Raw genomic sequence first — 54,612 nt, forward strand, 5'->3', positions numbered from 1 at the left:
GCTGCCGGAAGCGCGCAGTCTGTTCACTGCGCGCGCGGCGCGCCTGCGGCAGTTGGCAAATAATCAAATCAAGGGCATACCGGTCGGCGAAACGCTGGCCGGCTATCTCAACCTGATGGCGGCGCTGGTGGATGCGCAGGCGGCGGCGATCCGCTCGCTGCCCGCCGACACATTCGCCATGCCGGATACCGCCACCATTCAGCTGGCCATCGATCACCACATGCCGCCGCTGCCCGTCAGCGGCCAGCGCCCGGCCACCTGGCGCCGTGTGTTCGACGCCATCCTCGATCAACTGGACACGCTGGCCGGGAGCCAGCCGCAATTGGCCGCGGTGCTGGTGGAATTGCGCGCACTCGATACGGCGCAGCTGGAAGGCTGCGCGGACGCAATCCTGGCCGAGCTGACGGAAGGCGTGCATCCGCTGCACGCGCCGTTCGTGGCAGCGGCCTTGCAAGTGATGTGGACCATGCGCGCCAGCCAGCTGGATGCGCCGCGTGTGCAGCCGCTGGTGACCAATACCTTGTGCCCGGTGTGCGGCGCGCATCCGGTGGCGAGTGTGATCCGGATAGGCGGGCAGTCGCAGGGCTACCGCTATCTGCAATGCAGCTGCTGCGCCAGCGAGTGGCACATGGTGCGGGTAAAGTGCTCGTGCTGCGAAGGCACGGCGAAAGTGGCTTACCAGAGCATCGATCAGGAGGCCGCGGAGCCGGTCAACAAGGCCAACGATCCAAGCAAGGTGGCGCGCGCCGAGACCTGCGACGACTGCCATACTTACCGCAAGATCTTCAACCAGGAGCACGATTTCTACGTCGACCCGCTGGCCGATGATCTGGCCAGCCTGGCGCTCGACTTGTTGGTCGGCGAAGCCGGCTACTCCCGCGCCAGCGGCAATCCACTGTTGTGGTTCAACGCGGAATGAGCACACCAGCGGACAAAGGCGCCGTCGCCACGCAAGCCGCAGGCGGCGCGATTCGCCTCCCGGCCGTCCATCTGATCCTGTCGGACGCGGGCTGTGAATCCCTGATCGCCGAATATGGCCGCGTGCAGACGCTGGAAGCCGCCCGCGCGCTGCTGGCCGAGCTGCGCGCCATGCTGTTGGCCGCCCGCGACGGTGGCGCCGCAGCAGCGCTGGCAGCCGCTCCGGACACCACCATTCCCTCGCTGATCGCCATGCTGGGCGCCCGGCTGCGCGACCAAAACACCTCGCCGCTGCGTCCTGTCTTCAACCTGACCGGCACCGTCCTGCACACCAATCTTGGCCGCGCCCTGCTGCCCGACAGCGCGGTGCAAGCCGTGGTCGACGCGATGCGCTGGCCAATGAATCTCGAATGGGACATCGACACCGGCAAGCGCGGAGACCGCGACAACCTGATCGAAGAGCTGCTGCTGGAACTGACCGGCGCCGAAGCCGCCACCATCGTCAACAACAACGCCGCCGCCGTGCTGCTGATGCTGAACACCGTCGCCCTGAACAAAGAGGTGATCGTCTCGCGCGGCGAACTGGTGGAAATCGGCGGCGCCTTCCGCATCCCGGACGTGATGACGCGCGCCGGCGCCATCCTGCGTGAAGTCGGCGCCACCAACCGCACGCATTTGAAGGATTACGACGAAGCCGCCGGCCCGCAAACCGCGCTGATGATGAAGGTCCACACCAGCAACTACGCCATCACCGGCTTCACCAAAAGCGTAGAGCTGGACGAGCTATCCCCGCTGGCGAAGAAGCACAACATTCCGTTGGCGGTGGACCTGGGCAGCGGCACGCTGGTCGATCTTGAACAATACGGCCTGCCGCATGAAACCACCGTGCGCGAAACCATCGAGGGTGGCGCCGATCTGGTCACCTTCAGCGGCGACAAGCTGCTGGGCGGCCCGCAATGCGGCATCATCGTCGGCCGTAAAGACCTGATCGCGCAGATCAAGAAGAACCCACTCAAGCGCGCGCTGCGCGTCGGCAAACTGACGCTGGCCGCGCTGGAGCCGGTGCTCGCGCTGTACCGCGCGCCGGACCTGCTGCCGGAGCGCCTGACCACCCTCAAGCTGCTGACCCGCCCTGCCGCCGAGATGCGCGCGCAAGCGCAAACCCTCCTGCCGCTGCTGCAAGCGGCGTTGGGCGCCAACTACACGGTCACCGACGAAGCGATGACGAGCCAGATCGGCAGCGGCGCGCTGCCTGTCGACCAGTTGCCAAGCCACGGACTGGTGGTCCGGCCCGCCGCGACAGGCCGCATCAGCAATGCGCTGGGCGTGCTGGAACAACGCCTGCGCGCCCTGCCGCTACCGGTGATCGGCCGCGTGGCGCAAGACGCCCTGTGGCTGGACCTGCGCTGCCTGCAGGCGCACCAACAGCAGCGCTTCATCGAACAATTGGCCCTGCTCACAGCATGATCGTCGGCACAGCGGGACACATCGACCACGGCAAGACCACGCTCACGCGCGCCCTCACCGGCGTTGACACCGATCGCCTGAAGGAAGAGAAGGCGCGCGGCATCTCGATCGAACTTGGCTACGCCTACACGCCGCTGGGGGACGACATCCTCGGCGTGATCGACGTGCCGGGCCACGAGAAATTCATCCGCACCATGGCTGCCGGCGTCACCGGCATCGACGCCGCGCTGCTGGTGATCGCGGCTGACGACGGCATCATGCCGCAAACGCTGGAGCACCTCGCCATCCTGCGTCTGCTGGGGGTGAAACGTGGCGCGGTAGCCATGACCAAGATAGACCGCGTGGACGCGAGCCGGCTGGAGCAGCTGGAACAGGAAATCCACGCCCTGCTCGCGCCGACCGATTTCGCGGGCGCGCAGATCTTCCGCACCAACGCCACGCTGGCGGACGACATCGGCGTTCAGGCGCTGCTGCGCCATCTGGCCGGGATGGCGGCCACGCTGCCGTCCAACGATGAACACCGCCTGTTCCGGCTGGGCGTGGACCGCGTGTTCACGCTGTCCGGGCAAGGCACCATCGTCACCGGTACCGCGCTGGCCGGCAGCGTGCGCGTCGGAGACACGCTGCAACTGGCGCCCGACGGGCAGCCGGTGCGCGTGCGCAGCATCCACGCACAGAACCGCGCCGCCGACGTGGGCCGCGCGGGCCAGCGGCTGGCGCTGAATTTGAGCGGCGCGGCCAAGGAGGATATCGCTCGCGGATCGTGGGTGGTCGCGCCGGCGCTGGCCGAATGCTCGCAACGCGTGGACGTGGAGCTGACGTTGACGCCAGACTGCGGCCTCACGCTCAAACCTTGGTCGCCGGTGCACGTGCACCTGGGCGCGGCGCATCACACGGCCAACGTGGTGATGCTCGACGATGAGATACTGGCGCCGGGCCACACCGGCCGCGTGCAACTGGTGCTGGACGCGCCGGTGCACGCCGTGCCGGGCGACCGCTTCGTGATCCGCAACGCACAGGCGACGGCCACCATCGGCGGCGGCGTGGTGCTCGATCCCTTCGCTCCGGCGCGCAAACGCCGCAGCGCCACCCGCATGGCGTGGCTCGATGCGCTGGCCGATTTCATCGGCCACGGTGGCAACAGGGGCAACGGCCATGGCGACATCAGCACCTTGCTGGCACGCGCGCCACTGGGATTGCGTGCATCGGCGCTGGTACGGTTGACGCAACTGCCGGCCGCGCAAATCAGCGCGCCGCCAGGCACGCTGGAGGTCCCGCTGCAAGGCGGCGACACGCTGCTGATCGCGCACGCCGAAGCGCAAGCGCTGCAGGCACGCATTGTCGCCGCCTTGGCCGAATTCCACGAGCGCGCGCCGGACGAAGCGGGACCGGAGCTGTGGCGCCTGAAGCGCATCGTATCGCCGGATATTGAAGACCGCCTCTGGAGCCGGCTGGTGGAAACGCTGCTGGCCGATGGCGCGATCCGGCAGCGCGGACGCAGCCTGCATCTGCCTGAGCACAGTGTGGAACTCAGCGCCGAGGAACAAGCGCAGGCCGCGCCGCTGCTGGCGTCCCTGCTGGCGGGCGGCTTCGACCCGCCATGGGTGCGTGACCTGATGCGCGAGCACGACATGCCGGAAGCGGAGGTGCGGCGCCTGCTGCTCAAGCTCTCCAAAACGGGAGAGTTGAACCAGGTGGTGAAGGATTTGTTTTATCATCCGCAGCGGCTGGATGAACTGGCGCGCATCGTGGCGACGCTGCCCGAGGTGCAGGCCGCGTCGTTCCGCGACGCCACCGGCCTCGGACGCAAGCGCGCCATACAGATATTGGAGTTCTTCGACCGCGTCGGCTATACTCGGCGGGTCGGCAACATCCACCTGATACGACCGAATGCCGTGTGGTCGTACAGCGGCATTTAGCAACGGAAGGCATACTCATCCGGTGATGGGGCCGGGCTTCAAACCCGGTGGGGGGCGTCAGCCGCTCCCTCGTAAGTTCGACTCCTACTGCCTTCCGCCATTCACCATCGCCGCGACCATATCGACCGCCGCGTCGAAGTGCTCCGGCGTCTCCTCCAACAGTGACCACAGGCGATTGTGTTCCGCGCCCCGCACGATGTGCAACTGGCGCGATTCGGCACGCGTGGCGGCGGCCACCAGCCGTTCCGATATCTCCAGCGGGATCACCGCGTCATGCTCGGCGTGAATCACCAATAGCCGGCCCTCGAAGCGCGACAGGATGTCCCACGCATCGCTGTCGGCCCAACTGCGCTCGCGGCGGATGATGGCGGAGAACGCGGGGCCGAACGGCACCTCGTAGGCCGACGGCGTATACACACCGGGCACGATCAGCACCAGCGCATCGACACGATGCCGCTCGCTCAGGCGGATCGCGTTGTACGCGCCCATGCTCGACCCGATCACCACCAGCGGCTCCGGCAGCGCGCGCCCCGCCACCGCCGCCAGCACGGCCTGCGCCTGGCGCGTGCGGCTGGCCACCGACGATTCGGCTAACGTGCCGCCGGTGTCGCCGTGGCCGACGGCGTCGAAACACACGCTGCCCAGCCCGCGCCGCTGCAAGGCGCCGCGCAGCAGGTGGTGGCCGCGCCGCGTGCTGTTGCCGGCGCCGTGCAGATACAAAATCCGATTGCTGTCGCGTCCAACATAGTGATCGCCTTTCAGCTGCCTGCCCTCAAACGGGGCCTCGAAATCAATGATGGTAGTCATGACCGCAGCCTACCCAAGCGCTTCAGCTTTGTAAATCCAGGTAAGAGATATGTTACAGTGGTAAAATGCACTTTGGAAACTTAAATTACTTTTTAATAATAAACCTCCGAGACGAACGTAAACACCCCCAACACCCGCGATATACGGAGGCACTGTGAAATTATCTGAAATGAAGGTCGGCAAGCGGCTGGCCATAGGCTTTGGCGCCACCCTGCTGCTGTTGCTGGCGGTGGCCATCGCCAGTTGGCTCAGCATCCGCCAGACGGCGGCCGACACCGACGCCCTGCTGGCCAACCACCTCAAGACCGAGCGTCTGGTGAGTGCGTGGAAAGCCATCGTCGAGAGCAATGTCCAGCGCGCGCTGGGCGCCGTCCAGACCAGCGATCCGGCCACGCAAAAGATGTTTGAGGACGGCATCGCCGCCAACTCCAGGATCGCCGAGGCCAATCAGCGCCAGATCATCGAGCTGCTGGACGACGACCGGGCCAAAGCCCTGTTCGATGCCGCGCTGGTCCAGCGCAAGGTCTACCAGGATGCCCGCAAGCGCGCCCTGGCCGCCAAGGCGGACGGCGACCTCGACAAAACCAAGCAGATCGTTGAGCGGGAATTCATCCCGGCCGGCCAGGCGTACGTGCAGCACATGGGCGAGCTGGTGGCGCGCCAGCAGGCGGTCATCGATGAAATCGGCCTGGCCATCCACAACCGCAGCGTCGGCTCGGCGTGGATGATTACCGTGCTGAGCGCGTCCTCGGTCGCGGTGGCGCTGATACTGGGCTGGCTGATCAGCCGTTCGCTGCTCCTGCAGCTTGGTGGCGAGCCGGGCTACGCGGCCGGCATCACCGACCGCATCGCCGGCGGCGACCTGACCGTGCAGGTGAAACTGGCGGCGGGCGACCGTTCCAGCCTGCTGTACAGCATCGCCGCCATGCGCGACCGCCTGGCCGCCATCGTCAGCGAGGTGCGCAGCAGCACCGACGCGGTGGCGACCGCCGCCGATGAAATCGCCAGCGGCAACCTGGACCTGTCCTCGCGCACCGAGCAGCAGGCCGGCTCGCTGGAGGAGACCGCGTCCTCGATGGAGGAACTGACCGCGACCGTCAAGCAGAACACCGAGTTCGCCCGCCAGGCCAACCAACTGGCGGCCGGCGCCTCCGGCGTGGCCGAGCGCGGCGGCGAAGTGGTCGGCGGCGTGGTGACCACCATGGAAGCGATCAGCGCCTCCTCGCGCCAGATCGTCGACATCATCGGCGTCATCGACGGCATCGCCTTCCAGACCAATATCCTCGCGCTGAACGCGGCGGTGGAAGCGGCGCGCGCCGGCGAACAAGGGCGCGGCTTCGCCGTGGTGGCGCAGGAAGTGCGCACGCTGGCGCAACGCTCGGCCAGCGCCGCCAAGGACATCAAGCACCTGATCAACGAATCGGTGGAGAAGATCGCCAACGGCGGCATGCTGGTCGACGAGGCCGGCAAGACGATGGCGGAAGTGGTGGACAGCATCCGCAACGTCAGCGAAATCATGGCGCAGATCACCAGCGCCAGCAGCGAGCAGGAAGCCGGCATCGAGCAGATCAACCGCGCCATCATCGAAATGGACGGCGTGACGCAGCAGAACGCCGCGCTGGTGGAACAGGCCTCGGCGGCGGCCGAAGCCATGCAGGGCCAGGCGTCCAACCTGGCGGAGCTGGTGAGTGTGTTCAAGGTCGATGGCGCATCGCACTCCCCGGCCAGCGTGACGCCGATCGGCAAGCCGCGCGCGCTGGCGCCAGCGGCACACCTGCCCGCCCCTGCCAGACAGCGCACCGGCACCTAGGCCCGGTTGAAACTTGTACAATGGCGGCATCACTCATCAGGGGACCTAGAAATGCACAAGATCGCTCTGCAAGCCGCCGCCATCGGCATTGCGTTCGCCTCCTTCGCCGCCCAGGCGGCACCGGCCCAGACGGCCGAGCAACTGTACCAAGCCAATTGCGCGGCCTGCCACGGCGCCAAGCTGGAGGGCGCGGTCGGCCCGACGCTGGGCCAGCACGCGTGGATCCACGGCGCGCCAACCAAGGCCAATCTGATCAAGGTCATCAGCAAGGGCGTGCCGGAGAAGAATATGCCGGCGTGGTCGCCCGCGCTGAGCGCGCAGCAGATCGCGCTGCTGGCCGATTACATCGCGGCCAATGCCGACAAGAAGCTGGCAGCGGCGCCCGCCGCGGCAGCGCCCGCCGCCAAACCGGTCGCCAGCGATTTGCTGAGCGGCTTCAAGCTGCCCAAGGGCTTCCGCATCAGCGTGTATGCCGAGGGCGCGGAAACGGCGCGCAGCATGGTGGTGTCGGACAGCGGCATCGTCTACGTCGGATCGCGCAAGGCCGGCAAAGTGTACGCGCTGGTGCCGCGCGCCAACAAGCAGTCGGCCGAGGTCGTGACCATCGCCGAAGGGCTGGAAAATCCGATCGGCGTAACGCTGCTGAATGGCGCGCTGTACGTGGGTGAAATCGGCCGCGTGATCCGCTTCGACAATATCGACAAGCGCTACGCGCAAAAGCCCTCGTATGAAGTGGTGAAGGTGAGCCTGCCGAACGACAAATGGCACGGCGAGAAAGTCATCAAGGCCAGCCCGGACGGCAAGCTGTACATCCCGGTCGGCGCCCCCTGCAATATCTGCGATACCGATGACACCAAGAGCGCCAAGATCTACCGCATGAACGCGGACGGCAGCCAGCTCGAGGAAGTGGCGCGCGGCGTGCGCAACACAGTGGGCTTCGCCTTCCATCCCACCACCAGGCAGCTGTGGTTCACCGATAACGGCCGCGACGAGCTCGGCGACAACACGCCGTCGTGCGAGCTCAATGTGCTGACCAAGTTCGGCCAGCACTTCGGCTTCCCGTATTGCCATGGCGGCGTGGTGCCGGATCCCGAGTTCGGCAAGGGCCGCACCTGCGAAGAGTTCGTCGAGCCGGTCGCCAAGCTGGGGCCGCACGTGGCGCCGCTGGGCTTGAGCTTCTACACCGGCAAGCAATTCCCCGAGGCGTACCGCAACAACATCTTCGTGGCCGAGCATGGCTCGTGGAACCGTTCGACCAAGATCGGCTACACGGTCCGCCTCATCACGCTGTACGGCAACAAGATGGTCAGCGACACCTCCTTCATCGACGGCTTCCTGCGCGGCGATGAAGTGGTCGGCCGCCCGGTCGACGTGGTCACTCTGGCCGACGGCTCGCTGCTGGTCTCCGACGACTACGCCGGCCGTATTTTCCGCGTGACTTACGACGGCAAGTAAGCTGCCGGGAAAAACTCCTGATCCAGCGCCTGTTCCAGTGTCCAGGGACAGGCGTCCGGTAAATCAAAGCAGTTCACTTCGCCTATGACCTTGAGCAGCGCGTCCAGCCAGGCATCCTGAAGGAATTTCTCCTCAGTCAACATCGTACACAGCGTTGGCGCAGTGGCCAGCGTGCGGGCAATCCGCCGACGCTGCAATACGATCAAGCGCTGCCACAGCAAGCATTGATTCCCTTCCTGCTGCTGCCATCGCGCCAGGTGCGCCAGCAGTTCGGCACAGTGCCGCAGCAATATCTGGCGCACGTCGCCCTGCCCTCCCTCGTCGTTTACCGGCCAAAATGTCCACTCTTGCGACCAACGGCCAGGATCGTAAATGCCCATCTTCATTTTTCACTCCGGAAGAAAATCCTGATCCATCAACTGTTCGATGGACCAAGGCAGATTGAGCGGCAGATCGGGAATGCCTGTCTCGTCAAAAGCATCCGTTCGTGCGTCAGCAAACGCACTCTCCAGCCAGTCCGGATCATCCAACGCAGGTTTTAAGCTGGGATGCCGCTTCAAGTGGAGTGCAATTGCCGCTCGCTGGTCCTTGATAGTCCGACGCCAACTACGTCCACGTCGCGCGGGTTGATGAGTCCATTTCAACAGATGCGCGATCAGCACCCTGAGCCGGCTTTGCAATGCGTGTCTTTCACTCTTGCCCACATCCGCTATCTCCTCGACGATATTATCGATATCGAGCCGCGACCACTGGCCTGTGCGTAGCAGGTGGGCCTGCTGCTCCGCCCAGGCAACAAAGTCGTGTTCATACAGATTGCTCATGGCATCCTCTGTTAGACCAGATATGAGTTAGACAGAAGCGTACGTCAAAAGTTCAGACAAAAAAATGGGCGAAGCCGTCCGCTGCGGGACAGGTGGGCCGCCTCAATAGAATTCGCCAATTTCCACCAGGCGGCTACGAAAAGCATCCGCCATGTCCGTCACGAAATCACGCGCGGGAAGAGCCTGAATCCCTCCGCAAAACGATGGAAGGTCCTTGCCAAAGTCAATGACCAACGCGGCACGCCAATACCCTTGGATGTGATCCCAGGCGATGTTTTCCTTCGCGCCATCCTGAACATGAACCTTTACGACCGGAGGCGATGCACCCTCGGAAGGAAAGGATCGCTCATACAAAAGGTCGGGGCCGGGTTCATCGTCACTCTCGTTGGCTGCGATCGGTTGCCCAGCGATGGTGGGTGGGCTGATGAGTTCAAACCAGACCCCGTCGGAACTCCACGGAATTCTGAAATCGTCGCCCAGTACCAGCGAGGTGCGCATCGTGTAGCGGTCACGCGGATCAATATCGTTATAGAGTGACGCTCCGGCAATACGCATCACCGGCTCGCCAGCGATTCCCGCGTAGACGACAGCCACACCGGCACCGGCCTTGATGGACGAGAGATCGGCTGCATCGATCGGGTTTAGCGCCCCTCCCGTGAGGTCGAGACATTGCTCCACCTTATCAACCAACAACCAGCGCCGAAGCACGGCGTCGACGCGCGCGGCGGTATCAGCATGTGGCGTCCAGGCCGGATCATCCACGATCAGAAAATGACGATATTCGACTCCCAAAATAATCTCCCTTCACTTCCTACGTGGCCACACGGCCGCGATAAGGCCACAGAACGTGCCGACAAATACTGCACGATACCAGTCCATCTCTTGCGAAGCACTCAGAAATCCTGTGTATAAAAGAGTACCGACGGCTGTCCCAACACCAAACCATAAACTGTACGGTAAGCGTTTCATTGAAGTTTTCATCTATTGGCCTAAAGTGTTTGCTCAGCGGCGCCGGTAGGCATTCGCTGGAATAGATGGTTCGGCCATTTGCTTCACTTCGATGATTTCCTCATTTCAAAGACGTCCTTGACCATGCTATTGAACATTGAGCTGTTGATGCTTCCGTCAACAAAATATTCCGCCACCTCGACCAGCATTCGAAGCGGAATGAGACCGCCAACTCGACGCTCAAGGTCGACCCGTTGGCTCAGCGGCGTGCTACAGCGGGCAACGCTCGCAGCAGCGCATCCTCGGGAGCGGAAGGTTAGACATATATCTACGCAATTAGAGCAATGTACTCGGACGCTCGATGCGCATCTATACCCCTTGCCTGCTCAACATAAAGCTGGTGTGCACTCGGCTTCAGAAAAACATCCGGCCGAGTCGTCGGCCCCGTCAACCGTAGTTCTGCTTTTAGACCAAGAGAGCCATTAGAGGTTGGAATCTCGTTGGCAATTCGAGCATCGAATGGCGGTTCGTTAAGCTGTTCATCCGAGTCCCAGAGGTCGTAGATCCGCTCAAACGAAGACTGTGGGACTTCAACCCATAGCCCTATGCAGTATGGATGCTCACGCAACTCGACCGGGAGCGGCAGCAGCCCGCGAATGAAGAATCGCTTCCCCTCAATGACGCATAGATCGTTGTTCTCTTGAAGAAGACGCGACCGCTCTTCGGTCGAAAGCTTCGCGACATCGTCGGGGCGACGAAAAGTCAGCTCCATTTCTTCCAGCAGATGTTCCTCACCACATTTTGAGCAAATCAAAGAAGCACCTTTCTGTCTAACGTGAAAAATAACTGGCTGCCGAAAAGCGCGGCGTGGAGGCAGCCCAGTTGACTGCAAGGTCTGGCACTATCAGAACCAAACTAGCCATTCCAGTACCTGCCTCCAAAAGCGATCACCCAAATAAAGAGCCATTAAACCGAACCCCACCATCGGTACTACAAAGGCGAAGGCCGTTCCGATAAAAGATGCGATACCGCATACCAGTACGAGCACAACGCCAATTAAAGCGCCAAGAATAGCACCGCAAACAAACCGAGTAACCTGCTCGGGTTCCTCTACCTCGTGATCGTCCTGAATCTTCATGCAGCCCAACGTGCTTCAATTAACCGGCGCGCTTTGGCGCGTCCGGGTTGAATGAATGGTTAGAACGTATGACTGCCGCGCGCCACTTGGAACCAAGCCAGACAGCAGGAATGCAAGCTGCCAGATAGCAGACGCCTTGATAAAGGAACTGGAAGGACCAAGTCAATGGGTTTGGTTCGGAATCCGGTAGCACCAATGGTAACGGAGCGCCTGCGCTCCAAACGAAAAACGCCAATGCCAAGAGCGCCAAGAGAGCGGCAACCCAGCAAGCACGCGAAGGCGCGATACGACCAACCAAAAGTCCAGTCGGGACAAGCGGCGCAAGAAGAATGAAGTACGTACCGAATGTCCGGGATGGACCTTCAGGCATGAAACCGACGCCAAGAACCATCAATCCAAAGAAAGCTCCGAATACTACATAAGCCAGTAGGCCGAACAAGAACGCAAGTGCGTGCATAGGAACTCTAACGTTGGACGTAACTGACGCCGGAGCGCGCAGCGCGATGGGCACCCGAAACGCGCAGCGTTTTGGGCGTCCAGTTGACGGAACTGTTATGCATTACTCGCCCCAAACTTGCACCTGAAAAAAGAAGACCGTAGCTGCTGAAACACCTACAGCAGCAACAGCAGCCAAGACCGCTTGAATATATCGGCACAGCTTGGATTGGGAGATACCTCGCGTAGTCCATGCAAAGTACGAGCTGCTTGCGATCAGCGGAATGCCACCGACAAACCGAAAGAAACTCAGAAATGTCGCTCCCAACGATTACAGCTAGCTCTTCCAGCTCATAGGTTCCCTTCATCAAGTCCGCACACTCCTTCAGGCTTGCACCATTTGCCCCGTAAAGCACGCCAGCGGGGAGCTCATGCAAGGTGTACTTGTAATAGTCGAGAAGTCGCTGAAACTCATCTTTTTCTGTCTTCTTAACCATCATCTATGCTCGAGCCGCCCAACGTTATTGTTCAGCGGCGCCAGTAGGCATCCGCTGGAACTTGCTGTTGGGCTTAGCACGCCTCAGAAACGCCATGTGCGTGTCGGGACAGCCACCAAATTTGCTGCTGCATGCTAGTTCGAGTTTGCCGTTGACTAAATGTCCCTGAAATTCGAGCTTTTCATTGCTGCCACCGGAGGGATTCTTTGCCCAGGCATTAGCTTGTGCCGGGTTCTTAGGGCGTTTCACAAAAAAATTCCGCGATGGGACGATAAACCGAATTTCACCGTTTACGGCCTCAAGGTCTTTTATCTCCGTCGCAGAGTAATACAGCCCATGTTCGCCTTCTCGCTCAAGGCCCATGTAGTCCCCTTTTATCACATCATGCTCGAGCCGAAGGACTATAATATCGCCCTCGCTATCCCCAGGAAAGCGGTGTTCCCATCGTCCAATAAGTCCGGATGTTTGAGCTTCCGCCGCTTGGCCGGTACATACCGCAGAAACGATCAAGATAAAACTAGTCAAAGACTTCATTTAGTTGCCCAAGATAGAGGGACGGATGCCCAACGTAATTGTTCAGCGGCGCCGGCAGGCGTCCGCTGGAACCGATGGTTAGCACACAAAGCGTTCATAGCTTTCCACTAGCTCCTTAGCTTTGGACTGTTGCTCTAACTCGGTATAAAGAATGCCGTGCCGCTCAATAGCATTCGAAACGAACTCCTCGGTTATCTTCTCACCACGAACATGAAGGCTATACATGTCACCCAAGACGCCGCTGGCTTCGTCGGCGCTACCGAGCTCGGAAAAGTAGGACTTCCCTTCAGGGGAATCGTTGCGATAAAACGCAAGAGATCGAATGTGCGCATTTAAGCCAAAGTGCATGTCGATCAATCGTTGCTTCGGCAACGCCGCGATTTCCTCCCTGACCGAAGCCGCAAGGTTCGCGTCGAGATAATCAAATAGATCCGCCAAGTTCTTGAGCATTTCTCGCTAACGTGTGCGATAACCGGCGGCTGGAGCGCGCAGCGCGTAAGCCGTCCGGTTGAGTATGAAGTTAGGCATCTGGAGGGCTCCAGTTTTGAATATTTGGATCTTCACCAGCAACGCGAATACGGCGCTGCAGTCCAATGATTGCTGTAGCTTCAGCAGCACCGCCCTGCTTAAGTAAAACAAGTTCATCATTTGAAATTTGATCCTCGCGCCACGCAGTTTGATGTGAACCAGCGTCGTAGCGAACAAAGAATCGCCCTTGTCGTTCAACGACCTCAAGCCCTTCTTCAGTCAAGTTCCCAAGTACTCGCAGTTCCATATGACCTAACGTGTGCGATAACCGGCGGCTGGAGCGCGCAGCGCGTAAGCCGTCCGGTTGATCAAATGGTTAGGCAGATTCGAGATTTTCATGGTTAGCCCTCTGGCCGAAAGTGCAGCTCGAACCCGGAATCCGCAAGCACCTCTAATGCGACGACATCGTCAGCGTAGTGGTCGTAGACCTCACCGAAATTCTTCAGGCCCGCAAAGTTAATTTTTTCATTTTCAATTTTATGCTGATTGAAGTCCCAAGGGTCTTTGATCCCTAAGAGTTCAGCGAACTCACGACTTAGCGATGAACCTTCAGAGATGCCAAACAGGCGACGAGAAATCATTGAGCCTTCCGCAGTCGCTGCATACAGATCGCTCCGATAATCGAGAAACTCAGCAACCCTCGTCGAAAAAGGACCGATCGCAATGATCTCGGCGCACATTCCCATGGTCAGTAGCCTAACGTGACAAGTAACTGGCTGCCGGAACGCGCAGCGTGGAGGCAGTCCAGTTGACTGCATGGTTGGGCGATGGGCGCTTAAATTGGCGGGAGCTCATTTTCGCCTTCAATTGTACAACCATAAAAGGACGCGCCTTTAAAACGGGCGTTCTCGAGTTTTGCGCCCACGAGCTCAACGGACTCGATAGCGGCTAGTTCGAACGATGCCCCCGTAAGGTCGGCGCCCCGAAAATTTGCGCATTTGACGTTGCATTCAGCGAAATTCACTCCACGGAGGCTAGCACCGACAAAGCTGGAATTGAAGAACCAAGAATGCTTTTCAAAGGATGCTCCGTCTAACATAACGCCGGACAGATCAACGTCGCTCAGATCGGTGCCAGGAAAATTACGTTCTCCAGCAGAATAACGCTGAAGAAGTTCGGCAAGCGTCTCAGGCGGATTAACAGAGATCGATGGTGTATTCATGCGGCCCAACGTTACGATAACCGGCTGCCGGAGTGCGGAGCACGGAGGGAACCCAACCGCGCAGCGGGTGGGCAGTCCGGTTGAACGAACTGTTGGCGGTGACACACCACGAACTCGCGGTATGCCGCTGCCACAGCACCAAATGCAGCAAGGGACAAGACGCTGACCGAAGTTCGCGCACCGCGCGTCACCACGGACAAAACGCCGACCATCACCACTGCCCGCAACTCACCACGGGCCAAAACATTACCGAAGCCGCACCGCCTGATTCGCCACAGGCCCTGGCGCCAAGCCCTGCGTTGCAGCTCGCAGACCAGCGACAACCACACGCCAACGTGGTGTTAAGCGGCTGGCCGCTCGTAAATTAAAAAGAACCTGCCAGTGTCCGGCCAGTCCGCTTGAACTTGCTGTTGGCGCGTGCGGACCACGAACCCAACGCAAACCGACACCACAGCACCAAATACCGCAACGGACCAGGCGATGACCATAGCTCGCGCAACGCGCGTCACCACGGACAAAACGCCGACCGCCACCACTACCCGCAAAACAGCACGGGCCAAAACGTGACCGAAAACGCGATGCTCGGTTCGCCAGCGGCCCAGGCGCCAAGCCCTGCGTTGCAGCTCGCAGACCAACTCCGACCACACGCCAACAAAAAATAGGCCCCCTATTTGTCGCAAATCTCCCCGCCCGAAGCTTGAAGTTTCGCAGAATCCAGCGCAAAGGAACCAATATTATCAATACATTATGCCAATTTAGCACACCCTAATGACTTAGGGCAAATCCACCTGCGGGGTAGCCATGACTACATCCAAACCCAGACTACTCGAACAGGTACGCGAGCGTATTCGCCTGAAGCACTACAGCATCCGCACCGAGCAAAGTTACATCGGCTGGATCCGTCGCTTTATTATCTTCCAAGGCAAGCGTCATCCTGCCAGCATGGGGGCCGCAGAGGTAACGCAATTCCTCACACATCTGGCCGTCGCCGCCGGCGTTGCGCCATCTACCCAGAATCAGGCGAAGGCGGCCCTACTCTTTTTGTACAAGGAGGTGCTGGAAACCGAGCTTCCCTGGCTGGATGAGATCGTGACAGCCAAGTCATCGCAACGCCTTCCTGTGGTGCTGACCAAGGACGAAGTACAGCGGCTGTTGCGCAGCACCAGCGGCACCAATGGCTTGATACTTCGCCTCCTGTATGGAACGGGGATGCGGATCATGGAATGCCTGCGGCTGCGTGTAAAAGATATTGAGTTCATGCGCAGTGAGATCATCATCCGCGAAGGCAAAGGCGGCGAAGACAGAGTAACAATGCTCCCGCAAACTTTGGTGGCGCCATTGCGCGAACACATCAGCCGTGTTCAGCTACTGCACCAGCGGGACTTGGCGGAAGGCTTTGGCGAAACGTGGCTCCCTTACGCACTGGCGCGCAAGTATCCGAATGCGAACAAGGAGTGGGGCTGGCAGTATGTTTTCCCGTCCAAGCACCGCTCGGCCGATCCGCGCTCCGGCGCCATCCGCCGCCATCACGCTGACGAGAAAGCCATTCAGCGCGCCATGAAACAGGCCACGCGTGACACGCTGATCAATAAGCCGGCCACGCCTCACACCCTGCGACATTCTTTCGCCACTCATCTGCTGCAAGCGGGCTACGATATCCGCACGGTGCAGGAGCTGCTCGGCCACAAGGATGTCGGCACCACGATGATTTACACCCACGTCCTGAATCGCGGCGGTCAAGGCGTGGTCAGCCCGCTGGATCAAGCGTTACGCCCGTCGGATTGACTGCGTATTCAATTTCATTTTGCGCTTTGATTGTTTTTGTAATTGCAGCGCGACGCGGTCACACCGCAGAATGCCTCGCAGCCGGTTTGGCAAGACCCGGATCCTCGGATGCCAATCTGCTCAATAAACGGGGACATTCATGAAAGTCATAAATTGCATTCTCGGGGCAACCATGATGGCAGCCCTGACAGGCTGTGGTAGCATCAATGCGGCCGCAACCGACACCGCGCAGGCGGTATTCAACTGGACATCGAGCGCGCCGCTCATCTCGCCTCAACCCATTCCAAGCCAGACCATCTATGGCGTCAAAGATCCTTCGATCGTCTACGTAGACGGCAAATATCATGTATTCATGACGACCGCCGGCTCTGCCGGCTGGGGGCTCGCGTACACCAGCTTTGACAAGTGGTCGGACGCCTCGTCCGCGAAAATCGTCCCGCTGGACAAATCCCCGATCGGGCCCGGTTATCGCGCCGCGCCGCAGGTGTTTTATTTTGCTCCGCAAAAAAAATGGTATCTCATTTACCAAGGTGGCGATCCGCTCTATTCCACCTCTGACAATATCGGCGATCCAACCTCCTGGAGCGCGCCGAAGCCATTCTTTTCCGTCGCCCCCGACATCATCAAGCCACCGCAAGGTCAAGGCTGGCTGGATTTCTGGGTGATCTGCGACGACAAGAAATGCTATCTGTTCAATACCGATGACCACGGACGTTTGCTGCGGTCCGAAACCGACATTCGCCAGTTCCCGCATGGCTTCCATAACACGGTCGCTGTCATGACCGAAAAGACGGAGGACCTGTTCGAGGCGAGCAATACCTACAGGATCGCGGGCACGCATACCTACATCACGCTGGTGGAGGCCGTGTCACCGAAAGGACGCTACTTCCGCATCTGGAAGAGCGATAGCCTGGACGGAAAGTGGGAGCCGTTCTCCTCGGCGCCCATGAACGCTTTCGCCAGCCGCGACAACGTCAAACAGTCGTGGTCGCACGATATCTCGCACGGCGAAATGGTGCGGACAAATGCCGATCAAACCATGACCATCGATCCCTGCCGGCAGCTGGAATATCTGTACCAGGGCAATGACCCGGCGGTGCGGGTGGACGACTACATCAAACTCCCCTATCGCCTGGGCCTGATCACGGCGCGGGGCGACAATCCAGTAAGCGCGCTCTGCCGCTAAACAAAAAGCCCCCGCCGGCACTGAGCGAGCTCAGGCTGGCGGGGGCTTTTCAGCGGACTACTTGACGCTTACTGCGCGTTGGCGGCAGCGGCGGCGGCTTCTTCCGCGGCGGCTTTCATCGACAGCTTCAGACGGCCGCGGTCATCGGTTTCCAGAACCTTGACGCGCACTTGCTGGCCTTCTTTCAGGTAGTCGGCCACGGCGTTCACACGCTCGTTGGCGATCTGCGAGATGTGCAGCAGGCCGTCCTTGCCTGGCATGACCTGCACGATGGCGCCGAAGTCCAGCAGCTTCAACACGGTGCCGTCGTAGGACTTGCCCACTTCGACCGACGCGGTCAGCTCTTCGATGCGGCGCTTGGCTTCCTGGCCGGCGGCGGCGTCCACGGAGGCGATGGTGACCACGCCTTCGTCGCTGATGTCGATCTGGGTGCCGGTCTCTTCGGTCAGCGCGCGGATCACGGCGCCGCCCTTGCCGATCACGTCACGGATTTTCTCCGGGTTGATCTTGATGGTGATCAGGCGCGGCGCGAAGTCCGACAGCTCGGTCTTCACGCTCGGCACGGCCTTCTGCATTTCGCCCAGGATGTGCTCGCGGCCTTCCTTGGCTTGCGCCAGCGCCACTTGCATGATTTCCTTGGTGATGCCCTGGATCTTGATGTCCATCTGCAGCGCGGTGATACCGTTGCGGGTGCCGGCCACTTTGAAGTCCATGTCGCCCAGGTGGTCTTCGTCACCCAGGATGTCGGACAGCACGGCGAACTTGCCGCCTTCCTTGATCAGGCCCATGGCGATGCCGGCCACGTGCTCTTTCATTGGCACGCCGGCATCCATCAGCGCCAGGCAGCCGCCGCAGACCGAGGCCATCGACGACGAACCGTTCGATTCGGTGATTTCCGACACCAGGCGCACGGAGTAGCTGAACTCGTCCGGCGATGGCAGCGCGGCGACCAGCGCGCGCTTGGCCAGGCGGCCGTGGCCCACTTCGCGGCGCTTCGGCGTGCCGACGCGGCCGGTTTCGCCGGTGGCGAACGGTGGCATGTTGTAGTGGAGCATGAAGTCGTCGGTGTACTCGCCCATCAGCGCGTCGATCTTCTGCGAGTCGCGGGCGGTGCCCAGCGTGGCCACGACCAGCGCCTGGGTTTCGCCGCGGGTGAACAGGGCCGAGCCGTGGGTGCGCGGCAGTACCGAGGTGCGGATCGAGATCGGACGCACGGTGCGGGTGTCGCGGCCGTCGATGCGCGGCTCGCCCTCGAGGATCTGCGAACGCACGACTTTCGATTCCATCTCGAACAGGATGTTGCCAACTTCCACCGAATCAGGCGCGACGGCGCCGGCGGCGGCCGCTTCCGCGCCCAGGTCGGCCAGCACCTCGGACGACATGGCGCGCAGTTTCTCGGTACGCGCCTGCTTGTCGCGGGTCTGGTAGGCGTCGCGGATCTTCGCCTCGGCGAAGTGGGCCACGCGGGCGATCAGGGCTTCGTTCTTGGCGGGGGCGACCCACTCCTGCTCGGGCTTGCCGCCGTCGCGCACCAGGTCGTGGATGGCGTCGATCACGACTTTCATCTGCTCGTGGCCAAACACCACGGCGCCCAGCATGATTTCTTCCGACAGCTGCTGCGCTTCCGATTCCACCATCAGCACGGCGGTCTCGGTACCGGCAACCACCAGGTCCATCTGCGAGGTCTTCAGTTGTTCAACGGTAGGATTCAGGATGTACTGGCCGTTGGCGTAACCCACGCGGGCGGCGCCGATCGGACCATTGAACGGCACGCCCGACACGCACAGCGCGGCCGAGGCACCGATCATCGAGGCGATGTCCGGATCGATTTCTGGATTGACCGACAGCACGTGCACGATCACTTGCACTTCGTTCATGTAGCCCTCTGGGAACAGAGGACGGATAGGACGGTCGATCAGGCGGGATGTCAGCGTTTCTTTTTCCGAAGGACGACCTTCACGCTTGAAGAAACCGCCAGGGATCTTGCCCGCGGCGTAGGTTTTCTCCAGGTAGTCGACGGTCAGCGGGAAGAAGTCCTGGCCGGGTTTCGCGTCTTTACGCGCCACCACGGTGGCCAGCACAACGGTGTCTTCAATCGACACCATCACCGCGCCGGAGGCCTGGCGAGCGATCTCGCCAGTTTCCAGCGTGACGGTGTGTTGACCGTACTGGAAGGTTTTCGTAACTTTATTAAACATGGGTAATCCCTTTCTATTTGCCGACAGATTTTCAGGAGCTGTCGTTCACCTCACCACAGGCGGCCGGATGGCCACCTTTACTACATTCCAGTTAGCAATTTTTTAATGCTTAGAAAGACAAAATGCCCGCGACAGCAAACTGGCGCAGGCATTCTGTTTAAGCCGGACGGCGCAAAAATTACTTACGCAGGCCCAGTTTGGCGATCAGGTCGCGGTAGCGGGTCGCGTCCTTGTCTTTCAGGTAGGACAGCAAGCTCTTACGACGGTTAACCATCTTGATCAGGCCACGACGCGAGTGGTGATCCTTGGTGTGCTCTTTGAAGTGGGCGTTCAGTTCGTTGATGCGGGCGGTCAGCAGGGCAACTTGCACTTCTGGCGAGCCGGTATCTTTTTGGCCACGGGCGTTGTCAGCGATGATCGCTGCTTTGTTGATGTTTTCTACGGTCATGATATTTACCTTTAACATGCGGTGCGCGGAGTCGTAACCCTGCTCACCGTGATTTACAATAAAACCCGGTCGGAAAGACCAGACCCGGAAGTATAGCGGAAAAAAGTCCCGCGTGTCTCCTTTTTCGGGAGGAAATCATGAGAAAAGCCCTGATTCTGGCGATTTTGACGCTGTCGCTGGCCGCCTGCGCCCAGTTCGGCCGGCCGCCGCCCCAGCCCGGCGACAGCCGCGAGGCCGTGCTGACCCGGCTCGGCCAGCCCACCAATGTCTACGCCGATGGCGACGACACCCTGCTGGAATACGCCTACGGCCCCTTCGGCCAGTACACCTGGATGGCGCGCCTGGGCCCGGACGGCCGCCTGCGCTCCTACGAGCAAGTGCTGACCAGCGCCAAATTCGCCACGGTGAAGCCGGGCAAGGACACCAAGGAAACCGTCCTGCGGACCTTGGGCCGCCCCACCCAGGTCACGCATTACGCCAGCGTCGACGGCGACGTCTGGCTGTACCGCTACAAGGAGCAGGACGTGTGGAATTCCATGATGTCGGTGGAGTTCAACCGCCAGGGCGTGGTGCAGGCCATGGTTAACGGCCCGGACGAGGAGCGCGAGGTGCGGCGCCGTTGACATGGATCTGGCTCGCCGGCGCCGCGCCTCCAGCGGCCAAGTAGGAGCAGTCCCACGCGAATGACGGGCGTGCGCCGACGGTGAAAGAAGGTTGCGGTTGCTATGATCATTTCATCAACATTGCAACCTAAGGAGTCTTCATGTCCCGTCACGCCTTCTACACCGCCGCCGCGCTTGCGCTGGGCGCCGCCAGCTCGTTTGCCTGGGCCGAACCGGCCGCCCCACTGGACCGCGCCAGCGTTTCGCTCGGCGCGTTCTACACCGAGCCGCGCATCAACTACAACGGCGAAACCAACTACGGCCGCATCGACACCGGCACCTACGAGACCGACCACGTCACGCTGCCGCGCGTGAAGGCACAGCTGCTGCTGGGCGACACGCAGGGTCTGGACTTCGACTACTACCGCTACGACAAAACCTACAGCCCCAGCCTGAGCGGCAGCACCAACATCAACGGCCTGCCGCTGACCGGCAACGGCAAGCTGGACGCCAAGCTCAGGCTCGATCTCGCCAACCTCGCCTATAAATGGTGGATAGGCAGTGGCAGCGGCAAGGACGTGTTCGGCGTGGGCATCGGCGCGGCCTACTATCGCGCCCGCGTGGACGGCACGGCCAGCGGCGTGTTGAACGGCGTGGCCGGCAACGCGGCGTACTCGGAAAGCGAGCATGCGTATGCGCCGCTGGTGGAGCTGGGCTGGCGCCACGCCATCTCGGACAATGTGCGCGTGTATGCGGACGCTTCCGGCATCAAGAAGAACGGCGGCAAGATCCATGGCCACATCTACGGCGGCGCCATCGGCGTGGAATGGTATCCGACGCCGGCGGTGGGCGTGGTGGCTGAATACAGCACCAGCCGGATCAGCCTGACGCGCGACCGCGACGACACCGATTTGAATGTGCGCCTGAGCGGTCCGGCGGCTTACGTCAAGTTCCGCTTCTAAGCAGCGCGCCCAGCTCCTTCTTGCCGCTGGCCGACAACGTCAGCGCGCGCGTGTCGTCGCCGCGTTGCAGCCAGCCGCGCTCGATGAAGTTGTCCAGCAGCGCGACCGCCAGCGGGCCGGCGAAGTGGTCGCGCCGCTCGGACCAGTCGACGCAGCCGTATAGCTGGCGCGGGCTTTCGCTTATAACCACGCCCAGCTCGCGCAGGCGTTGCGTGCCCGCCGCGGTCAGGACAAATTCGTGCGCATCGCCTTGGACCCAGCCGTTGTCGACGAAGCAGCGGCATAGGTCGACGCCCAGCACACCGGCCAGGTGGCCGTAACAACTGCGGGCGTGGCGCAGGCCGCGCATAGCCGGCGCTTTCCAACGCGTGGTTTCAGGCAGAGCGCCGTCGGCCACGCGCAACAGGGCTTCCAGCGCGTGGGCGACGTTGCCGTCCGCGAGCATGTAATAGCGATGGCGGCCCTGGGCGCGCACGCGCGCCAGGCCCTCGTCCACCAACAGCTTGAGATGTTGCGATGCCGTGGGCGCGGACACGCCGGCGTGTTGCGCGAGCTCGGTGGCGGTGTAAAAGCGGCCATCGAGAAGGCGCGACAGCATCAGCGCCCGCGTCGGATCGCCTATCGCCGCCGCCACGCGCGCAAAACGCGGCTGCGCCGCGGTCACGACGCGCCCGCCGGCTTGACCGCTACGTTCGCGCCGATCGGCAATGCGTCGGCGGGCGCTTGGGCGCGGCCGTCCATGCCGTAGTCGCGGATGACGGAGGCGACGCGCAAGCGATAGCCTTCGAACACGCCGCCGCGCCCGGCCGCCTGTGCCGCGCGATGCTCCTCCCGCCGCCGCCACGCCTGCACCGCTTCCTCATCGCGCCAGAACGACAGGGACAGCATCTTGCCCGGCGTGGTGATGCTGGTGAAGCGCTCCACCGAGATGAAGCCATCCACATTGGCCAGCATTGGCCCGAGCCGCGCGGCGCGCTCCAGATACTCGGCCCGGCCGTCCGCGCTGGGCACCACTTCGAAAATCACGGCGATCATGACACGGCCTCTGTAAAAGTGCGCTCCTCGCGCAGGATGAAACGCTGCTGCTGGGCGAAGGCGAAATTATCCTTCGCCTCGCTGTCCGCCCGCAGGCGCGCGCGGTAGGCCTCGTATTCGGCCAGCGAGTCGAAGCCCACCAGTCCCCAGGCCTCGTAGTTGGTGCCTTCCAGCGGCAGGAAGTAGCCCAGCAAGCGCCCGCCCAGGCGCGGAATGATGCGACCCCAATTCTCCGCATAGCGGCGAAACGCCTCGCGCTGGAACGGGTCGATCTCATAACGGATAAAGCAAGTGATGGTCATGGCAAGCCTCCTGTTGAAAACACCAGAATAGCCATTCAGGACCGCCAACGCTTAGGCGTGGACCGAAGTATCAGCCCAGCGCCGCCCGCACTTGCGCCGCCGTCGGGATCGGCGCCACCGCGCCATGGCCCAGCGTCGACAAACCCGCGCTGGCGTTCGCGTAGCGCACCGCATCGGCCAGCGTGTCGCCGGCGGCCAGGCGCGCCAGCAGCGAACCGTCGAAGCAATCGCCGGCGCCGGTGGCGTCCACCGCCTGCACCGCGCGCGAGGCCGCCAATTGCGGCTCCGCGCCCTGCTCCGCGTACCATGCGCCGGCCGGACCGGCCTTCAGCACCACCGTCCGCGCGCCCTGCGCACGCGCCCAGGCGAAGATGGCTGGCACGTCGTCGGTGCCGGCCAGCGTGACCGCTTCGTCCAGGCTGGGGAGGAACAAGTCCGTCATGCCGATGGTGGCGCAAATCGCCGCGCGTGCGCGCGCCAGAGGCCACAACGACAACCGCAGGTTCGGATCGTAACTGACCTTGGCGCCGGCCGCGCGCGCCGCCTCGATGGCCGCGAACACGGTGTCGCAGGCGCCGGCCGAAATGGCTTGCGAAATGCCGGATACATGGAACCAGCGGGTGCGTTGTGCCGCGCTCAGATCCATGGTCCGCGGCAGCATGCGGCTGGCCGCGGAACCCGCGCGCAGATAGCTGAACGAATGGCCCGTTGGGCCGTGATTCACGAAGTACAAACCGGTGGGAGCCTGCGCGTCGCGCGCCACGCCGCCGACGTCCACACCTTCCGCCTGCCACAGCTCCAGCAGCATGCGGCCGAAGTGGTCCTCGCCCACGCGGCTCAGGTACGCGGTGCGCGCGCCCTGGCGGCTGGCGGCGATCACCGCGTTGGAGGTGTCGCCGCCAAAACCCTGGCGATACAAAGGCTCGCTGGACTTGGCCTGGTTGAACTCCACCATCGCCTCGCCCAACGCTACAACGTCAAAATCTGTACTCATGGTTGTGGATTCACTCGCTCGATCTTCGAATGCAGTTTGTTCAGCGCCGCCAGGTAGGCCTTGGCCGACGCCACGATGATGTCCGGGTCCGCGCCCACGCCGTTGACGATGCGGCCCTCCTTCGACAAGCGCATCGTCACCTCGCCCTGCGACTGCGTGCCGGTGCTGATGGCGTTCACCGAGAACAGCACCAGCTCCGCGCCGCTGCCCACCTCGCCCTCGATGGCGTTGACGGTCGCGTCGACCGGACCGTCGCCTCGTCCTTCGCTGACGTGTTCCTCGCCATCGACGCTGAACACGATTTTCGCGGTCGGCGTCTCGCCGCTGGCCGAGCGCTGCTCCAGCGAGATGAAGCGATAGAACTCGCTCTCCTGCGATTGCTGCTCGTCCGATACCAGCGCCAGGATGTCCTCATCAAAGATATCGGCCTTGCGGTCCGCCAGTTCCTTGAAGCGGGCAAAGGCCGCGTTGACCTCGGCCTCCGACTCCAGATCGATGCCCAGTTCCTGCAGGCGCTGCTTGAAGGCGTTGCGGCCGGACAGCTTGCCCAGCACGATCTTGGTCGCGGTCCAGCCCACGTCCTCCGCGCGCATGATCTCGTAGGTCTCGCGCGACTTCAGCATGCCGTCCTGGTGGATGCCGGAAGCATGCGCGAACGCGTTCGCGCCCACCACCGCCTTGTTCGGCTGCACCGCGAAGCCGGTAATCTGCGACACCATCTTGGACGCCGCCACGATCTGCGTGGTGTCGATGCCGCATTCGAGATTGTAGTAGCCGCCGCGCGTGCGCAGCGCCATCACCACCTCTTCCAGCGCGGTATTGCCGGCGCGTTCGCCCAGGCCGTTGATGGTGCACTCGATCTGGCGCGCGCCGCCGATCACCACACCGGCCAGCGAGTTGGCCACCGCCAGCCCAAGGTCGTTGTGGCAGTGCACCGACCACACCGCCTTGTCGGAATTGGGAATGCGCTCGCGCAGGCGGCGGATGGTTTCGCCGAACAGCTCCGGCACCGCGTAGCCCACCGTGTCGGGGAAGTTGATGGTGGTGGCGCCTTCGGCGATCACGCCTTCCAGCACGCGGCACAGGAAATCCTCATCCGAGCGGCTGCCGTCTTCCGGGCTGAATTCGATATCGTCGGTATGCTGGCGGGCGAAGCGCACCGCGTTGCGCGCCTGCTCCAGCACCTGCTCCGGCAGCATGCGCAGCTTGGCCTCCATGTGCAGTTTGGAAGTGGCGATGAAGGTGTGGATGCGTTTGCGCTCGGCCGGCAGCAGCGCTTCGGCGGCGCGGGCGATGTCGCGGTCATTGGCGCGCGACAGCGAGCAAATGGTCGACTCGCGCACCGCGGTGGCAATCGCCTTGATCGATTCGAAATCGCCGGGCGAGGCGGCGGCGAAGCCGGCCTCGATGACGTCCACGCGCAAGCGCTCCAGCTGCTTGGCGATGCGGACCTTCTCGTCCTTGGTCATCGAAGCGCCCGGCGATTGCTCGCCGTCGCGCAGCGTGGTGTCGAAGATGATAAGGCGGTTGGATGAGTTGCTCATGATAGCTCCGTGGCTGATGCTTCGTTGCTTGAATCTCAGGGCCTGCCGCCCCGTGCTTAATGACGTTCGCTCGGATCGTCGCTGTCCATCTCGGTCTGGATCAGGCTGACCTTCTTGCCCTTGGCCGCGCGCCATGCGGCGACCACGTAGCCGGACAGGCCGTAGATCGCGAACAGAGGCCACAGCGTGGCGGCCGGTTTAATGGCGATCAGCGCCAGGCCAAGCGCGATCAGGAACACGCCGATGAAAGGCACCGGCTTGCGGAAGTTCACATCCTTGAAACTGTAGAACGGCACGTTGCTGACCATGGTCAGGCCGGCGAAGATGGCGATGCCCCACGAGACCCAGGCCATCTCCAGTCCCGAGATATTGGTCTCCAGATCGAGGATCATCAAAATGAAGCCGGCCATCAGCGCGGCGGCCGATGGCGACGGCATGCCCTGGAAGTAGCGCTTGTCCACCACCTCGATGTTGGTATTGAAGCGCGCCAGACGCAGCGCGGCGCCGGCACAATACACAAAGGCGGCGATCCAACCGAGCTTGCCCAGGCCGCGCAGCGACCACTCGTACATCACCAGCGCCGGCGCGGCGCCGAAGGACACCATGTCCGACAGCGAATCGTACTGCGCGCCGAATTCGCTCTGCGTGTTGGTCAGGCGCGCCACGCGGCCGTCCAGGCCATCGAGCACCATGGCGATGAAGATAGCCCAGGCGGCGTGCTCGAACTTCTGGTTCATCGCCATGACGATGGCGTAGAAGCCGCAGAACAGCGCGGCCGTGGTGAAGGCGTTCGGCAGCAGATAAATGCCGCGATGGCGCGGCCGGTCCAGATCCTCCCCGCGGGCGCGGCGTGCAAAACGGCTGAAGCGCGACGTCTTGGGCAGCTTGGCTTGGGCCGCGCTGTTCTTGGCGCGGCGGCGGGGGAAGTTGGGCATAATGGTCCGTTTCTGGTTATCTGGTTTGCGCCCTCATTATAGAGGAGCCGGTCGCTTACTTGAAGCGCACCTTGCCCACCAGCCGCATCGACAGCGTGGTCTCGCCGGGCTCGAAACTCGGCTCGGCCACGGGCGGAGGTGGCGCCGGCGCGGCGGCCATCGCCGCCATGCGCGCTCCGCCCACTTCCACCCGGTTGGCGTAATTGCCCGAGCCCTCGAAGTCCACCGTATCGAGCACCGCGTCGCTGACCTTGCGGCCCATGGCCTTGGCGATCGAAGTGATGCGCTCATTCAAGTTCAGGTAAGTAGCGGCAATACGCTGATCTTCCAGCTGGCGCGTGGTTTCCGGCGTCAGGCCGAAGTGGAGATAATTCAGGCTGAGGATGGACTGGGCGGCGGCGACGGTCCTGGGCAGGCTGTCGAGGTTGGAGGTCACCACCTGCAGCGACTGACCCACGCGCCAGGCGGTCGGCACGCGTGGCTTGCGTTGCTGGCCCGGCTGCAGCGGCGGCTCCTCCTGATAGACCGGGTAGGTGTAGTAATTCTGGGTTTTCAGGCTGGCTTGGGGATCGGCCTTTTTGAGGATCTCCTGGCCCTGCTTCATCTTGGTGTTGACGCGCGAGGCGGCGGCGGCCTTGTCCTTGTCGACCTCCTCCACCGAGAAGGTGGCGGTGGCCTGATCGTTGGCGCGCTTGACCTCGCCGAACGCCGGCACCACCACCAGCGTGCCGGCGGTCGACAGCGATTGCGCCTGGGCGGAGAAAACGCAGGCTGCCAGGGCGGCAGCGGCAAGATATTTCATGGCGGGCTCCAGTGTTGAGATAAAAACAAACTTTACCTCAAACACTGGCGCCGGGGTGGGACTTACTTGAAGCGGATTTTGCCGACCAGTTGCATCTGCAGCGTGGTCTCTCCCGGCTCGAAGCTCGGCTCGGCCACGTCCGCGCTGCTGGGGGCTTTGGCGACGCGCATCATCAGCGGCTCGGCGGCTGGGCGCGCCTCGGTGTAATTGCCGGAACCTTCGAAATCGACCGTATCGAGCACGGCGTCGCTCACCTTGCGGCCCATGGCGGTGGCGATGAAGCCGATGCGCTCGTTCAGGTTCTTGTAGGTGGCGGCGATGCGCTGATCGTCGAGTTTTTTGGTGGTTTCAGGCGTGAGGCCAAAGTTAATGCCGTTCAGCGTCAGGATCTTCTGGGCGGCGGCCACGGTTTTCGGCAGCTTATCGAGATTGGTGGTGGTCACCTCCAGGTACTGGCCGACGCGCCAGGCGGTCGGCAGGCGCTGCTTGACTGGCTGGCCGTTGGGCAGCACGCGCTCCTCCGGATAGACCGGATAGGTGTAATAGCCTTGGGTTTTCAGGCTGGCTTGCGGATCTTCCTTCTTGACGATCTCCTGGCCCTGCTTCATCTTCGCGTTGACGCGGGAAGCGGCGGCGGCCTTGTCCTTGTCCTGCTCTTCAATGGCGAGGGTGACGACGGCCTGATCGTTGGCGTGTTTGACTTCGCCATAGGCCGGCACCACCACCAGCGTACCGGTGGTCGGCAGCGATTCAGTCGGAGCGGCGTGCGCGGCCAGCGCGATCGACGTGATGGCGGCAACGGCGGCGAAGTTTCTCAAGATAGTCATACGGGCTCCAAAGTTAAAGTTACGACAAGCCGAACTCTACCTGAATTTACAAAACATACCTGTAAGACATAGTGACCATATGTAACAGATTCGGGGTGAGCTCTGACATTCGGACAACCGCACCTGTTCTTTGATATAGCTCAATACGCGAATTGGGCTACTTTGGCGTATTGAGCTAGATCAAAGGGTAGCGTTAGCTGTCCGAATGTCAGAGCTGACCCCGAATTAAGGATAGGCTAATTGATGGCGGTGGGGAGCTTGCTATCATGCGACCTCATCATGGAGGCTGACGATGGCGATCCTGGAATTTTTTATGCCGCTGCTGTTCGAGGTCGTGTTCTACGGCGTGGGCCGCTTCGTCATTCCTATCGTCTCGCTGGGCCGCGCCCGGGCGGAGACGCCGAAGGAAGCCATCTATAGCTCTACCGTCTTCTATACCCGCAGCGAAGACAAGGTCGTCATTTCCGGCGCCTTCACCATGGTCTTCGGCATCGTTTGCCTGATCCTGCTCTGTATTCTCGCTTATCAGTTCCAGAAATAAAAAAGCCGGCACAAGCCGGCTTTTTTTGCGTGAGGAAGGAACCGTTTAGTTCTTCGACTGGTCAACCATTTTGTTTTTGGCGATCCAAGGCATCATGGCGCGCAGTTTGGCGCCGACTTCTTCGATCTGGTGCTCGGCGGTCAGGCGGCGGCGCGAGATCAGGGTCGGGGCGCCGGCCTTGTTTTCCAGGATGAACGATTTCGCGTATTCACCGGTCTGGATGTCCTTCAGGCACTGACGCATCGCTTCCTTGGTCTGCGCGGTCACCACGCGCGGGCCGGTCACGTACTCGCCGTATTCGGCGTTGTTCGAGATCGAGTAGTTCATGTTGGCGATGCCGCCTTCGTAGATCAGGTCGACGATCAGTTTCAGTTCGTGCAGGCACTCGAAGTAGGCCATCTCCGGCGCGTAGCCGGCTTCCACCAGGGTTTCGAAGCCGGCCTTGATCAGCTCGACCGCGCCACCGCACAGCACCGCTTGTTCGCCGAACAGGTCGGTCTCGGTTTCTTCGCGGAAGTTGGTTTCGATGATGCCGGCACGGCCGCCGCCGTTGGCCGATGCGTACGACAGGGCGATGTCACGGGCGATACCGGATTTGTCCTGGTACACGGCGATCAGGTGCGGCACGCCGCCACCCTGGGTGTAGGTGGCGCGCACGGTGTGGCCCGGGGCCTTAGGCGCGACCATGATCACGTCCAGGTCGGCGCGTGGCTGAACCTGGCCGTAGTGCACGTTGAAGCCGTGCGCGAAGGCCAGCACCGCGCCTTGCTTGGCGTTCGGGGCGACGTTTTCGTTGTACACCTGGGCGATGTTCTCGTCCGGCAGCAGGATCATGATGACGTCGGCGGCTTTCACGGCGTCGTTCACTTCCGCCACTTTCAGGCCGGCTTTTTCCACCTTGTTCCAGGACGAGCCGCCTTTGCGCAGGCCGACGGTGACGTTGACGCCCGAATCGCTCAGGTTTTGTGCGTGCGCGTGGCCTTGCGAACCGTAACCGATGATGGCAACGTTTTTGCCTTTGATCAGGGAGAGGTCAGCGTCTTTGTCGTAGAAAACTTTCATGATAATTCCTATGTATTTTGATTGTGAGGTACTCAGTGCACGAAGCCGGGTAAGCTGTGCTTAAACTTTGAGGATGCGTTCGCCGCGTCCGATGCCGGAACCGCCGGTGCGGACCGTCTCCAGGATGGAGGCGCGGTCGATCGAATCGATAAACGCGTCGAGCTTGCTCTTGGCGCCGGTCAGTTCAATCGTGTAGCTTTTCTCGGTGACGTCGATGATGCGGCCGCGGAAGATGTCGGCGGTGCGCTTCATTTCCTCGCGTTCCTTGCCCACCGCGCGCACTTTGATCAGCATCAGCTCGCGCTCGATGTGCTGGCCTTCGGTCAGGTCCACCACTTTCACCACCTCGATCAGGCGGTTCAGGTGCTTGGTGATCTGTTCGATGATGTCGTCCGAACCGGTGGTGACGATGGTCATGCGCGACAGGGTTGGGTCCTCGGTCGGCGCCACGGTCAGCGTTTCGATGTTGTAGCCACGGGCCGAGAACAGGCCTACCACGCGCGACAGCGCGCCGGCTTCGTTTTCCAGCAAGACAGAAATAATGTGTCGCATGTTAGAGATCCTCCGAACCCAGCAGCATTTCAGAGAGACCCTTGCCGGCTTTCACCATCGGCCAGACGTTTTCTCCTTGGTCGGTAATGAAGTTCATGAAGACCAGCTTGTCTTTCATGGCGAAGGCGTCGCGCAGCGCGCCGTCGACGTCGCCCGGCTTTTCAATGCGCATGCCGACGTGGCCATAGGCCTCGGCCAGCTTCTCGAAGTTCGGCAGCGAGTCCATGTAGGACTCGGAGTAGCGCGAGCCGTAGTCGATCTGCTGCCATTGGCGCACCATGCCCAGGAAGCGGTTGTTCAGCATGATGATCTTCGGCGTCAGGTGGTACTGTTTGCAGGTCGCCAGTTCCTGGATGCACATCTGGATCGAGCCTTCGCCGGTGATGCAGGCAACGGTGGCGTCCGGATTGGCCATCTGCACGCCCATGGCGTACGGCAGGCCGACACCCATGGTGCCCAGGCCGCCCGAGTTGACCCAGCGCTTGGGCTTGTCGAAGCCGTAGTACTGCGCGGCCCACATCTGGTGCTGGCCGACGTCGGAGGTGATGAAGGCGTCGCCCTTGGTCACTTCCCACAGTTTTTCCACCACGGCTTGCGGCTTGATGACCAGGTCGGACGAGGCGTACTTCAGGCAATCCTTGCCGCGCCATTCGTTGATCTGCTTCCACCAGTTGCTCAGCGCAGGGGCGTTCGGCTTGGCGTCCGCCGCGTCCAGCTGGGCCAGGAATTCGATCAGCACGTCCTTGACGTTGCCGACGATCGGAATATCCACTTTCACACGCTTGGAGATCGACGATGGGTCGATGTCGACGTGGATGATCTTGCGCGGGTTGGTCGCGAAGTGTTTCGGGTTGCCGATCACGCGGTCGTCGAAGCGCGCGCCGATGGCGATCAGCACGTCGCAGTTCTGCATCGCCATGTTGGCTTCGTAGGTGCCGTGCATGCCCGGCATGCCGACGAACTTGTCGTCGCTGGCGCGGTAGGCACCCAGGCCCATCAGCGTGTTGGTGACCGGGAAGCCCAGCTTGTCGACCAGTTTGTTCAGTTCCGGCGAGGCATTGGCCAGGATCACGCCGCCGCCGGTGTAGATCATCGGGCGTTCGGCTTGCAGCAGCAGCTGGACTGCCTTGCGGATCTGGCCGGAGTGGCCTTTGTCGACCGGTTTGTACGAGCGCATCTCGACCTCTTTCGGGTACGAGAAGGTCGTTTTGTGCATCGAGATGTCCTTCGGAATATCGACCAGCACAGGGCCTGGACGGCCGGTGCGGGCGATGAAGAAGGCTTTCTTGATGGTCTCGGCCAAGTCCTTGACGTCCTTGACGAGGAAATTGTGCTTGACCACAGGACGTGTAATGCCGACGGTGTCGCATTCCTGGAAGGCATCCTGGCCGATGGCGTGGCTAGGCACCTGGCCCGAGATCACGACCATGGGGATGGAATCCATGTAGGCGGTGGACAGGCCAGTCACGGCATTGGTCACGCCCGGACCGGAGGTCACGAGGGCAACGCCGACCTTGTTCGAGGAGCGCGAGTAAGCATCTGCGGCGTGGATCGCGGCCTGCTCGTGGCGTACCAGAACGTGTTGGAATTTGTCTTGCTTGAAGATGGCGTCGTAGATGTAGAGTACGGCACCGCCAGGATAGCCAAAGACGTGTTCAACGCCCTCTTCGGCCAGGCAGCGCACGACAATTTCTGCGCCCGTAAGTTGTGAACTAGATGCTTCGGTATTCATGAAACATTCCTTTCAAGGTCCATAGGAGATTGATCGGATGCTCTGTCCTGACGAAGTATGAATACCGCTACAGCTCTGCCCAGCTTCCCTTTATTTATGCGGTCGCACTGCCTCTTCCGCCAACCGTAGTGACGTGCAAAGCGGTGCTAGCGCAAACTCTCGTTTGGCCGGGTTTTCCGTAGTGGTGTCGCATACCTCTCACGCTTGTGGCGTGGGCGAGAGCAAACTGCCTACTAAATGAAAGCGCGTCGTGTCGATTGCGGCGTTGTGTGCCTGCTGCGACCAGACCATAGAGCTTCGGGGTTGTTCAAAGCGTCCCATACGGTAACACCGGCATGCCCTTTTCAGCAAGGGATAATTTGGAAATTGATGGTTTTTGACGTAAAACCATGCAAAACAGGAGGTTTTTTGCTAGCATGCGCCACAGTTCAAAACATCCCGACGCATGGCCACAGACAAAGAATTATCCGACTTCCTCGAAAACGTCGAACGCCGGGCCTTCAAGCAAGCCGTCTACGCAGTACGCAAGGACGAATCCGCTCTCGATATCGTGCAGGACGCGATGATCAAGCTCGCCGAAAAATACGGCGACAAGCCGGCCGCCGAGCTGCCGATGCTGTTCCAGCGCATCCTGCAAACCACCATCCTCGACTATTTCCGCCGCGAAAAGGTGCGCAACACCTGGGTCAGCCTGTTTTCGGGCATGGGCCCCTCGGGCGACGAGCATGAGGACTTTGATATACTCGAATCGTATGCCGCCGAGGCCGGCACCGAGGCGGCCGAGTCGGGCGCCGACAAGTTCGAACGCCAGCAAATGCTGGCCATCATCGAAGCCGAGGTACAAAAACTGCCCGCGCGTCAACGCGAAGCCTTCCTCATGCGTTACTGGCAGGATATGGATGTGGCCGAAACGGCCGAGGCAATGGGCTGCTCGGAAGGCAGCGTCAAAACGCATTGCTCACGAGCAACTCACGCGCTGGCCGAGGCGCTGCAAGCCAAGGGAATTAAATTATGAACACCGACGATCTGAATTTCGCTTACAAAGTGCGCCACGCGCTCAATGAAAAGCTGGACGAGCTGCCCGCTTCGACCACAGACCGCCTGGCCCAGGCGCGCAAGATGGCGCTCGCGCGCAAGAAAGCCCATGTGGAGCAGCCGCTCTCCGTGCGCGTCACCAAGGCCGAGCTGGCCGTCGCCGGCGGCGGCATCAGCGGCTTCTTCTCGCAGTTTTCCTGGCTGGGCCGGGTCAGCATGGTGGTGCCGGCGCTGGCCCTGGTGATCGGCATGGTGGGCATCTACCAGTACGAGCAGCAGGAACGCATTGCCGATCTGGCCGAGATCGACGCCGCGGTGTTGTCCGACGAGCTGCCGCTGAACGCCTACCTGGACCACGGCTTCAACGCTTATCTGTCGCAAAGCGAGTAACGGCATGGCATGGAGCGGTCGCGCCAAACTGGGCGCAGGAGCAGCGGTGGTAGCGGTAGCAGCGGCGGGCGTGGCATGGATCGCCAGTCAGCCGGATGCGCCGGAACTGGTAAAAGCCCCGGTGGCCGCCGTCAAGGGCAAGGCCGCCGCGCCGGAAAAAGTCCTGTGGAAAGACTTGTCGCCCTCCCAACAGCGGGCGCTGGAGCCGCTCGCCGGCGAGTGGGACGAGATCGAGCCGGTGCGCAAGCAAAAATGGCTGGGCATCGTCAACCGCTATAACAAGATGAAGCCGGATGAGCAGGCCCGCGTCCAGGAGCGCATGCGCGAATGGGTGCGCATGACGCCGGAGGAACGCCGCCAGGTGCGCCAGAACTATGCCCGCGCGCAAAAGCTGAATCCGGAACAAAAGTCGATGTCCTGGGAATCCTACCAATTACTGTCGGACGAGCAGAAGAAGGAACTGGCCGCCAAGCCGGCCACCAAGAAGCAGGTGGCCAACCTGCCGACGCCGGCCCAAGCCAAGGCCGCCACCGTGGCGCCGATCAAGCCGGCCGCGCCGACCAGTTCGCCCGGCGTGGCGACGCCGGTGGTCCCGCCCGTCGTGCCGCCGGCCGATCCGAACGTGCCGCTGCCCAATGCATCCAATGTGACGCCGGTGCCGACCGGCCCTACCCCACCAGCGCCGCCCGCCCCTGCCGATGTCAAATAACCCGACCATCAAGCGCCGTCTGATTTCGATGGTGTATGAATCCCTGCTCGGCTTCGCGGTGCTGTTCCTGCCGTTTCTGGTTTTTGAGTTTGTCACCCGCGCCAGCCACACGCCGCTGGTCGAGCACATGCGCCAGGCGCTGGCCTTCGTGGTGCTGGGCTGCTATTTCATCCACCAGTGGAGCCGCGACGGCCAGACGCTGGCGATGAAGACCTGGCGCATGAAGCTGCTGTGCAAAAACGGCAACGCCGTCTCCACGCGGGCGGCGGCGCTGCGCTATCTGCTGAGCTGGATGTGGATTTTGCCGGCGCTGATCGTGGCGCTGGTGCTCGACCTGCACCGCTGGCAGGCGCTGGGCGCCATTTTCGCCGGCATCCTGTTGTGGTCGCTGACCGCCTTTTTCGACAAGGACCGCCAATTCCTGCACGACAAACTGGCCGGCACCCGCATGGTCCAGCTGCCGCCGCCGGAAAAGAAAAAGAAAGTGTAATTTTCGCAATCTTTCATGGCAGAATATGCTTTTCTGTCATGAAGACCCGAAAATGAAACCTGCCATCTATGGCGCGCTGCTGATGTTCGCCGCCAGCGCGGCCGCCGCCGCCGACATCCCACCCGCTCCCGTCGCCCGTGTCGAAGCCGTCACCGACACCTATTTCGGCGAAACCATCACCGACCGCTACCGCTGGATGGAGAACGACAAGGATCCGGACTGGCTGCCCTTCCTCAAACAGCAAAACGCCCACGCGCGCGCGATCCTGGACACGCTGCCCAAGCGCGATGAGCTGCTGAAGCGCATCCAGCAACTGTCCGGCGACATCGCCGCGCCGGAGGATGTGCAGAGGGCCGGGGCGCGCGTGTTTTACCAGCAGCGGCCCGCCGGCTCCAACAACTTCAAGCTGTTCGTGCGCGAAGGCGGCAAGGACCGTGTGCTGGTCGATCCGACCAGGCTCGATACCGAGAGCGGCCACGTCTCGCTGGACTGGTGGCGCGCCTCGCCGGACGGCAGCAAGCTGGTGTACGGCCTGTCGAAAGACGGCAGCGAAGACTCGGTCCTGCACATCATGGACGTACGCACCGGCGCGGTGCTGAAAGAGCGCATCGCCGACACGCAAGCCGCCAATCCCAGCTGGCTGGCCGATAGCTCGGGCTTCTTCTACAACCAGCTGACCGGCAAGGTCAACACTCCGGACCGCTACCTTGATGCGCAAGCGCGCTTCCACAAGCTGGGCACCAATCCCGCCCAGGATCCGGTGCTGATGAAGCGCGGCCTCGACGCCGCCATCCAGTACGCCAACATCCAGTCCCCGTACATCGGTGTCGCCCCGCACTCGGACCACGCCTACCTGATGCTGTCCGACGTGCGCAAGGAGTTCCGCCTGTACACCGCGCCACTGAAGGATGTCTTGAAAGGCAAAGCCAACTGGCGGCAAGTCAGCGACTTTGCCGACGAGGTCACCGATTTCAATCTGCACGGCGACGATCTGTACCTGCTATCGACCAAGGACCATTCGCGCGGCCGGTTGTTGAAAACCTCGGCCAAGGCGCCATCACTGGCGAGCGCCAAAGAAGTGGTGCCGGAATCGTCACTGGTACTGCAAGGCGTGACGCGCGCCAAGGATGGCCTGTATCTGCGCTCGATGGACGGCGGCGTGAGCAAGCTGCAACGCCTCGGCGCCGACGGCAAACTGGTGGACATTGCCCTGCCCTTCGACGGTACGCTGATCGCCCTCGCCACCGACGCCAGCGTGCCGGGCGCGCTGAGCATCCTGTCCGGCTGGCTGCAGCCAACCGGTATCTGGTCGATTGACAATGCCGGCAAAGTGGCCGACACCGGCATCACGCCCAAGCCGGCGCTGGATCTCAGCGCCTACACTACCGAGCGCCGCTACGCCGTGGCCAAGGACGGCACGCAAATTCCTTACAGCCTGATTTACAAGAAAGGCCTGAAGCTGGATGGAAAAAACCCGGCCTTCATCTCGGCCTATGGCAGCTATGGCGCCTCCGCCTATACCCCGGAGTTTGGCTCGCGCAAGCTGGCCTTCCTTGATCAAGGCGGCATCGTCGGCTATGCCAACGTGCGTGGCGGCGGCGAGTTTGGCCGCGAGTGGCATCGCGCCGGCCAGCTGGAAAACAAACCGAACACCTGGCGCGACCTGATCGCCGTGTGCGAGGATATGCAGGCCAAGGGCTACACCTCGCCGGCGTATCAGGCGATAGGCGGACGTTCCGCCGGCGGCATCACCATGGGCCGCGCGCTGGAGGAGCGTCCGGACCTGTTTGCGGCCGTGGTATCGGGCGTGGGCTGGCATAACCCGCTGCGCTATGTGGCGGAGCAGAACGGCTATGGAGAAGAACCTGAATGGGGTGCGATCGCCGATCCCGCCGGCTTCAAGGCCTTGAAGAGCATCGACAGCTACCAGCAGGTGGTGGATGGCGCGAAGTATCCGGCGGTGCTGCTGACCACCGGCGTGACCGATCCGCGCGTGGCGCCCTTCCATCCGGCGAAGATGGCGGCACGCCTGCAAGCGGCGACGGCCAGCGGCAAGCCTGTGTTGTTGCGGGTGGATTTCGACGCCGGCCACGGCATGGGCTCGACGCGCGCGCAACAGGATGCGGAGACGGCGGATACTTACGCCTTCATCCTGTCGCAGGTTGGAAAGTAGTCAGAACTTCTCGTAGTCCTGCAGGTAGCGCCACTCGCCTACCGGCAGGCTGCTCATCGAGATGCGGCCGACGCGGATGCGCTTCATGCTAATCACTTTCAGGCCGACTTCCTTGCACAACTTTTCGATCAATCCGAGCTTGGCGTTTTTCATGGCGAAGCGCAGACGCGTTTCGTTCTGCCAGCTCACTTTGCCGTTGATCTGATTCAGCTGCTGCAAGCCGCCTTCGATAATGTCGCCCGAGACTTCGACGATGATTTCCTGCTCCAGCGCGTCCTCGCTCAACTTGCGGTTGACGCGGAAGTCCTGCGTGAATACCACCAGGCCACTGGCCTTGGCGTCCAGCGGCACCATCTGTTCCTGCCCCGTGATGTGACGCTTGAGGAAGCGCTTGCCCGGCACGGTGCGCGTGAGGGTGTCGGCTTTCAGCAGGTGCAGCGGCTGCGCGGCGCCGGCAGGCTTGTGCAGCAGGATGGTGACTGGCGTGATCTCCAGCAGCGTGGCGTCTTGGGCGATGGTGACTTGCTGTTCCGGCGTCACGCGCGCGCCCACCTCTTCGACGATTTCGCCATCGACGCTGACGAAGCCACCCTCGATGTACAGTTCCGCCTCGCGGCGCGAGCAGCCACGTTCCTCGGCCACGCGCTTGTTCAGGCGCACGGTGTTATCGTCGTTATCCAAAGAAGTCTCCAAACACGGTGATGGCGCGGTCGATGTCTTCACGCGAGGCGTCCATGTGCGTGACGATGCGCGTGCGTTGCGACAGCGACAGTCGGATGCGCGTCAGCTCCAGCACATCTTCCAGCCCCTTCAGGACGAACTGCGGAATGTCGACATAGAAGATGTTGGTCTGCGGCGCGCTGACCTTGAGGCCCTTCATCTTTGCCAGTTCGCCGGCGAAGTAGGCGGCGTTGTCGTGGTCTTCCTGCAGGCGTGGGATATTGTGCTCCAGCGCATACAAGCCGCCGGCCGCGATGATGCCAGCCTGTCGCATGCCGCCACCCAGCATCTTGCGCCAGCGCTTGGCCTCCTTGATGAATGGCTTGGTGCCCAGCAGGACCGAACCAACCGGTGCGCCAAGTCCTTTCGACAGGCAGACGGACACCGAGTCGAAGCCGCGCGTGATGTCGCGGGGGCTGACGCCCAGCTTGACGGCGGCATTGCAAACGCGCGCCCCGTCCAGGTGCGTGGACAGGCCGCGATCGTGCGCCAGCGTAGTCGCCTGCTGCACGTATTCCTGCGGCAGCACGCGGCCGTTGATGGTGTTCTCCAGCGCCAGCAGCCTGGTGCGGGCGAAGTGAAAATCGTCCGGCTTGATATAGGACTCGATGTCCGCCAGCGCAATGCTGCCGTCGGGCTGATTGACGATGGGCTGCGGCTGGATACTGCCCAGCACTGCGGCGCCGCCACCCTCGTAGCGATAGGTGTGCGCCTCCTGGCCAACCAGATATTCGTCGCCACGGCCGCAATGGGCCAGCAGCGCGAGCAGATTGCTTTGCGTGCCGGAGGGCGCGAACACCGCATCTTCGAAGCCGAACAAATCGGCCGCATATTCCTGCAGGCGGTTGACGGTCGGGTCGTCGCCGTAGACGTCATCGCCCACATCGGCGGCGTTCATGGCGGCGCGCATGGCCGCGCTGGGGCGCGTGACAGTGTCGCTGCGCAGGTCGAGCCATTCCATCATGCCACCTCTTCTTCAGCGTAGAAGCGGGTGCTCATCTCTTGCAGGCCCACGGTTTCCAGTACCTCTTTCAAGCGCTCGGCCGGACGCTTGCGCGGCAGGTTCTTGTAGGTCGCGATGATGAGCTCATTCTTCATCGAATGCTCCCAGCCTACCAGCTCGGTGACGGTGACGCTGTAGCCGTGCGCTTCCAATTGCAGGCAACGCAGCACGTTGGTGATCTGGCTGCCGAATTCACGCGTGTGAATTGGATGGCGCCAGATTTCGGTCAGCGCGGATTTCCCCAGCGACTGGCCTTTGTTTTTCTTCAGGACCGAAGCCACTTCGGCCTGGCAGCATGGCACCAGCACGATGTGCCTTGCCTTCTTCTTCAACGCAAACTGGATGGCGTCATCGGTGGCCGTATTGCAGGCGTGGAGCGCGGTGACAACGTCGATCTGTTCCGGCAGCAGCTTCGACTCGGTGGACTCGGCCACCGACAGCGGCAGGAAGGACATGCCAGGGAAGTTGAACTTTTGCGCCAGTTCCTGCGAACGCGCCACCAGTTCCTCACGCGTCTCGATGCCGTAGATGTGCGAGTTTTGCAGGGCTTTGAAGAACAGGTCGTAGATGATGAAGCCGAGGTAGGACTTGCCGGCGCCGTGATCGACCAGCGTGACATTGTCCTTGGACTCCAGCACTTCCTTCAGCAGCGGCTCGATGAACTGGTACAGGTGATAGACCTGTTTCAGCTTGCGGCGGCTATCTTGGTTCATCTTGCCGTCGCGCGTGAGGATGTGCAGCTCCTGCAGTAGCGCCACGGTCTGCCCTTCGCGGATTTCCGGCATGTTGTCGGCGCTGGTGACGGTCGCGCCGATCTTGGGCTGTTTATTTTGCTTCATCGATCCACGCCTGCTGAACTGCTTCGAGGACCTTTTCACCACCGCGCGACTTATCGTCGTCGAACTCTTCGAGCTCGATGATCTTGTTGTGCAGATCGGTGAAGCGGATAGTGGCCGGATCGACGCCCGGATACTTGTCGTACAGCGCTTCCGCAATCGCGGTGATGTCAGTCCACTTCATATCAGTGCCCGCCTTCGCTTGCGTGATTGATGGTGTACTTCGGAATTTCGATAACCAGGTCTTCGTCCGCCACCACGGCCTGGCACGACAGGCGCGACACGGCTTCCAGGCCCCAGGCCTTGTCCAGCAGGTCCTCTTCGGTTTCGCTGGCTTCGTTCAGCGAATTGAAGCCTTCGCGCACCAGCACGTGGCAGGTGGTGCAGGCGCAGGACTTCTCGCACGCGTGCTCGATGTGGATGTCATTGTCCAGCATGACGTCGCACAGGGTTTTGCCGGCTGGGGCTTCGACGACGGCGCCGTCCGGGCACAGCTTGGCGTGGGGGAGGAAAACGATTTGTGGCATGTTTAAACTCTTTTGTTTGCCCCCGTCATTCCCGCGAAAGCGGGAATCCATAGGACGGCGATTCAATACACTCAGCATGGATTCCCGCCTACGCGGGAATGACACGCGGCTTACACTACTTGATCCAACGCCTTGCCGGCCAGCGCGCTGCGCACGCTGCGGTCCATGCGGCGCGATGCGAATTCCTCGGTGCCGTGGGCCAGCGCCTCGACCGCCGCCTTCACCGCCTGATGATCGGCCGCGCCGGTCTGCGACTGGGCGACGACTTCGCGCGTCCTGGCCATCAGGGCATCGACGGCGCCGCGTTCTTCGTCCGACAGCAGTTCGGCGTCTTCATCCAGCGCGGCTTGCGTGGCCAGCAGGATGCGTTCTGCTTCCACCTGCTCTTCACGCAGCGCGCGCGCCTGCATGTCGACTTGCGCCGACGCGTGCGAATCCTGCAGCATGCGCGCCACGTCGTCATCGCCCAGACCATACGAAGGCTTGACGGTGATGGACGACTCGACGCCGGAACGCAGCTCGCGCGCAGAAACCGACAGCAAGCCATCCGCATCCACCTGATACGTGATGCGGATGCGCGCCGCCCCGGCCGCCATCGGCGGAATGCTGCGCAGTTCAAAGCGCGCCAGCGAGCGGCAATCCGCCACCAGTTCACGTTCGCCTTGCAGCACATGCACCGCCAGCGCGGTCTGGCCGTCCTTGAAGGTGGTGAACTCCTGCGCGCGGGCGCAAGGGATGGTCGAGTTACGCGGGATGATTTTCTCAACCAGACCGCCCATGGTTTCGATACCCAGCGACAGCGGGATCACGTCCAGCAGCAGCCAGTCGTCGCCCGGCGCGCGGTTGCCGGCCAGCAGATTGGCCTGGATGGCCGCGCCCAGCGCCACCACCTTGTCCGGATCGATGTTGGCGTGCGGCGTGGTGTGGAAGAACTCACTGACCGCGCGATGCACGTGCGGCATGCGGGTCGCGCCGCCGACCATGACCACGCCATCGACATCGTCCGCATCGACATTGGCGTCGCGCAGCGCCTTCTTGATGGCCTTCATGGTCTTTTCGATCAGGTGGCTGGTGATCTGCTGGAACTTCTCGGCGGTGATGGTCAGGTGGACCTGCTCACCCGATTTCAGCGCCGCGTCCACGATCACTTCGGATTTGGTCGACAGCAGTTCTTTCGCTTCGCGCGCCTTCACCATCAGCAGCGCGGTGTCTTCGTCGGACAGCGGCGCCAGTTTTTCTTCCTGATGGATGTAGCAGAACAGGCGGTGATCGAAATCGTCGCCGCCCAACGCGGAATCGCCGCCGGTGGACAGCACCTCAAACACGCCCTTGCTCAACTTCAGGATCGAGATATCGAAAGTGCCGCCGCCCAGATCGTAGACGGCGTAAATGCCTTCCGAGCCGTTATCGAGGCCATAGGCGATGGCGGCCGCAGTCGGCTCGCTCAGCAGGCGCAGCACGTTCAGGCCGGCCAGCTGGGCGGCGTCCTTGGTGGCCTGGCGCTGCGCGTCGTCGAAGTAAGCCGGCACGGTAATCACCGCGCCCACCAGATCGTCGCCCAGCGAATCCTCGGCGCGCTGGCGCAGCGTGGCCAGAATTTGTGCCGACACCTCCACCGGGCTTTTCACGCCAGCGATGGTTTTCAGCTGCACCATGCCGGGAGCATCAACGAATTGATACGGCAGGTTCTCGGCGTAAGCAATATCCGCCAGGCCGCGGCCCATGAAGCGCTTCACGGACACGATAGTGTTTTTCGGATCGGTGGTCTGCGCGGCCTGCGCCTTGTAGCCGATATTGGCGTGGCCGTTGGGCAGGTAGCGCACCACGGACGGCAGCAACGCGCGGCCATCCTCATCGTTCAGCACTTCTGGAATGCTGTTGCGCACAGTCGCCACCAGCGAATTGGTGGTGCCCAGATCGATCCCCACCGCCAGCCGGTGCTGGTGAGGTGCGGTCGACATGCCGGGTTCGGAAATTTGCAGAAGTGCCATTTATTAATACCTTTAATCCGGGGTCAGGTCCTCCATTTCTACACGGCCCCAGCCGTAGCGCTTGCTACGGCTGGGGCCGTGTAGAAATGGAGGACCTGACCCCGATTTTTATGCTTCGATTGCTTCAAAGGCGAAGCGGACTTCTTCGCCGAATTTTTCGAGGAACATCAGCGCGCGCACGCCTTGGGCGGCGGACTGGAAATCACCCGCGTCGATCTGCTGTTCGATTTGCGCCAGCTGCTGCTTGCGCGCCTTGCGCAACTGGTCGTCCAGCGCTTCCAGCGCGTCGCTGTCCTTGGCGGCGCGGGCATCGCCCAGCTCTTCGCGCCACTCCATCTGCTGCATCAGGAAAGCCATCGGCATCGCCGTGTTCGACTCGGTCTGCAAATCGACGCCATTCAGCTCGCACAGGTACTGCGCGCGCTTTTGCGGGTTTTTCAGGGTCTGGTAGGCTTCGTTGGCGCGCGTGGCCCACTGCATGGCGACGCGCTTTTCGGCGTCGGTGGCGCTGACGAATTTGTCGGGATGGACGCGGCTTTGCACGTCGCGGTAGGCGCTGTCGAGCGCCGCCGCGTCTACGGCAAACTGCTTGGGCAGGTTGAATAGTTCAAAGTGATTCTGCATGACGTGTCAGACGCGGAAGCTTTCACCGCAACCGCAAGCGTCTTTCTCGTTCGGGTTGTTGAACTTAAAACCTTCGTTCAGGCCTTCGCGCGCGAAGTCCAGTTCCGTGCCGTCGATGTACGGCAGGCTTTTCGGATCGACGAACACTTTCACGCCGTGCGATTCGAACACGCTGTCTTCAGCGGTCACTTCGTCCACGTATTCCAGCTTGTAGGCCATGCCCGAGCAGCCGGTGGTGCGCACGCCAAAACGCAAGCCGATGCCCTTGCCGCGGCGCTCGATGTAGCGGTTGATGTGTTTCGCTGCTTTTTCGGTCAGGGTGATTGCCATTTGTTTCTCCGTTGTCGTTCCCGCGTAGGCGGGAACCCATAGTCAGCATGGATTCCCGCCTGCGCGGGAATGACGATTATGCTGCTGCGTGTTTGTTCTGGTAGTCCTGAACTGCCGCCTTGATGGCGTCTTCCGCCAGGATCGAACAGTGGATCTTCACCGGCGGCAGCGCCAGTTCTTCCGCGATCTGGGTGTTCTTGATGGCCAGCGCCTGATCCAGGGTTTTGCCCTTGACCCATTCGGTCACCAGCGAGCTCGATGCGATGGCCGAACCGCAGCCGTAGGTTTTGAATTTGGCGTCTTCGATCACGCCATCCGCGCCCACCTTGATTTGCAGCTTCATTACGTCGCCGCAAGCTGGCGCGCCGACCATGCCGGTACCGACGCTGTCGTCGCCTTTTTCAAACGCGCCGACGTTGCGTGGGTTTTCGTAGTGGTCCAGAACTTTATCCGAGTAAGCCATTTTGATGCTCCTGTATCTTCAATAATTTAGTGGGCTGCCCATTGGATCGAATTGATATCGATGCCTTCTTTGAACATATCCCACAGCGGCGACAGTTCACGCAGTTTGTTGACCTTGGACTTCATCAGTTCAATCGCGAAGTCGATATCGGCTTCGGTGGTGAAACGGCCGATGGTGAAACGGATCGAGCTGTGCGCCAGTTCATCGCTGCGGCCCAGGGCGCGCAGCACATAAGATGGTTCCAGCGAGGCCGAAGTACAAGCGGAGCCCGACGACACGGCCAGGTCCTTCACGGCCATGATCAGCGACTCGCCCTCAACGTAGTTGAAGCTGACGTTCAGGTTGTGCGGCACGCGGTGTTCCATGTCGCCGTTGATGTAGGTTTCTTCGATCTCTTGCAGGCCTTTGGCCAGACGGTCGCGCAGCGCCTTGATGCGGGCGATTTCGGTGTCCATCTCGACCTTCGCCAGACGGAAGGCCTCGCCCATGCCGACGATCTGGTGGGTCGGCAGCGTGCCCGAACGCAGGCCGCGCTCGTGGCCGCCGCCGTGCATTTGCGCTTCGATACGCACGCGTGGCTTGCGGCACACGTACAGCGCGCCCACGCCTTTCGGGCCGTAGGTTTTGTGCGCGGTGAAGGTCATCAGGTCGACCTTGGTCTTCTGCAGGTCGATCGCCACCTTGCCGGTCGCCTGGGCGGCGTCGCAGTGGAAGATGATGCCTTTCGAGCGGCACAGTTCACCGATCTGATCGATCGGCTGGATCACGCCGATCTCGTTATTCACCAGCATGACCGAGATCAGGATGGTGTCAGGACGGATGGCGGCGGTCAGCTGTTCGATGGTGATCAGGCCGTTGTCCTGCGGTTCCAGGTAGGTCGCTTCAAAACCCTGGCGCTCCAGCTCACGCACGGTGTCCAGCACGGCCTTGTGCTCGGTCTTGACGGTGATGATGTGCTTGCCCTTGGTCTTGTAGAACTGCGCCGCGCCCTTGATGGCCAGGTTGTTCGATTCGGTCGCGCCCGAGGTCCAGATGATTTCGCGCGGGTCGGCGTTGACCAGCGCCGCGACGTGGCCGCGCGCCTCTTCCACCGCCTTTTCCGCGGTCCAGCCATACATGTGGCTGCGCGAGGCCGGATTGCCGAACTGCTCGCGCAGGTAAGGAATCATCGCATCGGCGACGCGCGGATCGATCGGCGTGGTGGCCGAGTAGTCCATGTAGATCGGGAAGTGCGGCGCGGTCTGGAATTTCACGTCAGCGATGTTTTTTTCTGGGGCGTTCATCTGGTTACTCCGTTAGGGCTTACAGCGCGGCGTGGTTGCCGTTGCGAGGCATGACCACCACGTTTTGCTCAGCGTTCTTCTGCTTTTGTTGATCGACCAGATCCTGCAGCGAGACGGAATCCAGGTAATCAACCATTTTTTCATTCAGCGTGGCCCACAACTCGTGGGTCATGCAACGCGCGCCGCTGGCCGCGTCCGCGCCATGGCAATTTTCCTTGCCGCCGCACTGGGTCGCGTCCAGCGGCTCATCCACGGCGATGATGATGTCGGCCACGGTGACCTTGTCGGCGCGGCGCGCCAGACTGTAGCCACCACCCGGGCCGCGGATCGATTCAACGATCTCGTGGCGGCGCAGCTTGCCAAACAGCTGCTCCAGGTAAGACAGCGAAATCGCCTGACGCTGGCTGATGCCGGACAGCGTGACCGGACCTTTGCCTTGGCGCAACGCCAAATCAATCATCGCAGTCACAGCAAAACGGCCTTTGGTGGTCAGACGCATCACTACCTCGGTTGGGTTAAAATATCGACCTCTTCGCTAATCGCAAAGCCCGATTAGTTGATCGAATTAGTCAAGTATACCAAACTTTAATAAAGCTTGCTGGCCGGCCCCTTCAGCAACTGCATGGGCTGGAACAGCTTGTGCATATCCTTATTACTAATAAAGCTAATGTTATAAGGGTGTTCCGCCTTGATTTGCGGGAAATCTTTCATCACTGGCAACTTGCTCAGCAGTTCAGCGATTTTTCCCCACAGAACCATGGTTGGCACCACGGCGGCTTGCGCGGCCAGGCCGGCCATCACCGTTTCGAAGAACGGCAGCCACGCCTTGGCGTCTTTGGCCGGGGCAACGTGGCTGCGGAACACCAGGGAAGCGTTCAGCAGCAGGAAGCCCTGCTCGGTGAGCTTGTGCTGCATGTCGGCCAGGGTCAGGATGTGGCTGCCGGCGCCGCTACGGGCCTGGGCGGAGACCGCCGCCATGGCCTCGCCGGCGGTGTTCTCCAGCTGGAGCTGGCCATCGGCCACCAGCAGCATCTTCATGAAGTTGCGCAGCGAGGTGGCCTTGTTGACCGGCTTGGACAAGCCGCCGCCCACCTCGTCCGACCACAGGCTGCCGACCGCCCCATCCATAAAGCAGACGCCGGTTGCGCTTTCTGCTCGCGGATATGGTCCCTCCCCCACTAGTACATACTTCACCTTATTGAGCGGCAGTGCGAACGCGGCAAACAGGCGCTGTTCGGTGGGCAGGTATTGGTCCTGGGCCAGTTGCGGCAGGTAGTCCGGCGTGGCCGCCATCATGGCTTCCAATCCCTTCAGCAACAGCGGGCGCCAGGAAACATCGGCGCGCTCGAGCGCCTCCAGAATGGTGGTCGGGATGGTCATTGAAGAAAAAGCTTTCGGGGAAAGGTAAGATTGTAACTTATGGGGAAAGATTTGAAACGCTGGATCGCTGCCGCCGCGATTGCGGCCACTGCCATCGCGGCCGGCGCGCAGAAGCTGACGCTGGACGAGGCGTTGGACGCGCCGGCGCGCGCCCATGTGGTCAACGAGTATGCGCGGCGTCTGACCGAGCTGCATGTGGACCCGGTGCGCGCCAAGGCGGCCGCCGACGATATCCGCCAGCGCCTGGCGCGCGGCGAGTACGACCAGCAAACGACGGCGCGCGCGCTGGCCGCGCGTGTGACGCGCGACGTGGCCGCCATCGCGCCCGACCGCCATACCTATCTGGAATACGTGCCCTACGATCTGGCCGACGACCGTCAACGCCCGCAGCCGCCGGTGCAATCAGCCGACAACTTCGGCCTGCGCAAGTTTGAAACGCTGGGCGAGAACATCGGTTATTTGCAGATCAGCCGCCTGGGGCCGCTGGACCGCGCCGCCGTGGAGGCGGCCGGCCGCTTCATGTCGCAAGCCGGCGATTGCGCGGCCCTGATTATCGACCTGCGCGACGCCAACGGCGACGGCCAGGCCATGGCCGCCCTGCTTTCCAGCTATCTGCTGGAAGACAAGCGCAGCTACTTTTTCAAGGACAAGCAAATCCATCTGCACGACCAGCTCGACCGCGAAGGCCGTGTGGTGGCGGAGTACTGGACCAGCGCCGATGTGGCCGGCAAGCGTTTCGGCGGCAAGAAGCCGCTGTATCTGCTGGTGAACGACCGCACTGGCGGCGCGGCCGAGGCGTTCGCCTACGATTTGCAGCAATATGTGAAGCGCGCGGTGGTGGTGGGTTCGCCAACGGCGGGCGATGCGCGCGTGGGCGCAAAGCAGCGCGTGTCGCGTCAGTTGCAGACCTCGGTGGCGATCTCGCGCGCCAGCAATGTGGTGACCCGCGCCAACTGGGAAGGCACTGGCGTGCGGCCTGATCAGATGGTGGTCCCGGATCAAGCGCTGGACCGCGCACTGGCGCTGGCCCAGGCCGCCCTCAGGCGTTAGCACGTCATTCCGGCGCAGGCCGGAATCCATGGAATATGTGGGCCGTGTTAGTGCATGCCTTCTATGGATTCCGGCCTTCGCCGGAATGACGGCACTACTCGGTGTCTGGCTGCCGCGAAGGGTGCGCCTGCTGGAAGGCCGGCAGTTCGGCGCAGGCCGCGTGAATCCGCATCACCGTCGGATACGGCGTCGTGTCGACGTTGAAGCGCTGGGCGTTGAACACCTGCGGCACCAGACAGCAATCGGCCAGCGTCGGCGTATCGCCATGGCAATAACGGCCGGTGCGCGGATCGTTGGCCAGCAACGATTCCAGCGTGGCCAGGCCGCTGCGCAGCCAGTGCTGTTGCCAGCCCAGCTTCACCTCTTCCGTCACGCCAACCTGCCCGGTCAGGTACTTCAACACGCGCAGATTGCCAATCGGATGCGAGTCCGCCGCGATGCTCAGCGCCAAGGCGCGCACGCGAGCGCGGCTGACGGCGTCTGGCGGCAGCAGCGGCGTCTGCGGATGCGTCTCCTCCAGATATTCAATGATGGCCAGCGACTGGCCCAGCACATCACCATCCACTTCCAGCGCCGGCACCAGCATGGAAGGATTGACGGCGCGGTAGGCGTCGCCCAGCTGCTCACCGCCGTTGCGCAGCAGGTGCACCGGCACGGCGTCGTAGGCGATGCCCTTGAGGTTGAGCGCGATGCGCACGCGATAGGCGGCGGAACTGCGGAAATAGGTATAGAGCTTCATCAACGGCGCTCCTTGTAGTGCGCGACGACCTGGTCGATGGCGCCGAAGATGCTGTTGCCGTGCTTGTCGTTCATCTCGATGCGCACGCTGTCGCCAAACTTGAGGAAAGATGTCTGCGGCTTGCCGGTCTCGATGGTTTCGTACATGCGCACCTCGGCCAGGCAGCAATAGCCCACGCCGCCGTTGGCGATGCTCGATCCGTGCAGGCCGCCCTGCTTGTTCGATACGGTGCCGGAACCGATGATGGTGCCCGCGCCCAGTTCGCGCGTGCTGGCCGCGTGCGCCACCAGTTGGGCGAAGCTGAAGGTCATGTCTTCGCCCGCGTTCGGCTTGCCGAATGGCTGCTTGTTCAGCTCCACCAGCAGCGGCAGGTGCAGCTTGCTGTCGGCCCAGTCCGCGCCCAGCTCATCGGGCGTGACCGCCACCGGCGAAAACGCGCTGGCCGGCTTGGACTGGAAGAAGCCGAAGCCTTTGGCCAGTTCGTTGGGAATCAGGTTGCGCAGCGAGACGTCGTTGACCAGCATGACCAGGCGGATGGCCTTGGCGGCGTCCTGCGGCGTGGCGCCCATCGGCACATCACCAGTGATGACGGCCACTTCGGCTTCCAGGTCGATGCCCCAGTCTTCGCTCAGCGCGTAGATCGGGTCGCGCGGGCCGACGAAGCTGTCCGAGCCGCCCTGGTACATCAGCGGATCCGTGTAGAACGAGGCCGGCACCTCGGCGTTGCGCGCCTTGCGCACCAGTTCGACGTGGTTGATGTAGGCCGAACCATCCGCCCACTGATAGGCGCGCGGCAGCGGCGAGTGGCAGTATTGCTGGTCGAACGGCTTGGCGTCGACCGCGTCGCCGCTGTTCACCGCGGCGTAGACATCCTCCAGTCGCGGCGCGACCAGTTCCCAGTTGTCCAGCGCATGCTGCAGGGTGGCTGAGATTTTCGGTACGTGCTGGTAGTGCTTGAGGTCGCGGCTGACGACAACCAGGCGGCCGTCGCGGCTACCGTCTTTAAGGGTGGCAAGCTTCATCGTGTCTCCAATTCAATCCCGGCATTAGATGACAGTTTCAGATATCATACAAATCGTATTTTTCACTGCATTTATCAGAATTCCTCATGAATCCCAGCTTGCGGCAAATGCGCGCCCTGGTGGCGCTGGCCAAGACCGGCAGCTTCACGCTGGCCGCCGACCACCTGAACGTGACGCAATCGGCGTTGAGCGGCCAGATCAAGGAACTGGAGCAGATGCTGGGCGTGCGCGTGGTCGAGCGTACCACGCGCAAGACCCAGCTTTCCGAACTGGGACGCGAACTGTATCCATTGTTCGACAAGATGCTGCAGGACCTCGACCGTGCCATGGCCGACATCGCCAGCCGCAAGGCGCTCAAGCAGGGCTCGGTGCGGGTGGCCGCGCCGCAAATGCTCTCTTGCACCCTGCTGCCGGAAGCGATCGCCGCCTACCGCGCGCGCCATCCGGAGGTGCAGATAAGGCTGACCGACTGCCCGGTGGAACAGGTATCGGCGCGCGTGTTCAGCGGCGAGGCCGACTTCGGCATCGGCCCGGAGCGCGACGCCACCGCCGAGATCGAAGCCCAGCCGCTGTTCGAGATGGCGTTCGTGGTGGTCTACCCGCGAGGACACGCGCTGGAACAGCGCAAGCGCGTCACCTGGAGCGACGTCAACCGCTACCCCTTCATCTCGCTGCAGGGGCAGTTCACCGAGCGCCTGCTGCGCGACGTGCACGTATCCTTCCGCGAACTATCGCTCAGCCCGCATAACGAAGTCACCTTCATGACCACCGCGCTGGCCATGGTGCACGCCGGCCAGGGCGTCACCGTCTGCCTGCCGTACGCCGAGAAAATGGTGCAGCTGTACGGCCTGAAAATGCGCCCGCTGGCGGCGCCGGCCCTGACGCGCCGCTTCTTCATTTACACCCGCGGCGTGCGCGCCCTGTCGCCGGCGGCCGAGAGTTTTGTTGCTTTTATGCACGAGTTTATCGCCGCCCACGAATGGAATTTGCCGGCCGCCTGAGAGGCAAAATCATCAACAGCCTTACAATTTATTTCAAATTAGAAAAATTTATTGCCACAAATCTATTGTGGAAGCGGTTTCGTATTGTGTATCCTTTATTGATGAATATTTTGCACATCGATTCCTGCGCCCTGGGCGACCATTCGACTTCGCGCCAGATGACGTCCGCCGCCACGGCGGCGCTGACGGCGGCCCATGAACAGGCGACCGTCCTCTACCGCGATCTGGCGGCCTCGCCCCTGTCCCACGCCAGCGGCCCTTTGCTGCAAGTCATCAGCCAGCGCTGGGACGCCGATATTCCCATGAACGCCGAACTGCGCGCCGAAGCCCTGCAAAGCGTCTCGCTGCTGCAGGAATTCGACGAGGCCGACGTGGTGGTGCTGGGCGCGCCCATGCACAACTTCTCCGTGCCGTCGACGCTCAAGGCGTGGATGGACCGGCTGCTGGAATTGCGCGCCGCCACCGCCATCGCCCTCGGCCCGCGCCGTAACGATGTGCACGTGGTGCTGGTCACCGCCGGCTGCGGCATGCTGGGCCTGGAACCGGCGGAGGAGTTGATGCACCATCACGAAAGCCAGCTCAGGGCCGCGTTCCGCCACCTGGGCATCCAGCACCTCGACATGGTGCGTCAACTGGCGGATCTGCAACAAGTGCTGGAGTTCAAGCGCGCCGCCTGATGATAGCGCTATCGCTGTTTTATAATGCAGCATCATGACTGCGAACACCATCGCCATCAATCAACTGATGGACAAGTTTGACGGCCACCACAGCGTTTGGCTGTTCGGCTACGGCTCCTTGATCTACAAGGCGGACTTCCCCTACCTGCGGCGCCGCCCGGCCAGCATCAACGGCTGGACGCGGCGTTTCTGGCAAGGTTCGCACGACCATCGCGGCACGCCGGAAGCGCCGGGCCGCGTGGTCACGCTCATCGAAGAGGCCGGCGCGGTCTGCCACGGCATGGCCTACCTGATCACGCCGGAAGTCTTCGCCCACCTCGACCATCGCGAAAAGAACGGCTACCTGCGGCTGGCCATTCCCATCGCGTTTGAGGACGGCGAGCAGGCCGAGGGCGTGGTCTACATCGCCACGCCCGACAACACCGCCTTCCTCGGCGCCGCCTCCGAGCAGGAGATCGCCGCCCACATCGCCCGTTCATCCGGGCCGAGCGGGCCGAACAGCGACTACCTCAACCACCTGGCCACGGCCCTGCGCGAGCTGGGCCGGCACGACCAGCATGTGTTCGACATCGAGCGTCACCTCGCGGCGCTAAAATAAATCCATCTGTCCCGCCTCGGCCGCCGCCTGGGCGCGCGCGCCCAGGGGCGGCACCACCAGCGGGCGGGTGAACTGCGACGCATCCATGCCAAGGAAGCGGCTGCCATGTCCCGTCAGGCCCAGCCGCTCGCTGGCGATCTTCACGCGCTGGCGTATCAGCTCCGCCCACACGCCCTCGCCCTTCATGCGCGTGTCGAAATTGCTGACGTAGTCCTTGCCGCCGCGCATTTCGCGCACGCGGTTCATCACCCGCTGCGCCCGCTCGGGGAAATGGGCCTGCAGCCACTCCTTGAACAGCGGCGCCACTTCCCACGGCAGGCGCAGCACGGTGTAGTGCGCGCTCACCGCGCCGGCTTCCTTGACCGCCTCCAGTATCCGTTCGATATCCGGCTCGGTGATGAAGGGAATGATGGGCGCGATGCTGACCGCCACCGGGATGCCGGCATCGGTCAGCGTGCGGATGGTGCGCAGGCGGCGCGCCGGGGCCGCCGCGCGCGGCTCCAGCGTGCGCGCGATGGCCGGGTCGAGCGTGGTCAGCGTGATGGCCACGCCGGCTTGCCGCTTGGCCGCCATCGGCGCCAGCAGGTCGATATCGCGCTCGATCAGCGAGGACTTGGTGATCAACCCCACCGGGTGCTGGCATTCGTGCAGCACCTCCAGCACGCGGCGGGTCAGCTTGAGCTGGCGCTCGCAGGGCTGGTAGGCGTCCGTGTTCACGCCCAGCGCGATCGATTCCGGCTCGTACCCCGGCTTGGCCAGTTCCTTGCGCAGCATTTCCGGCGCGTTGACCTTGGCGAAAATCTTGCTCTCGAATTCCATGCCCGGCGACAGCCCCAGATAGCTGTGCGTAGGCCGCGCAAAACAATAAATGCAACCGTGCTCGCAGCCGCGATAAGGATTCAGCGATACACTGAAGGGGATATCCGGCGAGGCATTGCGGCTGAGGATGGAGCGGCAAATTTCTTCCGTGACCTGTGTTTTCCATGGTTTGGCCTCCTCTTCTTCCCGCTCCCAGCCGTCGTCGTAGGCTTCGCGGGTGTTCAGTTCGTAACGGCCCTGCATGTTCGACACCGCGCCGCGCCCTTTTTGTGCCTTGAGCGAAGGTGGCGGCAGCATTACCTGCTCTTGATTGTTTTCATCATGGGACATGACGGGATCCAAATACTGTATATACATACAGTATTCTAGGCGCTCCAAACCGCCATATCAAGAGAAATATCAAGTATCATGCCGGGCTTCGCCGCAACGCGCGCCCGGCGCAGCGTTCGGCAACCTTACACAGTGAGTAAATACATGACCAATTCGAGCCAACCTTTGCCGTCTTTCTTCAGCCGGATTTCGATCGCGATCGGTGCTTTCTTCCGCGCCCTGTCCGACGCCGACTACGCGGCCCGCCTGACCCGCATCGACGACGCGCCGCAACCGGCCGCCGCGCCGGTCGCGCCCGCCCCGGCGCCAGCACCCGCACCGGCGCCGGTGACCTTGCGCGTCGCCACCCCGGACGCCGCCCTGCAACTGCTGTCCCTGTTCCAGCGCGAAGCGCGCCTGATCGACTTCACCCAGGAAAACCTGTCCGCCTATTCCGACGCCGACATCGGCGCCGCCGCGCGCGTGGTGCACGAAGGCTGCGCCAAGGTGCTGAAGGAACACTTCACCATCCAGCCCGTGCGCGGCGAGGCCGAAGGCAGCCGCATCGAGCTGCCGGAAGGCTTTGACGCCGCCGCCGTGCGCCTGACCGGCAACGTGGTCGGCAAGGCGCCATTCAAGGGCACGCTGAGCCATCGCGGCTGGCGTTCGGCCGAGGTGCGCCTGCCGAAACTGGCGGAAGCGCACGACGCCTCCATCCTCGCGCCGGCGGAGGTGGAACTGTGAGCGATCCTCGTTACGCCATCGGCATCGACCTTGGCACCACGCACAGCGCGCTGTCGTATGTGAACCTGCAAACCAGCGACGGCGAGAAAACCCAGCACGGCGTGCTGGCCATTCCGCAGCTGACCGCGCCGGGCACGGTGGAAGAACTGCCGCTGCTGCCATCCTTCCTCTACCTGCCGCACGCCGACGAACTGGCGCCCGGCGAGAACAACCTGCCGTGGCAGCAAAGCGCGCAAGAACTGGCAGGCGTGGCCGGCGAGATGGCGCGCAGCCGTGGCGCCACCACGCCGATCCGCCTGGTGTCCAGCGCCAAGAGCTGGTTGAGCCATCCGGGCGTGGATCGCCGTTCCGCGCTGCTGCCGAGCGACGCGCCGGAAGAAGTGTCGCGCGTGTCGCCGCTGGAAGCCTCCACCCGCTACCTGACCCACCTGCGCAAGGCGTGGGAGCAGGCGCACCCTGACGCGCCGTTCGGCGAACAGGCGGTGACGGTGACGATCCCCGCCTCCTTCGATCCGGGCGCGCGCGAACTGACCGCCGACGCGGCACGCGCCGCCGGCTACACCAACCTCACGCTGTTGGAGGAACCGCAGGCGGCTTTGTACAGCTGGATCCAGGGCAGCGAAGGCCGTTGGCGCAAGGAGGTCAAGCCGGGCGACATCATCCTGGTGGTGGACGTGGGCGGCGGCACCAGCGACTTCTCGCTGATCGCCGTGCTGGAACGCGACGGCGTGCTGGAACCGCATCGCATCGCGGTGGGCGATCACATTCTGCTCGGCGGCGACAATATGGACCTGGCGCTGGCGCATCTGGTGGCGCGCAAGCTGGCCGCCAACGGCACGCAGCTGGACGCGTGGCAGATGCGCGCGCTGACCTACGGCTGCCGCACCGCCAAGGAAAAGCTGCTGGCCGATGCCACCGTGGCCACCTGGCCTATCGTGGTGCCAAGCCGTGGCTCGAAGCTGATCGGTGGTTCGATCCGCACGGAGCTCACGCGCGATGAGGTGTCGACCTTTATTCTCGACGGCTTCTTCCCGCAAGTGGAAGCATCGGCGCGTCCGGCCGTGCGCACGCGCGCCGGCCTGACGCAGCTTGGCCTGCCGTACGCGCAGGACGCCGGCATCACGCGCCATCTGGCCGCGTTCCTGGCGCGCCAACTGGGCGCGACGGCGGAACTGGAAGGCTACGCCGGCAAGCAAGGCGCCGAGGCGACTTTCCTCCATCCGACGGCGGTGCTGTTCAACGGCGGCGTGTTCAAGTCGGACCTGCTGGCACAGCGCATCATGGGCACCCTCAACGATTGGCTATACCTGGAAGGCGCGGAACCTGCGCGTATGCTGGGCGGCGCCGATCTGGATCTGGCGGTGGCGCGCGGCGCGGCGTACTACAGCTACGTGCGTCGCGGCAGCGGCGTGCGCATTCGCGGCGGCACGGCGCGTTCGTACTACGTGGCGATCGAGTCGGCCATGCCGGCGATTCCCGGCATGGAACCGCCAATTCAAGCGCTGTGCGTGGCGCCGTTCGGCATGGAGGAAGGCAGCGAGATCGAGCTACCGAATCAGGAGTTCGGCCTGGTGGTGGGCGAGCCAGTGCAGTTCCGCTTCTTCGGTTCGTCGGTGCGCCGCCAGGATCAGATTGGCGACCTGCTGGACTTCTGGGGTCCGGATGAGCTGATCGAGATGAACGAGATTCAGGCCACCCTGTCGCCGGAAGGCCGTCAGGCGGGCGACGTGGTGCAGGTGCGCCTGCACGCGAT

General features: G+C 62.3%; 59 protein-coding genes and 1 tRNA gene (2 of these 60 running past the window's edge). 22 read left to right on the forward strand and 38 right to left on the reverse strand.

Going from position 1 to position 54,612, the window contains the following annotated elements; all coding sequences use genetic code 11:
* From fdhE to FHW83_RS02775, 4 genes are all read left to right on the forward strand, one after another.
* Positions 1-919: the 3' portion of a formate dehydrogenase accessory protein FdhE gene (gene fdhE / locus FHW83_RS02760; protein ID WP_176644801.1), read on the forward strand. 68 nt of this gene lie to the left of the window's left edge; only the last 919 of its 987 coding nucleotides appear in the window; its start codon lies off the left edge, out of view; its stop codon occupies positions 917-919.
* A complete protein-coding gene (selA, locus tag FHW83_RS02765; RefSeq protein ID WP_176644802.1) occupies positions 916-2,385 on the forward strand; it encodes an L-seryl-tRNA(Sec) selenium transferase in 1,470 nt (489 codons plus the stop codon). Before fdhE ends, selA begins: the two co-directional genes overlap by 4 nt.
* Complete coding sequence (gene selB / locus FHW83_RS02770; protein ID WP_176644803.1) at positions 2,382-4,304, forward strand: selenocysteine-specific translation elongation factor; 1,923 nt, start codon at positions 2,382-2,384, stop codon at positions 4,302-4,304. The genes selA and selB overlap by 4 nt, the downstream gene beginning before the upstream one ends.
* A 4-nt stretch (positions 4,305-4,308) precedes the next feature.
* Positions 4,309-4,404, forward strand: a tRNA-Sec gene (locus FHW83_RS02775).
* Here the strand turns inward: FHW83_RS02775 and FHW83_RS02780 are convergent.
* Positions 4,389-5,111: an alpha/beta hydrolase gene (locus FHW83_RS02780; RefSeq protein ID WP_176644804.1), complete on the reverse strand. Its 723-nt coding sequence runs from the start codon at positions 5,109-5,111 to the stop codon at positions 4,389-4,391. The genes FHW83_RS02775 and FHW83_RS02780 overlap by 16 nt on opposite strands.
* A 169-nt stretch (positions 5,112-5,280) precedes the next feature.
* On the opposite strand from FHW83_RS02780, the gene FHW83_RS31135 reads away from it, so the two are divergent.
* Positions 5,281-6,921, forward strand: coding sequence for a methyl-accepting chemotaxis protein (locus FHW83_RS31135; protein ID WP_176644977.1), 1,641 nt, complete (start codon positions 5,281-5,283; stop codon positions 6,919-6,921).
* A gap of 51 nt (positions 6,922-6,972) precedes the next feature.
* Positions 6,973-8,376 (forward strand): c-type cytochrome, encoded by a 1,404-nt coding sequence (locus FHW83_RS02790; protein WP_176644805.1) that lies wholly within the window; start codon positions 6,973-6,975, stop codon positions 8,374-8,376.
* On the opposite strand, the gene FHW83_RS02795 is transcribed toward FHW83_RS02790, so the two are convergent.
* The 9 genes from FHW83_RS02795 to FHW83_RS02840 all read right to left on the reverse strand — a co-directional run bounded on the left by FHW83_RS02795 (position 8,361) and on the right by FHW83_RS02840 (position 14,439).
* Complete coding sequence (locus tag FHW83_RS02795) at positions 8,361-8,762, reverse strand: DUF29 family protein (RefSeq protein ID WP_176644806.1); 402 nt, start codon at positions 8,760-8,762, stop codon at positions 8,361-8,363. The two genes, FHW83_RS02790 and FHW83_RS02795, sit on opposite strands and share 16 nt — an antisense overlap.
* A gap of 3 nt (positions 8,763-8,765) precedes the next feature.
* Positions 8,766-9,197, reverse strand: a complete 432-nt coding sequence (locus FHW83_RS02800) for a DUF29 domain-containing protein (RefSeq protein WP_176644807.1) — start codon at positions 9,195-9,197, stop codon at positions 8,766-8,768.
* Between the two features lie 102 nt (positions 9,198-9,299).
* Positions 9,300-9,989: a hypothetical protein gene (locus FHW83_RS02805; protein WP_176644808.1), complete on the reverse strand. Its 690-nt coding sequence runs from the start codon at positions 9,987-9,989 to the stop codon at positions 9,300-9,302.
* Positions 9,990-10,473: 484 nt separating this feature from the next.
* Positions 10,474-11,037 (reverse strand): DUF2199 domain-containing protein, encoded by a 564-nt coding sequence (locus FHW83_RS02810; protein ID WP_308936723.1) that lies wholly within the window; start codon positions 11,035-11,037, stop codon positions 10,474-10,476.
* Positions 11,038-12,239: 1,202 nt separating this feature from the next.
* Positions 12,240-12,749: a hypothetical protein gene (locus FHW83_RS02820; protein ID WP_176644811.1), complete on the reverse strand. Its 510-nt coding sequence runs from the start codon at positions 12,747-12,749 to the stop codon at positions 12,240-12,242.
* Between the two features lie 78 nt (positions 12,750-12,827).
* Positions 12,828-13,199, reverse strand: a complete 372-nt coding sequence (locus FHW83_RS02825; RefSeq protein ID WP_176644812.1) for a hypothetical protein — start codon at positions 13,197-13,199, stop codon at positions 12,828-12,830.
* A 70-nt stretch (positions 13,200-13,269) separates the two neighbouring features.
* The gene (locus FHW83_RS02830) at positions 13,270-13,524 is read right to left on the reverse strand and encodes a hypothetical protein (protein ID WP_176644813.1); all 255 of its coding nucleotides are present in this window, start codon (positions 13,522-13,524) and stop codon (positions 13,270-13,272) included.
* Between the two features lie 94 nt (positions 13,525-13,618).
* Positions 13,619-13,963 (reverse strand): hypothetical protein, encoded by a 345-nt coding sequence (locus tag FHW83_RS02835; RefSeq protein WP_176644814.1) that lies wholly within the window; start codon positions 13,961-13,963, stop codon positions 13,619-13,621.
* A gap of 89 nt (positions 13,964-14,052) precedes the next feature.
* Positions 14,053-14,439, reverse strand: coding sequence for a pentapeptide repeat-containing protein (locus FHW83_RS02840; protein ID WP_176644815.1), 387 nt, complete (start codon positions 14,437-14,439; stop codon positions 14,053-14,055).
* Between the two features lie 801 nt (positions 14,440-15,240).
* Between FHW83_RS02840 and FHW83_RS02845 the strand changes: the two genes are divergently transcribed.
* Together FHW83_RS02845 and FHW83_RS02850 are read left to right on the forward strand one after the other, a co-directional pair.
* Positions 15,241-16,224: an integron integrase gene (locus FHW83_RS02845; RefSeq protein WP_176644816.1), complete on the forward strand. Its 984-nt coding sequence runs from the start codon at positions 15,241-15,243 to the stop codon at positions 16,222-16,224.
* A gap of 172 nt (positions 16,225-16,396) precedes the next feature.
* A complete protein-coding gene (locus FHW83_RS02850; protein WP_218105926.1) occupies positions 16,397-17,410 on the forward strand; it encodes a non-reducing end alpha-L-arabinofuranosidase family hydrolase in 1,014 nt (337 codons plus the stop codon).
* Positions 17,411-17,478: 68 nt separating this feature from the next.
* Here the strand turns inward: FHW83_RS02850 and pnp are convergent, their stop codons facing one another.
* Positions 17,479-19,608, reverse strand: a complete 2,130-nt coding sequence (gene pnp, locus FHW83_RS02855) for a polyribonucleotide nucleotidyltransferase (protein ID WP_176644817.1) — start codon at positions 19,606-19,608, stop codon at positions 17,479-17,481.
* 178 nt (positions 19,609-19,786) lie between these two features.
* The gene (gene rpsO / locus FHW83_RS02860) at positions 19,787-20,056 is read right to left on the reverse strand and encodes a 30S ribosomal protein S15 (protein ID WP_155467775.1); all 270 of its coding nucleotides are present in this window, start codon (positions 20,054-20,056) and stop codon (positions 19,787-19,789) included.
* Between the two features lie 137 nt (positions 20,057-20,193).
* Here rpsO and bamE point away from each other — a divergent pair, with 137 nt between their 5' ends.
* Positions 20,194-20,679 carry an outer membrane protein assembly factor BamE gene (bamE, locus tag FHW83_RS02865; RefSeq protein ID WP_176644818.1) on the forward strand — a complete coding sequence of 162 codons (486 nt, stop codon included), beginning with the start codon at positions 20,194-20,196 and terminating at the stop codon, positions 20,677-20,679.
* A 140-nt stretch (positions 20,680-20,819) separates the two neighbouring features.
* The gene (locus FHW83_RS02870; protein WP_176644819.1) at positions 20,820-21,620 is read left to right on the forward strand and encodes a hypothetical protein; all 801 of its coding nucleotides are present in this window, start codon (positions 20,820-20,822) and stop codon (positions 21,618-21,620) included.
* On the opposite strand, the gene FHW83_RS02875 is transcribed toward FHW83_RS02870, so the two are convergent.
* The 8 genes from FHW83_RS02875 to FHW83_RS02910 form a co-directional block, all read right to left on the reverse strand.
* Entirely contained in the window at positions 21,604-22,284 is a 681-nt protein-coding gene (locus FHW83_RS02875) for a winged helix-turn-helix domain-containing protein (RefSeq protein ID WP_176644820.1), read from the reverse strand. The genes FHW83_RS02870 and FHW83_RS02875 overlap by 17 nt on opposite strands.
* Positions 22,281-22,655 carry an antibiotic biosynthesis monooxygenase gene (locus FHW83_RS02880; protein ID WP_176644821.1) on the reverse strand — a complete coding sequence of 125 codons (375 nt, stop codon included), beginning with the start codon at positions 22,653-22,655 and terminating at the stop codon, positions 22,281-22,283. Before FHW83_RS02880 ends, FHW83_RS02875 begins: the two co-directional genes overlap by 4 nt.
* Positions 22,652-22,957, reverse strand: coding sequence for an NIPSNAP family protein (locus FHW83_RS02885; protein ID WP_176644822.1), 306 nt, complete (start codon positions 22,955-22,957; stop codon positions 22,652-22,654). The genes FHW83_RS02880 and FHW83_RS02885 overlap by 4 nt, the downstream gene beginning before the upstream one ends.
* Before the next feature lie 70 nt (positions 22,958-23,027).
* Positions 23,028-23,951 (reverse strand): sugar kinase, encoded by a 924-nt coding sequence (locus tag FHW83_RS02890; protein WP_176644823.1) that lies wholly within the window; start codon positions 23,949-23,951, stop codon positions 23,028-23,030.
* The gene (locus FHW83_RS02895; RefSeq protein ID WP_176644824.1) at positions 23,948-25,495 is read right to left on the reverse strand and encodes a 2-isopropylmalate synthase; all 1,548 of its coding nucleotides are present in this window, start codon (positions 25,493-25,495) and stop codon (positions 23,948-23,950) included. The genes FHW83_RS02890 and FHW83_RS02895 overlap by 4 nt, the downstream gene beginning before the upstream one ends.
* Positions 25,496-25,551: 56 nt before the next feature.
* Positions 25,552-26,430 carry a CDP-diacylglycerol--serine O-phosphatidyltransferase gene (gene pssA / locus FHW83_RS02900; RefSeq protein ID WP_176644825.1) on the reverse strand — a complete coding sequence of 293 codons (879 nt, stop codon included), beginning with the start codon at positions 26,428-26,430 and terminating at the stop codon, positions 25,552-25,554.
* Positions 26,431-26,485: 55 nt separating this feature from the next.
* A complete protein-coding gene (locus tag FHW83_RS02905) occupies positions 26,486-27,232 on the reverse strand; it encodes an SIMPL domain-containing protein (RefSeq protein ID WP_176644826.1) in 747 nt (248 codons plus the stop codon).
* Between the two features lie 62 nt (positions 27,233-27,294).
* Positions 27,295-28,059: an SIMPL domain-containing protein gene (locus tag FHW83_RS02910; RefSeq protein ID WP_176644827.1), complete on the reverse strand. Its 765-nt coding sequence runs from the start codon at positions 28,057-28,059 to the stop codon at positions 27,295-27,297.
* Between the two features lie 292 nt (positions 28,060-28,351).
* On the opposite strand from FHW83_RS02910, the gene FHW83_RS02915 reads away from it, so the two are divergent.
* Complete coding sequence (locus tag FHW83_RS02915; RefSeq protein ID WP_176644828.1) at positions 28,352-28,600, forward strand: hypothetical protein; 249 nt, start codon at positions 28,352-28,354, stop codon at positions 28,598-28,600.
* Positions 28,601-28,645: 45 nt separating this feature from the next.
* On the opposite strand, the gene ilvC is transcribed toward FHW83_RS02915, so the two are convergent.
* From ilvC to FHW83_RS02930, 3 genes are read right to left on the reverse strand one after another with little or no spacing between them, the layout of a single operon-like run.
* Positions 28,646-29,662 (reverse strand): ketol-acid reductoisomerase, encoded by a 1,017-nt coding sequence (gene ilvC / locus FHW83_RS02920; RefSeq protein ID WP_176644829.1) that lies wholly within the window; start codon positions 29,660-29,662, stop codon positions 28,646-28,648.
* Positions 29,663-29,722: 60 nt separating this feature from the next.
* Positions 29,723-30,214 carry an acetolactate synthase small subunit gene (gene ilvN / locus FHW83_RS02925; protein WP_155467747.1) on the reverse strand — a complete coding sequence of 164 codons (492 nt, stop codon included), beginning with the start codon at positions 30,212-30,214 and terminating at the stop codon, positions 29,723-29,725.
* A 1-nt stretch (position 30,215) separates the two neighbouring features.
* Positions 30,216-31,946 carry an acetolactate synthase 3 catalytic subunit gene (locus FHW83_RS02930; protein ID WP_176644830.1) on the reverse strand — a complete coding sequence of 577 codons (1,731 nt, stop codon included), beginning with the start codon at positions 31,944-31,946 and terminating at the stop codon, positions 30,216-30,218.
* A gap of 445 nt (positions 31,947-32,391) precedes the next feature.
* Between FHW83_RS02930 and FHW83_RS02935 the strand changes: the two genes are divergently transcribed.
* The 5 genes from FHW83_RS02935 to FHW83_RS02955 are packed head-to-tail and all read left to right on the forward strand — an operon-like array spanning position 32,392 to position 36,743.
* On the forward strand, positions 32,392-32,961 hold the full coding sequence (locus FHW83_RS02935) for an RNA polymerase sigma factor (protein ID WP_176644831.1): 570 nt from the start codon (positions 32,392-32,394) through the stop codon (positions 32,959-32,961).
* Positions 32,958-33,371, forward strand: coding sequence for a DUF3619 family protein (locus FHW83_RS02940; protein WP_176644832.1), 414 nt, complete (start codon positions 32,958-32,960; stop codon positions 33,369-33,371). Before FHW83_RS02935 ends, FHW83_RS02940 begins: the two co-directional genes overlap by 4 nt.
* A 46-nt stretch (positions 33,372-33,417) precedes the next feature.
* Complete coding sequence (locus FHW83_RS02945) at positions 33,418-34,080, forward strand: DUF3106 domain-containing protein (RefSeq protein WP_373997157.1); 663 nt, start codon at positions 33,418-33,420, stop codon at positions 34,078-34,080.
* Positions 34,070-34,570 carry an RDD family protein gene (locus FHW83_RS02950; RefSeq protein ID WP_176644834.1) on the forward strand — a complete coding sequence of 167 codons (501 nt, stop codon included), beginning with the start codon at positions 34,070-34,072 and terminating at the stop codon, positions 34,568-34,570. The genes FHW83_RS02945 and FHW83_RS02950 overlap by 11 nt, the downstream gene beginning before the upstream one ends.
* A gap of 52 nt (positions 34,571-34,622) precedes the next feature.
* The gene (locus tag FHW83_RS02955; RefSeq protein ID WP_176644835.1) at positions 34,623-36,743 is read left to right on the forward strand and encodes a prolyl oligopeptidase family serine peptidase; all 2,121 of its coding nucleotides are present in this window, start codon (positions 34,623-34,625) and stop codon (positions 36,741-36,743) included.
* On the opposite strand, the gene FHW83_RS02960 is transcribed toward FHW83_RS02955, so the two are convergent.
* From FHW83_RS02960 to FHW83_RS03015, 12 genes are all read right to left on the reverse strand, one after another.
* A complete protein-coding gene (locus FHW83_RS02960; RefSeq protein WP_229223992.1) occupies positions 36,744-37,424 on the reverse strand; it encodes an RNA pseudouridine synthase in 681 nt (226 codons plus the stop codon).
* Positions 37,417-38,427, reverse strand: a complete 1,011-nt coding sequence (gene ltaE, locus FHW83_RS02965) for a low-specificity L-threonine aldolase (RefSeq protein WP_176644837.1) — start codon at positions 38,425-38,427, stop codon at positions 37,417-37,419. The genes FHW83_RS02960 and ltaE overlap by 8 nt, the downstream gene beginning before the upstream one ends.
* Positions 38,424-39,305, reverse strand: a complete 882-nt coding sequence (locus FHW83_RS02970) for an SAM-dependent methyltransferase (RefSeq protein WP_176644838.1) — start codon at positions 39,303-39,305, stop codon at positions 38,424-38,426. The genes ltaE and FHW83_RS02970 overlap by 4 nt, the downstream gene beginning before the upstream one ends.
* Positions 39,292-39,486 (reverse strand): Fe-S cluster assembly protein IscX, encoded by a 195-nt coding sequence (gene iscX / locus FHW83_RS02975; protein ID WP_176644839.1) that lies wholly within the window; start codon positions 39,484-39,486, stop codon positions 39,292-39,294. The genes FHW83_RS02970 and iscX overlap by 14 nt, the downstream gene beginning before the upstream one ends.
* A gap of 1 nt (position 39,487) precedes the next feature.
* On the reverse strand, positions 39,488-39,829 hold the full coding sequence (gene fdx, locus FHW83_RS02980) for an ISC system 2Fe-2S type ferredoxin (protein ID WP_155467712.1): 342 nt from the start codon (positions 39,827-39,829) through the stop codon (positions 39,488-39,490).
* A gap of 110 nt (positions 39,830-39,939) precedes the next feature.
* The gene (gene hscA / locus FHW83_RS02985; RefSeq protein ID WP_176644840.1) at positions 39,940-41,820 is read right to left on the reverse strand and encodes a Fe-S protein assembly chaperone HscA; all 1,881 of its coding nucleotides are present in this window, start codon (positions 41,818-41,820) and stop codon (positions 39,940-39,942) included.
* Between the two features lie 108 nt (positions 41,821-41,928).
* The gene (gene hscB / locus FHW83_RS02990; protein ID WP_176644841.1) at positions 41,929-42,444 is read right to left on the reverse strand and encodes a Fe-S protein assembly co-chaperone HscB; all 516 of its coding nucleotides are present in this window, start codon (positions 42,442-42,444) and stop codon (positions 41,929-41,931) included.
* Positions 42,445-42,450: 6 nt separating this feature from the next.
* Positions 42,451-42,774 carry an iron-sulfur cluster assembly protein IscA gene (gene iscA, locus FHW83_RS02995; RefSeq protein ID WP_155467696.1) on the reverse strand — a complete coding sequence of 108 codons (324 nt, stop codon included), beginning with the start codon at positions 42,772-42,774 and terminating at the stop codon, positions 42,451-42,453.
* Positions 42,775-42,850: 76 nt separating this feature from the next.
* The gene (gene iscU / locus FHW83_RS03000) at positions 42,851-43,237 is read right to left on the reverse strand and encodes a Fe-S cluster assembly scaffold IscU (protein ID WP_176644842.1); all 387 of its coding nucleotides are present in this window, start codon (positions 43,235-43,237) and stop codon (positions 42,851-42,853) included.
* Between the two features lie 26 nt (positions 43,238-43,263).
* The gene (locus FHW83_RS03005; protein WP_176644843.1) at positions 43,264-44,520 is read right to left on the reverse strand and encodes an IscS subfamily cysteine desulfurase; all 1,257 of its coding nucleotides are present in this window, start codon (positions 44,518-44,520) and stop codon (positions 43,264-43,266) included.
* Positions 44,521-44,539: 19 nt separating this feature from the next.
* A complete protein-coding gene (gene iscR, locus FHW83_RS03010; protein WP_155467688.1) occupies positions 44,540-45,019 on the reverse strand; it encodes a Fe-S cluster assembly transcriptional regulator IscR in 480 nt (159 codons plus the stop codon).
* Positions 45,020-45,105: 86 nt separating this feature from the next.
* A complete protein-coding gene (locus tag FHW83_RS03015; RefSeq protein WP_176644844.1) occupies positions 45,106-45,900 on the reverse strand; it encodes a uracil-DNA glycosylase in 795 nt (264 codons plus the stop codon).
* 51 nt (positions 45,901-45,951) lie between these two features.
* Between FHW83_RS03015 and FHW83_RS03020 the strand changes: the two genes are divergently transcribed.
* Positions 45,952-46,950 carry a S41 family peptidase gene (locus tag FHW83_RS03020; protein ID WP_176644845.1) on the forward strand — a complete coding sequence of 333 codons (999 nt, stop codon included), beginning with the start codon at positions 45,952-45,954 and terminating at the stop codon, positions 46,948-46,950.
* A 94-nt stretch (positions 46,951-47,044) separates the two neighbouring features.
* Here the strand turns inward: FHW83_RS03020 and maiA are convergent, their stop codons facing one another.
* The gene (gene maiA / locus FHW83_RS03025) at positions 47,045-47,689 is read right to left on the reverse strand and encodes a maleylacetoacetate isomerase (protein WP_176644846.1); all 645 of its coding nucleotides are present in this window, start codon (positions 47,687-47,689) and stop codon (positions 47,045-47,047) included.
* Positions 47,689-48,711: a fumarylacetoacetate hydrolase family protein gene (locus tag FHW83_RS03030; RefSeq protein ID WP_176644847.1), complete on the reverse strand. Its 1,023-nt coding sequence runs from the start codon at positions 48,709-48,711 to the stop codon at positions 47,689-47,691. The genes maiA and FHW83_RS03030 overlap by 1 nt, the downstream gene beginning before the upstream one ends.
* A gap of 86 nt (positions 48,712-48,797) precedes the next feature.
* Here FHW83_RS03030 and FHW83_RS03035 point away from each other — a divergent pair, with 86 nt between their 5' ends.
* The 3 genes from FHW83_RS03035 to FHW83_RS03045 all read left to right on the forward strand — a co-directional run bounded on the left by FHW83_RS03035 (position 48,798) and on the right by FHW83_RS03045 (position 50,987).
* Positions 48,798-49,712 carry a LysR family transcriptional regulator gene (locus tag FHW83_RS03035; protein ID WP_176644848.1) on the forward strand — a complete coding sequence of 305 codons (915 nt, stop codon included), beginning with the start codon at positions 48,798-48,800 and terminating at the stop codon, positions 49,710-49,712.
* A gap of 101 nt (positions 49,713-49,813) precedes the next feature.
* Positions 49,814-50,389 (forward strand): NAD(P)H-dependent oxidoreductase, encoded by a 576-nt coding sequence (locus FHW83_RS03040; RefSeq protein ID WP_176644849.1) that lies wholly within the window; start codon positions 49,814-49,816, stop codon positions 50,387-50,389.
* A 34-nt stretch (positions 50,390-50,423) separates the two neighbouring features.
* Positions 50,424-50,987 carry a gamma-glutamylcyclotransferase gene (locus FHW83_RS03045; RefSeq protein WP_176644850.1) on the forward strand — a complete coding sequence of 188 codons (564 nt, stop codon included), beginning with the start codon at positions 50,424-50,426 and terminating at the stop codon, positions 50,985-50,987.
* On the opposite strand, the gene FHW83_RS03050 is transcribed toward FHW83_RS03045, so the two are convergent.
* On the reverse strand, positions 50,979-52,103 hold the full coding sequence (locus tag FHW83_RS03050; protein WP_229223993.1) for a PA0069 family radical SAM protein: 1,125 nt from the start codon (positions 52,101-52,103) through the stop codon (positions 50,979-50,981). The two genes, FHW83_RS03045 and FHW83_RS03050, sit on opposite strands and share 9 nt — an antisense overlap.
* Positions 52,104-52,280: 177 nt before the next feature.
* Here FHW83_RS03050 and FHW83_RS03055 point away from each other — a divergent pair, with 177 nt between their 5' ends.
* Positions 52,281-52,859 (forward strand): DUF2760 domain-containing protein, encoded by a 579-nt coding sequence (locus FHW83_RS03055; protein ID WP_176644852.1) that lies wholly within the window; start codon positions 52,281-52,283, stop codon positions 52,857-52,859.
* Positions 52,856-54,612, forward strand: the 5' portion of a protein-coding gene (locus FHW83_RS03060) for an Hsp70 family protein (protein WP_176644853.1). 91 nt of this gene lie beyond the right edge of the window; the window shows 1,757 of its 1,848 coding nt (coding positions 1-1,757); it begins with the start codon at positions 52,856-52,858; the stop codon falls past the right edge of the window. The genes FHW83_RS03055 and FHW83_RS03060 overlap by 4 nt, the downstream gene beginning before the upstream one ends.

The organism is Duganella sp. SG902, assembly GCF_013376005.1.
Taxonomy (GTDB): domain Bacteria; phylum Pseudomonadota; class Gammaproteobacteria; order Burkholderiales; family Burkholderiaceae_D; genus Rugamonas.

What these genes read in the sequence shown, in the direction of transcription:
- fdx (WP_155467712.1), bottom strand. Translation starts at nt 39,829, where the DNA reads ATGCCACAAATCGTTTTCCTCCCCCACGCCAAGCTGTGCCCGGACGGC.
- FHW83_RS02835 (WP_176644814.1), bottom strand. Translation starts at nt 13,963, where the DNA reads ATGGGAATGTGCGCCGAGATCATTGCGATCGGTCCTTTTTCGACGAGG.
- FHW83_RS03035 (WP_176644848.1), top strand. Translation starts at nt 48,798, where the DNA reads ATGAATCCCAGCTTGCGGCAAATGCGCGCCCTGGTGGCGCTGGCCAAG.
- ilvN (WP_155467747.1), bottom strand. Translation starts at nt 30,214, where the DNA reads ATGCGACACATTATTTCTGTCTTGCTGGAAAACGAAGCCGGCGCGCTG.
- selB (WP_176644803.1), top strand. Translation starts at nt 2,382, where the DNA reads ATGATCGTCGGCACAGCGGGACACATCGACCACGGCAAGACCACGCTC.
- FHW83_RS02905 (WP_176644826.1), bottom strand. Translation starts at nt 27,232, where the DNA reads ATGAAATATCTTGCCGCTGCCGCCCTGGCAGCCTGCGTTTTCTCCGCC.
- FHW83_RS02820 (WP_176644811.1), bottom strand. Translation starts at nt 12,749, where the DNA reads ATGAAGTCTTTGACTAGTTTTATCTTGATCGTTTCTGCGGTATGTACC.
- FHW83_RS03030 (WP_176644847.1), bottom strand. Translation starts at nt 48,711, where the DNA reads ATGAAGCTTGCCACCCTTAAAGACGGTAGCCGCGACGGCCGCCTGGTT.
- maiA (WP_176644846.1), bottom strand. Translation starts at nt 47,689, where the DNA reads ATGAAGCTCTATACCTATTTCCGCAGTTCCGCCGCCTATCGCGTGCGC.
- pnp (WP_176644817.1), bottom strand. Translation starts at nt 19,608, where the DNA reads ATGTTTAATAAAGTTACGAAAACCTTCCAGTACGGTCAACACACCGTC.
- selA (WP_176644802.1), top strand. Translation starts at nt 916, where the DNA reads ATGAGCACACCAGCGGACAAAGGCGCCGTCGCCACGCAAGCCGCAGGC.
- FHW83_RS02890 (WP_176644823.1), bottom strand. Translation starts at nt 23,951, where the DNA reads ATGAGTACAGATTTTGACGTTGTAGCGTTGGGCGAGGCGATGGTGGAG.
- FHW83_RS02950 (WP_176644834.1), top strand. Translation starts at nt 34,070, where the DNA reads ATGTCAAATAACCCGACCATCAAGCGCCGTCTGATTTCGATGGTGTAT.
- FHW83_RS03005 (WP_176644843.1), bottom strand. Translation starts at nt 44,520, where the DNA reads ATGAACGCCCCAGAAAAAAACATCGCTGACGTGAAATTCCAGACCGCG.
- bamE (WP_176644818.1), top strand. Translation starts at nt 20,194, where the DNA reads ATGAGAAAAGCCCTGATTCTGGCGATTTTGACGCTGTCGCTGGCCGCC.
- pssA (WP_176644825.1), bottom strand. Translation starts at nt 26,430, where the DNA reads ATGCCCAACTTCCCCCGCCGCCGCGCCAAGAACAGCGCGGCCCAAGCC.
- FHW83_RS02870 (WP_176644819.1), top strand. Translation starts at nt 20,820, where the DNA reads ATGTCCCGTCACGCCTTCTACACCGCCGCCGCGCTTGCGCTGGGCGCC.
- FHW83_RS02850 (WP_218105926.1), top strand. Translation starts at nt 16,397, where the DNA reads ATGATGGCAGCCCTGACAGGCTGTGGTAGCATCAATGCGGCCGCAACC.
- iscA (WP_155467696.1), bottom strand. Translation starts at nt 42,774, where the DNA reads ATGGCAATCACCCTGACCGAAAAAGCAGCGAAACACATCAACCGCTAC.
- FHW83_RS02880 (WP_176644821.1), bottom strand. Translation starts at nt 22,655, where the DNA reads ATGATCGCCGTGATTTTCGAAGTGGTGCCCAGCGCGGACGGCCGGGCC.
- FHW83_RS03015 (WP_176644844.1), bottom strand. Translation starts at nt 45,900, where the DNA reads ATGACCATCCCGACCACCATTCTGGAGGCGCTCGAGCGCGCCGATGTT.
- FHW83_RS02825 (WP_176644812.1), bottom strand. Translation starts at nt 13,199, where the DNA reads ATGCTCAAGAACTTGGCGGATCTATTTGATTATCTCGACGCGAACCTT.
- rpsO (WP_155467775.1), bottom strand. Translation starts at nt 20,056, where the DNA reads ATGACCGTAGAAAACATCAACAAAGCAGCGATCATCGCTGACAACGCC.
- FHW83_RS03055 (WP_176644852.1), top strand. Translation starts at nt 52,281, where the DNA reads ATGACCAATTCGAGCCAACCTTTGCCGTCTTTCTTCAGCCGGATTTCG.
- hscA (WP_176644840.1), bottom strand. Translation starts at nt 41,820, where the DNA reads ATGGCACTTCTGCAAATTTCCGAACCCGGCATGTCGACCGCACCTCAC.
- FHW83_RS02935 (WP_176644831.1), top strand. Translation starts at nt 32,392, where the DNA reads ATGGCCACAGACAAAGAATTATCCGACTTCCTCGAAAACGTCGAACGC.
- iscU (WP_176644842.1), bottom strand. Translation starts at nt 43,237, where the DNA reads ATGGCTTACTCGGATAAAGTTCTGGACCACTACGAAAACCCACGCAAC.
- FHW83_RS02895 (WP_176644824.1), bottom strand. Translation starts at nt 25,495, where the DNA reads ATGAGCAACTCATCCAACCGCCTTATCATCTTCGACACCACGCTGCGC.
- FHW83_RS31135 (WP_176644977.1), top strand. Translation starts at nt 5,281, where the DNA reads ATGAAGGTCGGCAAGCGGCTGGCCATAGGCTTTGGCGCCACCCTGCTG.
- FHW83_RS02840 (WP_176644815.1), bottom strand. Translation starts at nt 14,439, where the DNA reads ATGAATACACCATCGATCTCTGTTAATCCGCCTGAGACGCTTGCCGAA.
- FHW83_RS02790 (WP_176644805.1), top strand. Translation starts at nt 6,973, where the DNA reads ATGCACAAGATCGCTCTGCAAGCCGCCGCCATCGGCATTGCGTTCGCC.
- FHW83_RS02970 (WP_176644838.1), bottom strand. Translation starts at nt 39,305, where the DNA reads ATGAAGCAAAATAAACAGCCCAAGATCGGCGCGACCGTCACCAGCGCC.
- FHW83_RS02800 (WP_176644807.1), bottom strand. Translation starts at nt 9,197, where the DNA reads ATGAGCAATCTGTATGAACACGACTTTGTTGCCTGGGCGGAGCAGCAG.
- FHW83_RS03040 (WP_176644849.1), top strand. Translation starts at nt 49,814, where the DNA reads ATGAATATTTTGCACATCGATTCCTGCGCCCTGGGCGACCATTCGACT.
- iscR (WP_155467688.1), bottom strand. Translation starts at nt 45,019, where the DNA reads ATGCGTCTGACCACCAAAGGCCGTTTTGCTGTGACTGCGATGATTGAT.
- FHW83_RS02845 (WP_176644816.1), top strand. Translation starts at nt 15,241, where the DNA reads ATGACTACATCCAAACCCAGACTACTCGAACAGGTACGCGAGCGTATT.
- ilvC (WP_176644829.1), bottom strand. Translation starts at nt 29,662, where the DNA reads ATGAAAGTTTTCTACGACAAAGACGCTGACCTCTCCCTGATCAAAGGC.
- FHW83_RS03045 (WP_176644850.1), top strand. Translation starts at nt 50,424, where the DNA reads ATGACTGCGAACACCATCGCCATCAATCAACTGATGGACAAGTTTGAC.
- FHW83_RS02930 (WP_176644830.1), bottom strand. Translation starts at nt 31,946, where the DNA reads ATGAATACCGAAGCATCTAGTTCACAACTTACGGGCGCAGAAATTGTC.
- FHW83_RS02915 (WP_176644828.1), top strand. Translation starts at nt 28,352, where the DNA reads ATGGCGATCCTGGAATTTTTTATGCCGCTGCTGTTCGAGGTCGTGTTC.
- FHW83_RS02830 (WP_176644813.1), bottom strand. Translation starts at nt 13,524, where the DNA reads ATGGAACTGCGAGTACTTGGGAACTTGACTGAAGAAGGGCTTGAGGTC.
- FHW83_RS03050 (WP_229223993.1), bottom strand. Translation starts at nt 52,103, where the DNA reads ATGCTGCCGCCACCTTCGCTCAAGGCACAAAAAGGGCGCGGCGCGGTG.
- ltaE (WP_176644837.1), bottom strand. Translation starts at nt 38,427, where the DNA reads ATGATGGAATGGCTCGACCTGCGCAGCGACACTGTCACGCGCCCCAGC.
- FHW83_RS02885 (WP_176644822.1), bottom strand. Translation starts at nt 22,957, where the DNA reads ATGACCATCACTTGCTTTATCCGTTATGAGATCGACCCGTTCCAGCGC.
- FHW83_RS02910 (WP_176644827.1), bottom strand. Translation starts at nt 28,059, where the DNA reads ATGACTATCTTGAGAAACTTCGCCGCCGTTGCCGCCATCACGTCGATC.
- FHW83_RS02780 (WP_176644804.1), bottom strand. Translation starts at nt 5,111, where the DNA reads ATGACTACCATCATTGATTTCGAGGCCCCGTTTGAGGGCAGGCAGCTG.
- FHW83_RS02940 (WP_176644832.1), top strand. Translation starts at nt 32,958, where the DNA reads ATGAACACCGACGATCTGAATTTCGCTTACAAAGTGCGCCACGCGCTC.
- FHW83_RS02955 (WP_176644835.1), top strand. Translation starts at nt 34,623, where the DNA reads ATGAAACCTGCCATCTATGGCGCGCTGCTGATGTTCGCCGCCAGCGCG.
- hscB (WP_176644841.1), bottom strand. Translation starts at nt 42,444, where the DNA reads ATGCAGAATCACTTTGAACTATTCAACCTGCCCAAGCAGTTTGCCGTA.
- FHW83_RS02795 (WP_176644806.1), bottom strand. Translation starts at nt 8,762, where the DNA reads ATGAAGATGGGCATTTACGATCCTGGCCGTTGGTCGCAAGAGTGGACA.
- iscX (WP_176644839.1), bottom strand. Translation starts at nt 39,486, where the DNA reads ATGAAGTGGACTGACATCACCGCGATTGCGGAAGCGCTGTACGACAAG.